Source organism: Salipiger mucosus DSM 16094, assembly GCF_000442255.1.
Classification (GTDB): domain Bacteria; phylum Pseudomonadota; class Alphaproteobacteria; order Rhodobacterales; family Rhodobacteraceae; genus Salipiger; species Salipiger mucosus.
In genome coordinates this window covers 112325-164549 of record NZ_KE557276.1, presented here as the reverse complement: position 1 = coordinate 164549, position 52225 = coordinate 112325, and the positions used below count along the sequence as shown (strand labels likewise).

General features: G+C 68.6%; 64 protein-coding genes, 2 tRNA genes and 1 pseudogene (2 of these 67 cut by a window edge). 27 read left to right on the top strand and 40 right to left on the bottom strand.

All coding sequences use genetic code 11. The features are described 5' to 3' along the window. From SALMUC_RS12840 to SALMUC_RS12745, 20 genes are all read right to left on the bottom strand, one after another. Positions 1 to 3295 carry the 5' portion of an SGNH/GDSL hydrolase family protein gene (locus SALMUC_RS12840; protein WP_021120333.1) on the bottom strand. Its footprint begins 113 nt before the window's first position, so the window shows 3295 of its 3408 coding nt (coding positions 1-3295); the start codon lies at positions 3293 to 3295; its stop codon lies beyond the left edge, outside the window. 10 nt (positions 3296 to 3305) lie between these two features. Then, positions 3306 to 6647: a TipJ family phage tail tip protein gene (gpJ, locus tag SALMUC_RS12835; protein WP_020038625.1), complete on the bottom strand. Its 3342-nt coding sequence runs from the start codon at positions 6645 to 6647 to the stop codon at positions 3306 to 3308. After that, positions 6644 to 7033: a C40 family peptidase gene (locus tag SALMUC_RS12830; protein ID WP_020038626.1), complete on the bottom strand. Its 390-nt coding sequence runs from the start codon at positions 7031 to 7033 to the stop codon at positions 6644 to 6646. Before SALMUC_RS12830 ends, gpJ begins: the two co-directional genes overlap by 4 nt. Continuing rightward, positions 7030 to 7554: a hypothetical protein gene (locus SALMUC_RS12825; RefSeq protein ID WP_037371870.1), complete on the bottom strand. Its 525-nt coding sequence runs from the start codon at positions 7552 to 7554 to the stop codon at positions 7030 to 7032. The genes SALMUC_RS12830 and SALMUC_RS12825 overlap by 4 nt, the downstream gene beginning before the upstream one ends. Next, a complete protein-coding gene (locus SALMUC_RS12820; protein ID WP_020038628.1) occupies positions 7551 to 7973 on the bottom strand; it encodes a hypothetical protein in 423 nt (140 codons plus the stop codon). Before SALMUC_RS12820 ends, SALMUC_RS12825 begins: the two co-directional genes overlap by 4 nt. Then, positions 7970 to 11905 carry a phage tail tape measure protein gene (locus SALMUC_RS31115; RefSeq protein WP_020038629.1) on the bottom strand — a complete coding sequence of 1312 codons (3936 nt, stop codon included), beginning with the start codon at positions 11903 to 11905 and terminating at the stop codon, positions 7970 to 7972. The genes SALMUC_RS12820 and SALMUC_RS31115 overlap by 4 nt, the downstream gene beginning before the upstream one ends. After that, positions 11902 to 12213: a DUF7697 family protein gene (locus tag SALMUC_RS12810; protein ID WP_020038630.1), complete on the bottom strand. Its 312-nt coding sequence runs from the start codon at positions 12211 to 12213 to the stop codon at positions 11902 to 11904. Before SALMUC_RS12810 ends, SALMUC_RS31115 begins: the two co-directional genes overlap by 4 nt. Then, positions 12210 to 12671, bottom strand: coding sequence for a hypothetical protein (locus SALMUC_RS12805; protein ID WP_020038631.1), 462 nt, complete (start codon positions 12669 to 12671; stop codon positions 12210 to 12212). The genes SALMUC_RS12810 and SALMUC_RS12805 overlap by 4 nt, the downstream gene beginning before the upstream one ends. Further along, on the bottom strand, positions 12671 to 13645 hold the full coding sequence (locus SALMUC_RS12800) for a phage tail tube protein (RefSeq protein WP_020038632.1): 975 nt from the start codon (positions 13643 to 13645) through the stop codon (positions 12671 to 12673). The genes SALMUC_RS12805 and SALMUC_RS12800 overlap by 1 nt, the downstream gene beginning before the upstream one ends. A gap of 4 nt (positions 13646 to 13649) precedes the next feature. Further along, on the bottom strand, positions 13650 to 14087 hold the full coding sequence (locus SALMUC_RS12795) for a hypothetical protein (RefSeq protein WP_020038633.1): 438 nt from the start codon (positions 14085 to 14087) through the stop codon (positions 13650 to 13652). After that, on the bottom strand, positions 14087 to 14758 hold the full coding sequence (locus SALMUC_RS12790; RefSeq protein ID WP_020038634.1) for a DUF6441 family protein: 672 nt from the start codon (positions 14756 to 14758) through the stop codon (positions 14087 to 14089). Before SALMUC_RS12790 ends, SALMUC_RS12795 begins: the two co-directional genes overlap by 1 nt. Then, the gene (locus tag SALMUC_RS12785; RefSeq protein WP_020038635.1) at positions 14755 to 15057 is read right to left on the bottom strand and encodes a head-tail joining protein; all 303 of its coding nucleotides are present in this window, start codon (positions 15055 to 15057) and stop codon (positions 14755 to 14757) included. Before SALMUC_RS12785 ends, SALMUC_RS12790 begins: the two co-directional genes overlap by 4 nt. Positions 15058 to 15063: 6 nt before the next feature. Continuing rightward, positions 15064 to 15447 (bottom strand): hypothetical protein, encoded by a 384-nt coding sequence (locus SALMUC_RS12780; RefSeq protein WP_020038636.1) that lies wholly within the window; start codon positions 15445 to 15447, stop codon positions 15064 to 15066. A gap of 66 nt (positions 15448 to 15513) precedes the next feature. Further along, entirely contained in the window at positions 15514 to 16551 is a 1038-nt protein-coding gene (locus tag SALMUC_RS12775; protein ID WP_020038637.1) for a major capsid protein, read from the bottom strand. Positions 16552 to 16630: 79 nt separating this feature from the next. Then, positions 16631 to 16999, bottom strand: coding sequence for a head decoration protein (locus tag SALMUC_RS12770; protein WP_020038638.1), 369 nt, complete (start codon positions 16997 to 16999; stop codon positions 16631 to 16633). A 56-nt stretch (positions 17000 to 17055) separates the two neighbouring features. After that, entirely contained in the window at positions 17056 to 18477 is a 1422-nt protein-coding gene (locus SALMUC_RS12765) for a S49 family peptidase (RefSeq protein ID WP_020038639.1), read from the bottom strand. A gap of 4 nt (positions 18478 to 18481) precedes the next feature. Continuing rightward, the gene (locus SALMUC_RS12760) at positions 18482 to 20086 is read right to left on the bottom strand and encodes a phage portal protein (RefSeq protein WP_037371869.1); all 1605 of its coding nucleotides are present in this window, start codon (positions 20084 to 20086) and stop codon (positions 18482 to 18484) included. After that, on the bottom strand, positions 20086 to 20307 hold the full coding sequence (gene gpW, locus SALMUC_RS12755) for a gpW family head-tail joining protein (RefSeq protein ID WP_020038641.1): 222 nt from the start codon (positions 20305 to 20307) through the stop codon (positions 20086 to 20088). Before gpW ends, SALMUC_RS12760 begins: the two co-directional genes overlap by 1 nt. Beyond that, on the bottom strand, positions 20297 to 22048 hold the full coding sequence (locus SALMUC_RS12750) for a phage terminase large subunit family protein (protein ID WP_245584706.1): 1752 nt from the start codon (positions 22046 to 22048) through the stop codon (positions 20297 to 20299). The genes gpW and SALMUC_RS12750 overlap by 11 nt, the downstream gene beginning before the upstream one ends. A gap of 272 nt (positions 22049 to 22320) precedes the next feature. Next, positions 22321 to 22956, bottom strand: coding sequence for a hypothetical protein (locus tag SALMUC_RS12745; protein WP_020038643.1), 636 nt, complete (start codon positions 22954 to 22956; stop codon positions 22321 to 22323). Positions 22957 to 23200: 244 nt separating this feature from the next. On the opposite strand from SALMUC_RS12745, the gene SALMUC_RS12740 reads away from it, so the two are divergent. Further along, entirely contained in the window at positions 23201 to 23392 is a 192-nt protein-coding gene (locus tag SALMUC_RS12740) for a hypothetical protein (protein WP_020038644.1), read from the top strand. 67 nt (positions 23393 to 23459) lie between these two features. On the opposite strand, the gene SALMUC_RS12735 is transcribed toward SALMUC_RS12740, so the two are convergent. From SALMUC_RS12735 to SALMUC_RS12700, 9 genes are all read right to left on the bottom strand, one after another. Beyond that, positions 23460 to 23535, bottom strand: a tRNA-Met gene (locus SALMUC_RS12735). A gap of 83 nt (positions 23536 to 23618) precedes the next feature. Beyond that, entirely contained in the window at positions 23619 to 24440 is an 822-nt protein-coding gene (locus SALMUC_RS12730) for a hypothetical protein (RefSeq protein ID WP_020038645.1), read from the bottom strand. Further along, positions 24437 to 25024, bottom strand: coding sequence for a hypothetical protein (locus SALMUC_RS12725; RefSeq protein ID WP_020038646.1), 588 nt, complete (start codon positions 25022 to 25024; stop codon positions 24437 to 24439). The genes SALMUC_RS12730 and SALMUC_RS12725 overlap by 4 nt, the downstream gene beginning before the upstream one ends. Then, the gene (locus tag SALMUC_RS29795) at positions 25021 to 25215 is read right to left on the bottom strand and encodes a hypothetical protein (protein WP_156883497.1); all 195 of its coding nucleotides are present in this window, start codon (positions 25213 to 25215) and stop codon (positions 25021 to 25023) included. Before SALMUC_RS29795 ends, SALMUC_RS12725 begins: the two co-directional genes overlap by 4 nt. A gap of 20 nt (positions 25216 to 25235) precedes the next feature. Continuing rightward, positions 25236 to 25880 carry a hypothetical protein gene (locus tag SALMUC_RS12720; protein WP_021120329.1) on the bottom strand — a complete coding sequence of 215 codons (645 nt, stop codon included), beginning with the start codon at positions 25878 to 25880 and terminating at the stop codon, positions 25236 to 25238. A gap of 76 nt (positions 25881 to 25956) precedes the next feature. Continuing rightward, entirely contained in the window at positions 25957 to 26256 is a 300-nt protein-coding gene (locus SALMUC_RS12715; protein ID WP_020038648.1) for a hypothetical protein, read from the bottom strand. Continuing rightward, positions 26253 to 26474: a hypothetical protein gene (locus tag SALMUC_RS12710; protein WP_020038649.1), complete on the bottom strand. Its 222-nt coding sequence runs from the start codon at positions 26472 to 26474 to the stop codon at positions 26253 to 26255. Before SALMUC_RS12710 ends, SALMUC_RS12715 begins: the two co-directional genes overlap by 4 nt. Further along, positions 26471 to 27211, bottom strand: coding sequence for a hypothetical protein (locus tag SALMUC_RS12705; RefSeq protein WP_020038650.1), 741 nt, complete (start codon positions 27209 to 27211; stop codon positions 26471 to 26473). Before SALMUC_RS12705 ends, SALMUC_RS12710 begins: the two co-directional genes overlap by 4 nt. Further along, complete coding sequence (locus SALMUC_RS12700) at positions 27208 to 27717, bottom strand: hypothetical protein (RefSeq protein WP_020038651.1); 510 nt, start codon at positions 27715 to 27717, stop codon at positions 27208 to 27210. Before SALMUC_RS12700 ends, SALMUC_RS12705 begins: the two co-directional genes overlap by 4 nt. A gap of 332 nt (positions 27718 to 28049) precedes the next feature. On the opposite strand from SALMUC_RS12700, the gene SALMUC_RS12695 reads away from it, so the two are divergent. After that, positions 28050 to 28568 carry a hypothetical protein gene (locus SALMUC_RS12695; protein WP_020038652.1) on the top strand — a complete coding sequence of 173 codons (519 nt, stop codon included), beginning with the start codon at positions 28050 to 28052 and terminating at the stop codon, positions 28566 to 28568. Between the two features lie 68 nt (positions 28569 to 28636). On the opposite strand, the gene SALMUC_RS12690 is transcribed toward SALMUC_RS12695, so the two are convergent. Then, positions 28637 to 28897, bottom strand: coding sequence for a helix-turn-helix domain-containing protein (locus SALMUC_RS12690; protein ID WP_020038653.1), 261 nt, complete (start codon positions 28895 to 28897; stop codon positions 28637 to 28639). Between the two features lie 125 nt (positions 28898 to 29022). Then, complete coding sequence (locus tag SALMUC_RS12685; protein ID WP_020038654.1) at positions 29023 to 29223, bottom strand: hypothetical protein; 201 nt, start codon at positions 29221 to 29223, stop codon at positions 29023 to 29025. Between the two features lie 88 nt (positions 29224 to 29311). On the opposite strand from SALMUC_RS12685, the gene SALMUC_RS12680 reads away from it, so the two are divergent. The 18 genes from SALMUC_RS12680 (at position 29312) to SALMUC_RS12590 (ending at position 37894) form a co-directional block, all read left to right on the top strand. Then, positions 29312 to 29941 carry a S24 family peptidase gene (locus SALMUC_RS12680; RefSeq protein WP_020038655.1) on the top strand — a complete coding sequence of 210 codons (630 nt, stop codon included), beginning with the start codon at positions 29312 to 29314 and terminating at the stop codon, positions 29939 to 29941. After that, the gene (locus SALMUC_RS29790; protein ID WP_156883496.1) at positions 29938 to 30444 is read left to right on the top strand and encodes a hypothetical protein; all 507 of its coding nucleotides are present in this window, start codon (positions 29938 to 29940) and stop codon (positions 30442 to 30444) included. The genes SALMUC_RS12680 and SALMUC_RS29790 overlap by 4 nt, the downstream gene beginning before the upstream one ends. Positions 30445 to 30918: 474 nt before the next feature. Beyond that, the gene (locus tag SALMUC_RS12670; RefSeq protein ID WP_020038657.1) at positions 30919 to 31245 is read left to right on the top strand and encodes a hypothetical protein; all 327 of its coding nucleotides are present in this window, start codon (positions 30919 to 30921) and stop codon (positions 31243 to 31245) included. Further along, positions 31242 to 31772, top strand: coding sequence for a hypothetical protein (locus SALMUC_RS12665; protein WP_020038658.1), 531 nt, complete (start codon positions 31242 to 31244; stop codon positions 31770 to 31772). The genes SALMUC_RS12670 and SALMUC_RS12665 overlap by 4 nt, the downstream gene beginning before the upstream one ends. Continuing rightward, on the top strand, positions 31769 to 32098 hold the full coding sequence (locus tag SALMUC_RS12660) for a hypothetical protein (protein ID WP_020038659.1): 330 nt from the start codon (positions 31769 to 31771) through the stop codon (positions 32096 to 32098). Before SALMUC_RS12665 ends, SALMUC_RS12660 begins: the two co-directional genes overlap by 4 nt. Then, positions 32095 to 32301, top strand: coding sequence for a hypothetical protein (locus SALMUC_RS12655; protein WP_020038660.1), 207 nt, complete (start codon positions 32095 to 32097; stop codon positions 32299 to 32301). Before SALMUC_RS12660 ends, SALMUC_RS12655 begins: the two co-directional genes overlap by 4 nt. Continuing rightward, the gene (locus SALMUC_RS12650; RefSeq protein ID WP_020038661.1) at positions 32298 to 32498 is read left to right on the top strand and encodes a hypothetical protein; all 201 of its coding nucleotides are present in this window, start codon (positions 32298 to 32300) and stop codon (positions 32496 to 32498) included. The genes SALMUC_RS12655 and SALMUC_RS12650 overlap by 4 nt, the downstream gene beginning before the upstream one ends. Before the next feature lie 10 nt (positions 32499 to 32508). After that, positions 32509 to 32763: a hypothetical protein gene (locus SALMUC_RS12645; RefSeq protein ID WP_020038662.1), complete on the top strand. Its 255-nt coding sequence runs from the start codon at positions 32509 to 32511 to the stop codon at positions 32761 to 32763. Continuing rightward, positions 32760 to 33032 (top strand): hypothetical protein, encoded by a 273-nt coding sequence (locus tag SALMUC_RS12640; RefSeq protein ID WP_020038663.1) that lies wholly within the window; start codon positions 32760 to 32762, stop codon positions 33030 to 33032. The genes SALMUC_RS12645 and SALMUC_RS12640 overlap by 4 nt, the downstream gene beginning before the upstream one ends. Positions 33033 to 33119: 87 nt before the next feature. After that, entirely contained in the window at positions 33120 to 33449 is a 330-nt protein-coding gene (locus SALMUC_RS12635; protein ID WP_020038664.1) for a hypothetical protein, read from the top strand. After that, a complete protein-coding gene (locus SALMUC_RS12630) occupies positions 33446 to 33643 on the top strand; it encodes a hypothetical protein (protein ID WP_156883495.1) in 198 nt (65 codons plus the stop codon). The genes SALMUC_RS12635 and SALMUC_RS12630 overlap by 4 nt, the downstream gene beginning before the upstream one ends. A gap of 31 nt (positions 33644 to 33674) precedes the next feature. Then, the gene (locus SALMUC_RS12625) at positions 33675 to 34526 is read left to right on the top strand and encodes a DUF2303 family protein (RefSeq protein ID WP_021120326.1); all 852 of its coding nucleotides are present in this window, start codon (positions 33675 to 33677) and stop codon (positions 34524 to 34526) included. Positions 34527 to 34586: 60 nt separating this feature from the next. Then, a complete protein-coding gene (locus SALMUC_RS12620; RefSeq protein ID WP_020039706.1) occupies positions 34587 to 34835 on the top strand; it encodes a hypothetical protein in 249 nt (82 codons plus the stop codon). Continuing rightward, positions 34832 to 35470: an HNH endonuclease gene (locus SALMUC_RS12615; protein WP_020039707.1), complete on the top strand. Its 639-nt coding sequence runs from the start codon at positions 34832 to 34834 to the stop codon at positions 35468 to 35470. Before SALMUC_RS12620 ends, SALMUC_RS12615 begins: the two co-directional genes overlap by 4 nt. Before the next feature lie 425 nt (positions 35471 to 35895). Next, positions 35896 to 36186, top strand: a complete 291-nt coding sequence (locus SALMUC_RS12610; RefSeq protein ID WP_020039708.1) for a DUF4031 domain-containing protein — start codon at positions 35896 to 35898, stop codon at positions 36184 to 36186. Positions 36187 to 36379: 193 nt separating this feature from the next. Then, positions 36380 to 36484 (top strand): DUF4326 domain-containing protein, encoded by a 105-nt coding sequence (locus SALMUC_RS31110; protein ID WP_245584702.1) that lies wholly within the window; start codon positions 36380 to 36382, stop codon positions 36482 to 36484. Continuing rightward, positions 36484 to 36663, top strand: coding sequence for a hypothetical protein (locus tag SALMUC_RS12600; protein ID WP_020039710.1), 180 nt, complete (start codon positions 36484 to 36486; stop codon positions 36661 to 36663). Before SALMUC_RS31110 ends, SALMUC_RS12600 begins: the two co-directional genes overlap by 1 nt. Positions 36664 to 36913: 250 nt before the next feature. Further along, positions 36914 to 37894 (top strand): tyrosine-type recombinase/integrase, encoded by a 981-nt coding sequence (locus tag SALMUC_RS12590; RefSeq protein WP_020039712.1) that lies wholly within the window; start codon positions 36914 to 36916, stop codon positions 37892 to 37894. A gap of 22 nt (positions 37895 to 37916) precedes the next feature. Here SALMUC_RS12590 and SALMUC_RS12585 read toward each other — a convergent pair. The 5 genes from SALMUC_RS12585 to SALMUC_RS12565 form a co-directional block, all read right to left on the bottom strand. Then, positions 37917 to 37991, bottom strand: a tRNA-Glu gene (locus SALMUC_RS12585). A gap of 148 nt (positions 37992 to 38139) precedes the next feature. Further along, the gene (gene recJ, locus SALMUC_RS12580) at positions 38140 to 39879 is read right to left on the bottom strand and encodes a single-stranded-DNA-specific exonuclease RecJ (protein WP_037371867.1); all 1740 of its coding nucleotides are present in this window, start codon (positions 39877 to 39879) and stop codon (positions 38140 to 38142) included. Between the two features lie 109 nt (positions 39880 to 39988). Next, positions 39989 to 40954, bottom strand: a complete 966-nt coding sequence (gene glpX / locus SALMUC_RS12575; protein WP_020039714.1) for a class II fructose-bisphosphatase — start codon at positions 40952 to 40954, stop codon at positions 39989 to 39991. 151 nt (positions 40955 to 41105) lie between these two features. After that, complete coding sequence (locus SALMUC_RS12570; RefSeq protein ID WP_020039715.1) at positions 41106 to 42392, bottom strand: homoserine dehydrogenase; 1287 nt, start codon at positions 42390 to 42392, stop codon at positions 41106 to 41108. A 60-nt stretch (positions 42393 to 42452) separates the two neighbouring features. Then, on the bottom strand, positions 42453 to 42743 hold the full coding sequence (locus SALMUC_RS12565) for a hypothetical protein (RefSeq protein WP_020039716.1): 291 nt from the start codon (positions 42741 to 42743) through the stop codon (positions 42453 to 42455). Positions 42744 to 42843: 100 nt separating this feature from the next. Here SALMUC_RS12565 and SALMUC_RS12560 point away from each other — a divergent pair. Beyond that, positions 42844 to 43435: pseudogene (locus SALMUC_RS12560) on the top strand (TetR/AcrR family transcriptional regulator). Positions 43436 to 43457: 22 nt separating this feature from the next. On the opposite strand, the gene argF reads toward SALMUC_RS12560, so the two are convergent. The 3 genes from argF to truA form a co-directional block, all read right to left on the bottom strand. Further along, positions 43458 to 44384 carry an ornithine carbamoyltransferase gene (gene argF / locus SALMUC_RS12555; protein ID WP_020039719.1) on the bottom strand — a complete coding sequence of 309 codons (927 nt, stop codon included), beginning with the start codon at positions 44382 to 44384 and terminating at the stop codon, positions 43458 to 43460. A 97-nt stretch (positions 44385 to 44481) separates the two neighbouring features. Further along, the gene (locus SALMUC_RS12550) at positions 44482 to 45657 is read right to left on the bottom strand and encodes an aspartate aminotransferase family protein (protein WP_020039720.1); all 1176 of its coding nucleotides are present in this window, start codon (positions 45655 to 45657) and stop codon (positions 44482 to 44484) included. 234 nt (positions 45658 to 45891) lie between these two features. Then, positions 45892 to 46659 carry a tRNA pseudouridine(38-40) synthase TruA gene (truA, locus tag SALMUC_RS12545; RefSeq protein WP_020039721.1) on the bottom strand — a complete coding sequence of 256 codons (768 nt, stop codon included), beginning with the start codon at positions 46657 to 46659 and terminating at the stop codon, positions 45892 to 45894. Positions 46660 to 46765: 106 nt separating this feature from the next. Here truA and SALMUC_RS12540 point away from each other — a divergent pair, with 106 nt between their 5' ends. The 5 genes from SALMUC_RS12540 to SALMUC_RS29785 all read left to right on the top strand — a co-directional run bounded on the left by SALMUC_RS12540 (position 46766) and on the right by SALMUC_RS29785 (position 50994). Next, positions 46766 to 48217 carry a YcjX family GTP-binding protein gene (locus SALMUC_RS12540; protein ID WP_020039722.1) on the top strand — a complete coding sequence of 484 codons (1452 nt, stop codon included), beginning with the start codon at positions 46766 to 46768 and terminating at the stop codon, positions 48215 to 48217. Continuing rightward, positions 48214 to 48705, top strand: coding sequence for a GNAT family N-acetyltransferase (locus tag SALMUC_RS12535; RefSeq protein WP_020039723.1), 492 nt, complete (start codon positions 48214 to 48216; stop codon positions 48703 to 48705). Before SALMUC_RS12540 ends, SALMUC_RS12535 begins: the two co-directional genes overlap by 4 nt. After that, a complete protein-coding gene (locus tag SALMUC_RS12530) occupies positions 48702 to 49709 on the top strand; it encodes a YcjF family protein (protein WP_020039724.1) in 1008 nt (335 codons plus the stop codon). Before SALMUC_RS12535 ends, SALMUC_RS12530 begins: the two co-directional genes overlap by 4 nt. A 70-nt stretch (positions 49710 to 49779) precedes the next feature. Further along, complete coding sequence (locus tag SALMUC_RS12525; RefSeq protein ID WP_020039725.1) at positions 49780 to 50481, top strand: VIT1/CCC1 transporter family protein; 702 nt, start codon at positions 49780 to 49782, stop codon at positions 50479 to 50481. A gap of 141 nt (positions 50482 to 50622) precedes the next feature. Further along, positions 50623 to 50994, top strand: a complete 372-nt coding sequence (locus SALMUC_RS29785) for a CBU_0592 family membrane protein (RefSeq protein ID WP_198014582.1) — start codon at positions 50623 to 50625, stop codon at positions 50992 to 50994. 14 nt (positions 50995 to 51008) lie between these two features. Here SALMUC_RS29785 and SALMUC_RS12515 read toward each other — a convergent pair whose 3' ends face one another. Beyond that, positions 51009 to 51221, bottom strand: coding sequence for a hypothetical protein (locus SALMUC_RS12515; protein WP_020039727.1), 213 nt, complete (start codon positions 51219 to 51221; stop codon positions 51009 to 51011). A 424-nt stretch (positions 51222 to 51645) separates the two neighbouring features. Between SALMUC_RS12515 and ileS the strand changes: the two genes are divergently transcribed. Further along, a protein-coding gene (gene ileS, locus SALMUC_RS12510; protein ID WP_020039728.1) for an isoleucine--tRNA ligase crosses the window boundary here: on the top strand, positions 51646 to 52225 show its 5' portion. Its footprint extends 2408 nt past the window's final position; only the first 580 of its 2988 coding nucleotides appear in the window; it begins with the start codon at positions 51646 to 51648; its stop codon lies off the right edge, out of view.

The following is a 52225-nucleotide window of genomic DNA, read 5'->3' as shown; positions in this document are numbered from 1 at the left end:
GGCGGGCTTGCTTCGGCGTGCCGTAGGCGCCCGGCTCGACCCGGTACTGCGTCAACCGCCATGCCGTGTCGTAGAGATCCACGCCGGCCTCGTAGAGCTGCCCATCTAGGTACACATCGACCAATCCGCCGGCAGGGCTTCGCCCGAGCGTAAGAAGGCAAGCCGAACCCTCAAACTCAAACGCAAGATAATCGCCATCGGTATCCGTGTAGTAGGTGAAAGGGTCCGACATTCTCCCGGCCTCGGTCGCCCAGGTGCCGTTGAAGGTGATCTCGCCAAACGGCACCTCGCGGGTGTAATCCGTCCCGAACACCATCCCCACAAGCTTAAGTGTGCCTGTCAGGCATTCGACCTGAACCGAATAGTCCGCACGTTGATACGAAGTATAATAGGGCGGAAAATAGGGCTCCGTCGCAAGCACGCGATTCACCTGCACCGATGCGTGCTCATAGGAAATCAAGTCCGCCGTGCCGTTCTGCCGCGTGAGCTTTGCCGTGAAGGTGAAATAGGGATCGAACAGCATGTGCACCGAGGACCAGTGAGGGTGCGAGAACTCGGCCACTTCGCCCGCCTCGAGCACCGTGACCCAGGTCGTTTCCGTCTTGCCGCCGACCACGATCGACGGGATCCGCTCGAGCGGCGTCGTGTAGCGCCCCTGTTGATCGCGGGTGCCGGTCGTCGTCACGGGATCGACCTGCAGGTGCGCGTGGCCGCCGAGCTTTGCCCATACTGAATTTTGCGCAGCGTCCGGCGCCCCGACGCTGCGCCGCGGATCCGGGTTCACCTCGCCGCGCGCGCGGATCTTCGGCGCCAACACCGACGACAGCGCCTCGGCGTAATATTCATGCCCGAGGGTCGATTGGTGCACCCCGTCGTCATACATGGCCTGACCAGCGAGCGTGCCGGCATACATGTAACCGTCCGTATCGACAAAGGCGCAGCCCATGGCGTCGGCAATCCGGCGCATCTGCAGACCGTTCTCGAAATACCCGGTCGGGTTACTTTCCCGGCCGTTCTCGGTGATGATCACCACCTCCGTTCCGGCCCGGCGCAACCCGGCGATCAGAACCTCGAGATGATGCATTTCGAGGGTGCCGGCGTTCGCGCCACTGTAACCGACAATCGCCAGGTCGTAGGGATCGGAGATCACGTCAGAAAGGCGCGGGCCGCTGTCCGGCGGCGAGACGTGGCGCGAGGCCTTGCCGATCATCAGGTGATGGGCGCGGTTCACAAGGCTATCACCGAGCGGCTTGGTGGCCTCTGCGACAAAGGCCATGCCAAGCTCGATATTGCTGCCGCCGGTCGCCATTTCGTCCCAGACGATCCGAGAGAGGTTCGGCAGGATGTAGTCGGTATTTGTCACATCTCCGTCAGGGTCGAACATCAAAATGGGCCACCGTGGACCGCCACCTGCACCATCGGTCAGGCTGGTCCCGAAAGTAGCAATCCTGATCTGGTCATCCTGCTTGGCGTGCTCCAGCTTCGATAGGAAACGCGGGATCCGCGAGGCGGGCAGGCTGCGCGGCAACTCCGAGATCTCGGTCACGCGGCTGGCGTTGGTCGTGACGCGCGCGACCGGCACGCAGCCGTCGTGCAGAAGACGGGGCAGGTAGCGGTACGCGCCGGTGAAGGCATCCACCACGACATAGACGGTTTCCGAGGCCGGAAGCGCAAGCGACGCCGCCGGCACCTCGATATCCCCGCTGATCCCCGAGACCGTCAGCGAGCGGATCGAGAGCGACAGCCCAACGGCCCGATAGGCCCCATCGCCGAAGGCGCGGGCGATCTTGTAGCGCGCGCCGTCATTGCCCACCAGCGTAAAGGGCGGCTCGTGCGGCGTCGTCGTGTCGTCCGGGTCATAGACCCACTGCCCACCCTCGCCGTCGAAGGTCGCCACGCCGCCCTTGATCGTGAGCGCGCCGACGCCGCTCGCACGATCGTAGGTGGTGACCGCGGCCATGGTGTCGAGCGTCTCGGTCGCGACCAGCTCGGCGGCATTGTTCGCCGCGTCGGTCGCCGCCTCTGCATCGGCAATGATCTGCGACAGGTCGGCCGAGGAGATGGCGTGCAGATCCGTGACCTCTTTCGCCCGCAGCGTGATGACCGCCGTCGTGCCGTCCTCGCCGTAGCTTTGAACATAGACGCAGGCGAAGTTGGCATTGCCGGGAGGTGCGATCACGCCGGAGACCGACAGCCGGGACACCCGCGCGGACAGCTCGTAAACCGGACCGAAGACCGCATCCGACACGGAGGCGAGTGTTTCGTAGCTGATGAGGTTCTTCTTCCCGTCGAGCCAGGCGACCCGAAGCAGGATCGCATTGCCGCTCGGATCGCTCGGGTTCTCGGTGCGCCGGAAACGGGCGGTGAACTCCCAGACATCCTCCGACAGCGCCACGGGGTCGCGGCGCGCGACAGTGCCAGCGCCGGTGACGACGTAGCAGTCACCCTGTCCGGCGACGTGCTCGATGTTCGCCGCGTCCAGCGGCGTCTTGTCCACGCCCGCGCCGATCAGCACTCCCGAGAACAGGCCGGGGTTTTCGCCGGGTCGATCCTCGGTGTGAACCGCGATCCGCTCGAGGTCCGCCGCGAGGCTGGTCACCGTGTCGAGGCTCGTGCCGATGGTGTCGAGGTTGATCGGCTCGGTCACGGTGATGTTGTCGACCTTGGCCTTCATGCCGTCGAGGCTGACGGCCTCGGTCACTGAGAGCAGCGCGAGCTTGGCCTTGGCCGCATCGAGGTTCCAGGAGCCGGTGATCAGCAGGTAGTTGAGCTTGGCTTGTTGGGCCGCCGTCAGGAACAGGTTTACCGTTCCCTGCGTCATGTCGTCCGACGTGCCGCTGAGCTGGGCCACCGTGACGCTGTGCGGATTGTCGGTGTCCGCCTCGTGGTCCGCGAGATCGCCCGCGACGGTGCCATAGCCGCTGTCGCCGATACGCACCCAGCGTCCCCAGGTGTCGTTCCAGCTGTAGCGGCCGGCGTTGTTGACCGTCGAGCCGTCGTATCCCGTCGCCGTGGCATCGGAGTGCGTGCCGGCATCGCTCGAGAGAACCTCGCCGCCGGTGCCGTCGACGCTCGGCGTGATGCCTTGAAGGTCGGTCCAGGTCGCCTTGCTCACCAGCCCGCTGACCACTTGGCCCTCGACGGTGGAGATCGCCTGCGCCACCGCACCGGAAGCTGCCAGGTAGGCGGCCAGGTTCTCGATCGAATATCGACCCGTACTTCCGTCCTTGTTGCCAAGCAGGCTATCCACGCTGCTGAGCACATCAAGCTCGGTCGATCTCACTCCATCAGGCATTACTCGATCCTCATGCGATTTCTGTATTGGCAGGGCCGGCGATCGACGCCGCCTGGCCCGTGTCGTTGAGCGGCTCCGCGTAGTAGTCCCAGTCGCCCTGCGGCGCGCAGGCTGCGGTGCGCAGGTAGAGCGTCACCGCGTCCACCGACCCTTCGAAGCTGCCATCCTTGGCGAGCGCGAAATCCGTGTTGCCGCTCGCAACGGTCAGCTCGTCGAAGTGGCGGCCGGCGGCGCTGACGGCGCTGCCCGAAGCCGTCGTGCCGCCCGTGAGCTGCGGCGTGACGCTGCCGCCGACGTAACCGGGCACCGTCCAGGCCAGGCGCAGCACATCGCCTTCGGTGAGGCTCAGCGCCTGGCTCAGCTCACTCGCAGCCGGCGGGGCGCCGGAGGCCACGCCAGCGCCGATGGTCCAGCCGAGACCCTTCGACCAGTCGGTGTCGGCGTCGAAGTAGCCGTTCGCCAGAAGCGTGTCGCGGGTGGCGTCGCCATCGATCACCGTGACGGTCGTGCCGGCCGTGACGGCAACGGGATCGCCCACGGCGTGCAGATCGGTGTCGAGCGTGTCGCCGGCCGGAACGCGGTAGAGCTGCACCTGCGTCGTGCCGCCGGCCGGCACGGCGATCGAGATCGCTGCGTGGCCGAGCCCGCCCGAGGCGGAGATCGCCTGCGTCTCCAGGTCATCCGGCTGCTCGACGGCGCCGGTGCCCACGGTATGGGTGACGGTCGGCGTGTAGCTGCCGGCGGTGCCGTCGACGCCGAGGGCGCGGGCGCGCAGCTCGAGAATCTCGCCGTCCGCGTAGCCGGTGATCTCGCTGCCGCCGGTAGCCACGGGGACGGTGACCGTTGTCCAGGGCGTGGCGCCCTGTAGCCGGTGGTCCAACTCAAAGCTGGCGAGGTAGCCGGTCTCGCCCTCGCCGGGCGCAAGGCGCACGTTCAGCGACAACTCGGCATCCGGCGCCCCGCTTATGGGGGAGAAGGGCGAGTAGTAGGTCGAGCTGTCGACGCCGAGGATGCGCGGCGTAAGCGGTGCGGGTAGCGCCAGGGCAATCGAGCTTCCCACGGTGCCATCCCAGGGCGGCGGGACCTCCGCGTCGGTCAGCTCGTCGATCTCCGGCGCCGCGTCCACCATGGTGAGCCGCGCCGAGAAGTCCTCGCCGGGCTCGATGTCCGTGACCCGCAGCGCTCGGCTTTCGGTGCTCGTGGGCCCGATGTGGACGACCTCGCCGACGCGCGGGCGATCCTCGGTGCCCGTGATGGCAAAGGCCCGGGTTGGACCGGCCGCCCAGAGAAGACTTGCCACGACGGAGCTGCCGATGCTGTCCTCGGCGTCCGCGAAGACCCGGAAACGCATCCCGTAGGCCGCGCCCTCCGGCATGGTCAGATCTTCGTCGATCTCGACCAGCGCGCCGTCGACCGACTTCACCCGCGCCACGAGCACGGTCTCGTCGAGCACGTCCCAGGCGCCGATGACCTGGTCACCGCGCGTCACGACCCGGGCCGCGCCGTCCTGCATGCAGCTGTAGGTGTCCGGGCGGTGCAGGATCTCGTACCAGCGCCGGCGCCCTTCGATCCAGATCTCGGCCGGGTCGGTCTTGCCGGGGAAGCGGAACTCCTCCGTGACGCGGATGGGCCCCTCGTATCCCGGGCGCGGGATGATCCGGACGGCGGGCTCGTGGTCGCGCGTGGCGTCGTTGAAGGGCACGCGCAGGGCGTCCGGCGGGTCGAGGTATTGCCGCGACCAGCGGAAGTCCGAGCTGTTGCGGGTGTCGATGTGGTCAACGACCTGCGCCTCCGGCCTGTCGATCACCACACCCCACTTCACCCCGTCGTGGCGCGGGCGCGCCCGGCCCGCCGCCGCGATCTGGCGCAGCGCGTCGCCGAGGCTCTGCTCGTCCTCGTGCACGCGGTCATATTGCAGGCCCTTGGCGGCACAGAACTCGTGCCAGTCCTGCATGATCTCCCAGTCGATCTCGACATCCGGAACCGGGTAGACCGAGGCCGGCGACTGGAGCGCGGCGACGAAGACCGAGGCCGGGTTGCGCGAGAGTGCGTCGCTCCAGTTCGTGCCATCCCAGTCGGGCGCGTAGCGCTGGACCACGGCGTTGAAGGTGTCGACCTGGCCGTTGAGCTGGTAGGTCGCGCGGGCCCGCATGGCGACCAGCGCCTGCGGCACGTCGACGTCGAGCGGGTATTCCGGCCGGACCGACTGCACGGACGCGAGCATCACGCGGTCCCGGTAGCGCGTGTTCGTGCGCTCATCGGTCATCCGGGTGACCTCGACCTGCCAGCGACCACGCGAGGGCGGCTGCCAGGAATACTGCCGGAAGAAGGGCTCCTCCTTCTCCGCGAGGAAGTCGAGCGTGTCGATCTCCTCCCAGGGATCGCCATCGCCCTGCCGGTGACGGATGCGCAGGCTCACCCCGAGGGGCTTGGGGTCGTTTTCGCGGTTGAACCGGATGAGCCCGGACGGAAACCAGAAGATCAGGCTGATGATCTGCGTGTTGTCCGCGGTCACGCGCACCACGGGCGTCTCGAGCGAGGCCCCGTCGATGATTTCGCCGCCATCGTCGCGCGGCAGCGGCCGGGTCAGCTCGACGCCCGCGCGCTCCTCGAGGACCTGGCGCGGGTAGAGCGTGACTGGATCGTCGCCCTCGACACCCTCGCGGATCTCGGTCTCGATCTCGTCGAACTCCTCGATCGGCGTGTCGCCGATCTTCAGGTCGGAGATGTCCAGCCGCCCGGGCCCGAAGCCGAAGAGCACCCGGGTGTACTGCTCGTCACCGACGATCTCGGTGTAGGGCCGCGCGGCATAGGGCGGCGCGTAGCGGTGCCGCCCGGCCACCCACGGCACCGGGTCGTCCGGGCGAAGCGTGTTGCTCCAGCCCTGCAGGGTGTAGCGGTTGCGGCGCTTCTCCTGCTCGGGCACCTCGACCGGCACCAGCGCGTTGACCAGCGCACTGCCGATCAGGTTGAGGCCGAGCGCCGTGAGGCTGATCTGCGTCGAGGTGGCCGCGGACCCGAAGAGCAGCCCGGCGACCGGCTGCGCCAGCGCCAAGGCCGCGATCGAGACCACGGCCAGCAGCACCGAGCGCAGCCCGCCCTCGTTGCCGGGCACCAGGCGAATGACGACCCGCACGCCCTCGCGCGGCCGCACCTGCGCCCAGTAACGCGCCTCGATCACCGCCGCGCCCTCGCGGGTGACCAGCGTCACGCGCAGCTGGGCGCGGTCGCCATCGGGCAGCCCGGGCAGCGCTTCGGCAACGATCTCGGCCAGGGTCAGGCCCTCGGGCATCTCTGTCTCGGTGCGCGCCATGCCGGGATCGAAGAGCGGCGCGGAAAGCACGCGGGTCATGTCGCCCTCCGGTAGGTCCAGGCGCCGAGGAAGCGTGGCGCCCAACGGGGCTGGGTGATGTCGACGATGCAGGCGCCCGTCTCGGGCATGTGCAGCATCCGCCGGGTATCGACCGCCACGCCGACATGGCAGCGGTAGCGCGCGCGCCGGAAGAGCAGCACGTCGAAGGCGGCAGGCTGCGGGCTCTCGACCCAGTCCGAGGCGGCGGCATCGGTGATCAGCCGGTCGAGCTCGGCGCGCTCCAGCTCGCAGACCTGCCCGCCCGCGTAGTGCGGCAGCTCGATGCCCAGCACCTCGCGGTAGACGCGCCGCACCAGGTGCCAGCACGGCAGGCCCGCGGCATCGGCCCCGGCCGGAAGCCCGACGTAGGCGTTGGCCCAGCTCATCGATGCAGCCCCGGGAAGCGGTCCTTGGTCATGCGCATCATGGGGAAAGGCTCCTCCTCGATGGGTTGGCGCGTGATCGAGATCACGACCTCGCCGGCGTCGCCCTCGGCGCCCACCATCACGAGGCCGCGGTATTCCGCCTCGACAAGGTCGGGCGAGCCCGCCAGCACCACGGCCATGTGCACCGTGGCGCGCGTGGTGACCGAGCGCAGCGTCGCGGCGATGTCGTTGCTGACGTTCTCCAGCACGAGCGAGGCCGCCGCCGGCGCGTCCTCCTGGTCGCCTGGCAGCTCGGCCGAGACGAGCACGAACCAGTAGGGCTCGGCGGTCGGGTCGACCCCGTTCCAGCTCGAGCGCGTGCCATAGCGCAGCGGGTCGGTGCTGATCCGCTGCGTCGGGTCGGTCGAGAGCCGGACCGGCTCTGCGAGATCGGGGTGCTCGACCTGGAAGAGCGCGATCTCCAGCTCGTCGGAGATCGGCGCATCATGGGCCGTGCGGGCATTCACGGAGATCCGTCTCATGGCATCACCCAGACATCGAAGGACACGCGGAAACGCAGGCCGTCCACCGCGTCTTCCGGCGGGTTGTCCCCGAAGAGACAGAGCCATTGCTTGGCCAGCAGTATCGGCGTGCCGTCATGGGTCAGCACCGGGGTGCCGTCACTGGTGAGCATCGGCCAGCCATCGGTCGTCGGGTCGGGCATCCAGAAGGGCGTGGCGCCGTGGGACACCGTCTGGACGTAGAAGGTGTCGAAGACGGCCAGCTGCCAGCGGTAGAGCGTCACCGAGAGCTGGACCGGCCGGGCGACGGCCGAGGTCCGCCGGCGATAGCTCGGCGGGCCGACCTCCGCCGGGCGCAGCTTGCGCGGGTCCTGCCGCGACAGGCGCAGATCCCGGCGGCTGGGCCGGGGGAGATCTTCGGGCCAGACCGGAACCGTCATCGGCGGGGCATCCTCGGGGTCACGTTGAACTGGTCGCGCATGGTGCGGCGCGCCTTGCCGCCGGGCGTGCTGACGCCGCGCGCCACGGCGTCCGACATGACGTACTCGGTCCGGCGTTGCCCGGCCTCGACCCGGTCGCGTTGCTCGACATCGATGCCGCGCCCGGACTGGTCGATGAAGGTGACCTGCGGGGGCGGCGCTGCGACGGGGGTCGCGGCGACCGGCCCGGCGCCCACCAGCCCGCCGTCGGCGAACTTCGGGATGCGCCGCTGGCGGATCGCCTCCATGAAGGCCACGCCGTAGTAGTCGACGGCCGCCGCCGGCTGCATGAACTCGCCGCGCGAGCCCCAGAGCAGGAGGTCATCGCTGCGCTTGCCGCCGGGGCCATGCAGCAGCCCCGCCGCGCGGGGCACCGGCTTGCGCGCCCGGCCGGCGGCCCCGATGCGTCCGCCATCGGCGTAGAGACCGCCGGAATCGAGCGCCTGGCGGGAGCCGACACCGCCGCCCCCTGCCCCGACCGACAGGCTCAGACCGCCACCTGTTCCGAGGCCGGAGAAGATGGTGTCCATGAGCTGCGCGAGTTGATCCCAGACCGGGTCCCAGACGATCTGCCAGAGCTTGTCGAGGAACATCTGCGCGAAGTCCTCGATGAAGGCCTCCGGCCCATCCCCGCCCGGCTTGAGATTCTCGAAGACGCTTTCGATCTCGCCCTTGTAGCCCTGCAGGGCCTGGGCGTTCTCCTCGGTCGACTTCGCGTCGCGGTCCTTCTCGGCAACGAGGCGCCCGTAGGCGGCGGCCTGCTCGTTGATGACGTCGATCAGACGGCGGCCGTCGGCGGCGAGCGCGGTCTCGACGTCGAGCCCCTCTTCCTTCGCGCGCTTGAGCGCCTCGTAGCGGAAGGTGAGCCGCGCCTGTTCCTCGACGCTGCGCCCGGCGAGATCGGCCTCGAGCCGGAGCTGCTCCAGCTGATCGCGGCCCACGGCCAGGACCGCGGCGCGGGCCTCGGCCTGCTCACGCGCGGCTTCCGCCTGCTCGCGGTCGCGCTCCGCGCTGTCCTCCGCCCGCCCGCCGACGTTCTGGTCGTAGGCGGTCAGGATGGTGCCCGCGGAGACGCGGCGCAGGCCTTCCCACTCGTTGCGCAGCCCCGCGACATCACGGCCCCGCCCCTCGATCAGGATGTCGGCCATCTGGTCCTGCAGGTCGGCCGAAAAGAGCTCCCCGCCGGTCAGCCCCATCTCCTCCATGAGCCCGCGCAGGGTCTTCGAGACGATCTGGTAACGGCCGACCGCGCTGGAGTTGTGGGGATTGTCGGGATGCGCCAGCATCTTGCGTTGCAGCGCCAGCACCTCGTTCAGGGTCATGGCGACAAGGTTAACGTCCCCGCCGGTGTAGGCGCCGTAGTCCAGCGTCTCGTTGTACCCCCGGCCCTTGTCGGTGCCCTCGGCCAGTCCTATCAGGTCGCGCAGCCCTTCCTTGGCCGCCGCCGAGGCGGCCCGCCCGAAGGCCACGCGATCGCTGTGCGACCGGGTCCGCTGGTACTCGCCGTAGACACGGTTCAGCCGGTCCAGCTCACCGGCCGCCTTGGCCGCACTATCGGCGGCCTCGTCGAAGGGGCGATCATCGGAGATGTCTTTCGACTTGCCCTCATACTCCTGCAACCGATCCAGCAAGGTCTGCAGCTGCTCTTCGAGATCAGCAACTGCACTGACGTTCTCGCGAAAACCCGCGACGCCCTCAGACCGGAGCAACTTGCCCGTTTCCACCGCCTCGGTCAGCGCGCGGATGAGCCCGCTCAAGGCACTTTCGAAATCCGCCTCGGTCGTTGCCGCCTCGATTGCGGCAATCTCGTCTGCGAACAGCCCAGCCTCGCGCGTCATCTCAACAAGCGCTGGCAGTGCCTCATTGTCGGCCAACGTGCTACCGGACTCCGAGATCTCCACAAGGCGATCCCGCACCTCTTCGAGGTTCAGGCCGACAGCCCGCAAACGGTCGAACTCTTCGACGAATTCGCCCACCGACATCCCGCCATCCTCGACAGCCCAGGACATCTTCGCGAGCCGCGCCATGAAGTCGTTCTGCTCATCCTCGGGGAAGAGGCGCGCTTCGACATCACCGCGATAAAGGCCGGGCCGATTTGCATGGGCGAGCGCCATCGACCGGAAATCATCAATCCCGTCGCCGTCCCAGAAGGCGCCGGACAATGCACCGCGGGCCTCGGCATAGGCGCGCTCCAAATCGGTCCGTGCCTGCTCAAGAGCCGCGCGGGTCTGCTCCAACATCTTCTGCGTGGTCGCCGAGACCTCGCCGCCCAGTCCCTTCTGCTCCTCCGCCGCCCGCTTTGCGGCGGCCTGGTAGGCATCGAGCGCGTCGCTCGCGCGCATCGCGGCGGCATCCGCACGCTCGATGGCGTCGGCAGCGACATCGGTGTCGATCCCGAAGGCCACAAGCGAAGCCGCCGTGATCGCGAGTGAGAAGGGCCCGCCCAGGATGCCGGTCAGGCCCCGCACGGCGATGCCCATGCGGCTGAGGGGTCCGGCGGCGCGCGAGGCCGCCGTGCCGACGCCGGAGACCGAACCCGCGATCTCGATCATCGCGGCCCGCATCGCCACGGCCTTGGCGGTGACCAGCGTCATCCCCTTGCCGACGAGGTAGACCGTCAGCGCCTGCGCCACCCGCTCGGCCACCTCCTCGACCTCGGCGAAGTTCTCGGTCAGGAAGCGCAGCGCCTCTGTCAGGCGCCGCACGGCCTCCTCGGCCACATCCATGCCGCCGTTCTCGGCGGATTCGAGCTGCAGCGCCTCCCAGGCGGCCGCCAGTTCCTTGAGCGCCCCGTCGAGACCGCGCAGGCGCACCTCGGCCTGCTCCTGCGCCGAGACCTCTTCCATGGCCGCCGCCACCTCGCGGAAGCCCTCGGCGCCCTGCCCGGCCAGCGCGGCGGCGGTGCGGATCGCATCGGTGCCGAAGATCGTCTTGAGCGCCTCGTTGCGCGCCTCCTCGGAGAGACCGGCGAGGCCGTCCTGCAGCTCGCCCGCGATTTCCGCCATGGACTTCATGTTGCCCTGCACGTCGAAGAACTCGAGCCCGAGCCGGTCCATCGCCTCGGCCGCCTTGTTCGAATCCGGCGTGAGCCGCTGCAGGAAGGTCTTGAAGGAGGTGCCCGCGTCCGAGCCCGAGGAAAAGCTCGAGGCCGTGGCCGAGATCGCCGCAAGGAAGTCCTCGATCTCGACGCCCGCCGTACCGGCCACGCCGCCGGCCTGGCCGATGGCCTGGCGCAGGTCGTCGAAGCCGAACTTCGAGGTGAGCGCCGCGCCGGTCACGCGATCGACGATCTGCGTGAGCTGGCCCGCGCCCAGCCCGAACTGCTGCATGAGGTCCGTGACGAGATCCGCCGCCGGCGCCACGTCGGCGCCGAGCGCGCCGGCCAGACCCACCGAGGCGTCCAGCGCGCCGTTCAGGATATCCGTGACGTCGACGCCGTTCTTGGCCAGCACCTCGATCGCCTCGGCCGCCTGCATGGCGGTGAAGGCCGTGGTCGCGCCGAGATCCTTGGCGGCTGCCGCAAGCCGGGCGATCTCGTCTTCGCTGGCGCCCGTCGCTGCCTCGACGCGCTGCATCATGGCCTGGAACTGGCGCCCGGCATCCAGCGCGCCGCGCCCGAAGGCCACGACGCCGCCGACGAGCGCCGTGGTGCCCATGAAGCGCGCGAGGCGCTGCAGCGCGGGCAGCTCCTGCGTGACCGCACCGAGCGAGCCCTTGAGCTGGCGCGCGGCCATGTCGGTCTCGCGCAGCCCGGTGCTGGCGGGCTTGCCGGCCTGCTGGATCATCCGCAGGCTGCGCTGGCCGCTCTGGCCGAGGGAACGCAGGTCGGCCTCTAGCTGTTGCTTGCCCTCGGCGGAAAGCCGGATGCTGTATTGTCTGGTGGCGCGGCTCATGCGTCCTTGTCCTCGCGCTGCTTCGCGGCGGCCTCCAGGAGGCCGGCCTCCCAGGAGGGCAGCAGCAGGCTTGCGATGTCATCGGGAATGCCCTGCGCCCGGGTGAGCGCGAGGCAGGCGGGCATGTCGAGCCCGGCGTAGCCGCCGGGGCCGACGCGGCGCTGGTGGAAGATCTCCAAACCGGCCGCGGCGATGGCGCGCCCCTCGACGGAGCGCGGCGCGTGGGTGTCTTCGGGGCACGCGCCCTTGCCGCCGAACCGCTCGCAGGAAAAGCCGGGCGCGTCCCGGCATCCCGCGCAGTGGCTCAAGCCTCCGCCGTGGCGGTATCTTGCAAGGGCGCGGAGCCGTTTCCCTCCCGTTCCAACTCGGCCCAGGGGGCCAGCAGGCCCGCGTGCAGCGTCGTGGCGACGCCCGGAAAGAGATCGAGGAAGGTGTCCAGCGTCTCGGCGGTCAGCGGCGCGGGTGCGCCATCCTCGCCCTCGACGCCCTGCCAGCCGGTGCCGAAGCGCATCAGCAGCAGCTTGACCAGGTGCCGCGCGAGTTGCCCGCGCAGTGCCTCGTCGTGCTCCGGCCCGAGATCCTCGTCGTCGATGCACTCGGCATTGAAGGCGCGATCGGCGGGCAGCGTCTGGCGCGCCAGCCGCATGGCCGTGGCCTCCGCCTCGCGCAGGTCGCCGTAGGTGAAGGCACGGTGCGAGACCACGACGCCGTAGCCCAGCTCGATGTCACGCGCGCCGCCAAGGCGGCGCTGAAGCCTCAGAACCATCAGACCACCGGGTTCGCGTAGTCCGCGGTGGCGTTCTTCAGCGTGACCGTGATCAGCTCCGCCCCGCTCGCCGGCCGGTTGGTGCGCCAGTTGTAAGAGGAGCTGATGATGTCGCGGCCGTCGACCGGCACGCCGGTGCGTTCCAGCTGGACCGAGGGCACCGCGATCTCCAGGTCGTAGGTCGCGCTGATGGTCCACTTGAGCGTGAGCGCCAGGGCGGTGCCGTTGTTGGCGAGATCGTAGAGCGCGGCATCGCGGAAGCGCGCGGTGAGCGCGCCCGAGAGATCCCAGAAGCCCGGGTCCATCGCGGCGGCCGTGGCCTCGCCGTTCAGCGTCTCCTGGTCGGCGGCAACGCCGGTGTTGAGCGTGAGGCTCGCCTGGGTGACGGCCGCCGCCGCCGTGCCGTCGATCTGCAGCCCGCCCTGGAAACCCACCGGCACCGGGTCGGGATCAAAGGCGACGGGCGTGCTGTCGAGCGTGGCGCCGGCCTTGACCTCCTCGCGCCCGGCGAGGTTGAAGGTGACCCGCTGGCGCTGGCCGTTCTTGGCCGCCTGGATCTCCATGCCGGTCATCGCGAGACTGTCCTGCGTGAAGTGCTGGGACACGCCCACATGGCTGATGCCGTGGGTGGCCAGCAGCGGCGTGGGCTGCGCGGCGGCGGTGAAGACATGGGTGTAGTCGGTGGTGCCCGAGGTCGTGGGCAAGCCCAGCAGCATGGCCAGGTGCCAGCCGAGCGAGTTCAGGCCCATGGGCACTTCCATGCCACCCGAGAGGTTGCGCAGCCCCGCGACGACCTCGCCGGGAAAGGCATCGCCGTAGTTGGCATCGTCGTTGGCCAGCTCCCCGCTCGGCACGACGTTGTAGCTGTAGAAGGGCAGCGCATGGAACAGGCCGTCCGAGGCGCTTTCGGCGGTGCCGAAGGCGGCCTGGCGGCGGGACAGCAGCTTGGCTTCGTTTCCGCGGGCATTGGGCATGGGATCACTCCATCGGGTTGTCGGTGGTTTCGTAGTAGATCGTCACGGGCAGCACGGCGCCCTTGAGGCTGTCGGTCCCTTCCATCGGGACGACTTCGCTGTTCTCCGGCGCGCCGGGCTGCAGGTAGTCGACCGCACCGCCGAGCGTGCGGTTGGCCAGCAGAAAGCCCGCGACCGAGGTCAGCATGTTGTCGAGCAGTTCGTTCCGCCGGTCGGAGGTGTCGGCCTGCACGACGCATTCGATCTCGATGAGCCGGCTCCACTCACGAATGCCGGAACCGAGCCGCTGGTCCTCCTCCTCGGGATCCTCGGGCCGGATATTCATCAGGCCCGCTGCCGGGCAGGCGATCGGAAGCTCCTCTTCGCGCATCACGGCAATCGGCGAATAGATCGCGAGGACCTGTTCGAGGGCGACGACCGCGGCTTCATGCGGGCTTGGCATCAGCGCCTCCGGTCCGGCATCGTGCGGAAGGCCGCATCGATGTCCGACGCGAGACCGGCCACCGCCTCGCGGGTGATCTGCTCGATGTTGAGCCGGGGCTTCAGGCGGACCTGCGGCACCAGCACGAACATCGGCACGCTCAGCAGGCCGTAGCCCGTCTTGCGCGCGCGCTTGCTGCGCGACAGCGCATAGCCGCCACGCTTACCCTTCCGCTCGCGCTGGTTGTCGACCACCAGGAGCGCAAGCCCGTTGCGGCGCGGCACGAAACGTAGCGGGCCGAAACGGTGCTCCGGGAAGGTCTCGGGCGTCAGGCGCTTCCGGCCGACACCCTGTTTCGGCGCCGCCGGCGTCGGGATCGCAAGGAACCGCCCGCCCGTGGCGCGGATCTTCGAGCCTTCCTCGAAAGCGCGCATCAGTTGCGGCGCCTTGGCCGAGACCGTGGTGGCCGCCCCGAGCGAGGCGCCATTCTTCGGATAGGTCCGGCTCTGCCAGTTTTTCGACAAGCGCCGCCCGAGCCCGGCCGAGACGACATCCTGCCGCAGCCGACGCTTCAATCGGTCCCCCGCTGCGCGAAGCCCCTTGGTGACGGCCTGCTCGGAAATCCGCAGCTCATCCTCCATGAAGGCCCGAAGATCCCCCTCGAGCGCGGCCTCGATCCTGTCGCGCGTCATGCCGCCACCGTGTCGAGCAGGACCTTGTGGCGCCGGGGGTCGGGCACCCGGGTGTGCTGCACCTTGCGCCGCTCGGCCCCCATCGCGAGGATTGCGCCATTGCCGAAGCCGGTGAAGTCCTCCGCCAGGATCTCGAAGAGACCCGTCGCGTCCTGGATGCGCAGGCTGCCGACATCGGCGATGTCGTCAGGCCGCGTCGGCAGGAGGCGCACCTCCTTCGCGGCGCCATCGGGATCAAGCGTGGCGTCGATCCCGTGGCGCCGGAAGGTATCCCGGACACTGCGGAGGAAGGGGTCCATGGCGGATCAGCCGGCCGCTTTGTCGTCGGAGGCGGCGCTGTCGCCCTGCCCTTCGTCGGCACCGGCGAACCCCGCCTGATCGCCGGACTCGGACGACGCGTCGCCTGCCTTGGCACCGGCGGCACCCTCGGTGTCGGACGCCCCGGCATTCGCCGCGTCGCCCTTCGCGCCAGCGCTCTGGTCGGAGGTGGTGTCGTCGCTCTTCGCCGCCGGGGCGGACTTGACGCGGGCGCCCTTCTTCTCCGCCTCGATCTCCTTCGCCACATCGGCGGGCACCTCGCCGGTCCAGCCCTCGGGCAGCGTGCGCCGCGTCGAGAGGCCCGTCTTGTAGGTATGCGCCGCGCTCATCTTGACGTGCACCAGCGCGGCCTTGGCCTTGCTCTTTGCCATGATCTCTCTCCTCTGGAAGTGGCCCGGCGAATGCCGCCGGGCGCGATGTCGGGTCAGACCTCAGCCTCAGTTGGAGCTGTGGCCGCGCACCAGGACGGCGGGACGCATGCACATCGGCAGCGTCTGCATCATCGCCTCGACGTCGACGAAGCGGTCCTCCTGGCGGTCAGGGAAGAGCGCCGAGTAGAACTCCTGCCCGGGCAGGTTTGTCATGCCCACGTAGTCCGGCGAGCCGTTGAACTGGCGGAAGGTCTGGCGCGTGCCGAGCGGCAGGAAGCTGGCCTCGCCCGCGGGCACGAAGCTGCGGGTGACGGTGGTGCCGTCTTCCTGCGGGACCGGCCCCTCGCCCTGGTATTCCTTCCAGGTGATCCCGGCGAAGTCGAAACCCGCCGAGGTATCGTCGCGCAGCGGATCGCCGCCGTTCTGGTTCTGGAAGTACTTGTAGCGCTCCTTGAAGTCCGCGTGCCCCATGAGCTTGTCGGTGAACTCGGGATGGGTCAGGCCCAGCACGCCGGTCATCACGTCGCCCAGCAGGTTGGTGCGGATGTGCCGCGTAACTTCCCGCGCCTTGGCGCCGAGATCCGTGGTGCTCGTGCCCAGCACGAAGTCCACCGACTTGCGGGTGATGCCGAAGGCCGAGTGCAGGTCGACCAGCGTCGAGCCGTCGGCATCGAGCACCTTGCCCTGCAGGGCGCCCGCGCGCAGGTACTCCCGGGTGATGTCGATCGAGCCGCGCAGCTCGACCTGGCGATCGGCCACCTCGTCCATGACCTGCTTCAGCTCGGTCTCGGAGCCGAAGGCACGGATGCCGTCGACATCGTCGGCGACGATGCGCGACTTCAGCCCGAAGCGCTCGGTGCGGAAGTCGAGCAGGTCGCGCTTGCCGCGCGCCTGGCCCGGCAGCGAGGTGCCCCGGCTCGAGGACTGCACCAGCTGCAGCACGCCGTTGTGCTTCTCGATCGAGAACTTGGTGCCCCGGATCGGCTTCGGGACGAAGAGCCCCATGTTGCCGATCATGCCCCACTGGTTGGGGATCACGCGGATGGCCTCGCCGAGTTCCATGGCCCGGAAGGCGTCGTTCTGGAAGATGTTCATATGGGCCATGAAAAGGCTCCCTCAATTGCAGATGCGCCGCGCCGGGCGCGATGGTGAAGCCCGCCGGACCGTGCCCGGCGAGCCGGTCTCAGGTGACGAGGATGCCCTGCCCTTTCAGGCTGGCAGCCGCCGCGTCGCGCTTGGTCTCGGTGTCGTAGGAGGCGTCGAAGGTGAGCCCGAGGCGGCGCACCCGCGCGTGACGCGCCAGGACCACGGCCTGGACGTCGGCCTCGGCGGCCGCGGCGGGCGTGACCAGCACGGCCACGGCCGATTCCGAGCCGTCCGCGGCGGCTTCATCGCTCGCCACGTACTTCCCGGAAGCGGTCACCATGCCCAGCACGGTGCCGGGCTCAAGGTCCGCGCCGGCGGCGATGGTCACCTCATCGCGGCTGTACGCGTCGTTCTCCTCGAAGAGGAGGAAGTCACCGGGCGTTGCGCCCTCGCTCTTGGTCGGCATGTCGTGTCTCCTTCGATGCCAGGGGGGTCAGGTCGTCCCGGTGCTGCCGGGCGGGCTCAGTTCGCGAAGCGGCCCTTCATACGGTCCGCCATGCGCGGCGCATCGCCACCGGCGGCGGGCGGCGCGTCCAGCTCGGTGGCCTCGGCATCCATCGCCGCGCTCAGCGTCTGGCCGCTGCCCGACTTCGGCGCCGCCGCCAGGTGCTTGGCCGCCTCGTCGACGCTCATCTCGCTCTCGAAGGCGAAGCTCTTGGCGAGATCCGCCCGGCCTTCGGCCTCTGGGTGGTTCAGGATGCCCGCGATGCGGGTCCGCTCGTCGCTGGCGCCCTTGGCCGGGGCCGGATCGGGCGTGGGCGCGTTGGCACCGGGCTGCGCGGGGGCGCTGGCACTCGGCTGTGCCGGGGCATCGCCGCCGGCCTGCGTCGTGGGCGCGGCGGGCGTCGGCGCCTCGCTCGCGGCGGGCTGATGCGTCGGGGCCGAGGCGGCCTGCTGCGGGGGCTGCTGCCCCTGGGGATCGGTGCGATTGCTCATGGTCTGGTCTCCTTGCTTGCTGGCTTGCGTGGGCGCCGGAACCGACCGCCCGTTGATCTGCGCGAGGAAGCGCTCGAAGGCCGCGCGGGGGCTGGCCACCTCGTCGGCGAGCCCGACGTCCACCGCCTTCTGGCCGATGAAGGTTCCCGCCTCGGTGGCGAGCGCGGCCTCGGCGGTGAGCGCCGCGCCCCGGCCCTCGCCGACCGTCTCGGCAAAGAGGACCCGCAGGTCCTCGCATTCCTGCGCCAGGCGCGCGCGCACGGCCTCGGGCAGCGGCTCGTAGGGGTTGCCCTCGGCTTTGCGCGCGCCGGCGGCGATGACCGTGACGCGGATGCCGCCATCCTCCAGCCGCTGGCTGTAGTCGGCGTGCATGCAGATGACCCCGATCGAGCCCACCCCGCCGGAGCGCGGGATGATGATCCGGTCGGCCTGCGAGGCGAGCGCGTAGGCGGCCGAGAAGGCATGCGCCGAAACGAAGGCCCAGACGGGCTTCTCGGCGCGCAATGCGCGGATCTCCTCGGCCAGTTCGAAGCACATCGCGACCTCGCCGCCGAAGCTGTCGATCTCCAGCGCGACGCCGCGCACCATCGGGGACTCGCGCGCCGCCGTGAGCTGCGCCGAGATCCCCTCGTAGGACTGGTGCCCCGAGAGAGACTCGCCGAGAAAGCTGCCACGATGCACCAGCGAGCCGGTGATCGGGATCACCGCCGCGCCCTCGATGCTGCGGAAGGGCGTGCGCCGGCCCATGCGGATCTCGTCTTCCAGCCGGTCGTCCAGCACCGAGGCCTGCGGGCGCGCCCGGGTCGCGGCCGTGGGCTCGGCGCCCTCGACCTGCACCGGGGCGCCCAGCAGGCGCGGGCCGAGACCGGCGGCAAAGGCCGCGGCCTTGGCCGGCGCAGCCAGAAGCGGCGTGTGAAACACACGCTGCGCGAGTTGCGGGTAATCCATGGGGTCAGTCCTCTGGGGTCATCTGGGGCCCGCCGTTGTGGCCGAGCAGCTTCGCGAAGCTTTCCTGCATCGGGTGCAGCGTGCCCTCGGGCATGTCCGCGATCTCGGCCCGGATCTGGGCCATGTTGTCGCCGTAGTCGGTACCGGTCAGCTCGGCCGCCTCCTCCTCCAGCGTCGAGAGCCCGAGCGCCACGCGCATCGCGGCGGCCTGGGCTTCCTTGACCGGATCGACGAAGCCCTTGCCCGGTCCGATCCACTTGGCCCGGGAATAGGCCGGCCAGAAGGCGTGGAAGTCCGGCGCGCCCGCGGGCAGCACGATGTGCCCGTCGAGCACCTGCTCTTCGAGCCAGGCCATGAAGAAGGGCTGGCAGAAGCCCCGCGCGAAGGCCGTGCGCCGCGCGCTCCAGCCACGCCAGATCTCGATCATCGCCGCCCGGGCGCTCGAGTAGTTGGTCTTCGTCCAGTCCGAGGCCAGCTGCTCGTAGCTGATGCCCAGCCCCGAGGCGATGTTGCGCAGCACGGCGGATTCGAAGTCCGCGTATTGCGCCGCCGGCCGCGCGGTCTGCACCATGCCGATCTCATCGTTGGGATAGAGCGCCTGGACGCGCGCCCCGCCGACCTTCACGCCGCCGTTGTCGCCGTAGAACTTCTGGCGCGCCGACTGGAAGTTCAGGAAGCCCTCGCCGCCGCCATCGGAGAAGAGCTCGTCGATCACCTCGGGCCCCATGGGCGACTTGATGAAGGCCGCGAGCACCGCGTTGATCACCGCCGCCTGCAGCTCGACCCGGCTGTAGTGGTCCTCCATCCGCAGCCGCTCGACGATGGGCGCCAGCCGCGAGATCCCGCGCGTCTGCCCATCCCGCGTCTTGTCGAAGAAGTGCAGCACCTGCGGCCGGCCGTGGCGCGTCTCGCGAGCGATGCGCTTCCAGCGCCAGGGATCGGTCGTATCGGCCCAGAGCGCCTCAGGGTGGCCCTGCCGGAAGTGGTAGGCCCGGGCCACGCCGTCGCGGCTGATCTCGATGCCGCCGCGCAGCCGCGCCTGGTCCGGCCCGTCCATCGGGTTCGACAGCAGGTCCGGGTCCACCAGCCGCAGCGTCGTCTTCGTGGGCCGCGAGGGGCGCCAGTTCAGCAGACCCAACGCCTCGCCCTCGATCAGGTAGGTGCGGTAGGCCGTGCCGAACATCTGCGGCACCGGCTGCGCCCGCGTCGTGTCGGCGAGGCAGCGCGGGTCTTCCGCGTAGCTGCGCCAGCGCGCCTCGACCTCCTCCTTGAACTCGCGCGCCCACTCAGAGCTCAGCCCCAGCGCCCGCCAGTCCGGCTTCAGCAGCGGCCGGAAATTGGCGCCGATGACCGAGTCTACCTCCTTGGCGATCCCGCCGGCGGCCCAGCCGTTGTTGCGCACCAGGTCCCGCGCGCGCGCCGTCGCCCGGTCCCGGTTCGGCAGGATCTCGGAATCGACCGCACGGTTCGACGGCAGGAAGCCCGACATCGTGTCGATGCCGGTGTCGGCCGCGACGTAGGGCTCGGTCCCGGCGAACCCCGCGTCGCGGGCGCGCGCCGCGCCCTTCTTGCGTGGTACCAGCGGCACCCGGGTCAACGATCGCGTCATCAGAAGATCACCGGGCGCGACATGCGGCCCGAGGGCAGCTGGCCCAGCTGCCGTTTCAGGCTCTGTATGTAGCGGCGCAGCCGCGTCTCGTCGCCGGGGCCGTACTCGGTCCGGTGCCCGTCGTAGGCCACGACCGTCACGCTCTGCCCGACCATCAGCTCGTGCAGCGCGGTCTCGGCCTCCGCGAGGCGCGTCTCCAGTGTTGCGGTGTCAATCGCCATCGGGCCTCAGCACGTTGAGAAGACGCGTCGCCGCGTCGGTTTCCTTGGAACGGTCCTGCCGCGGCGCCCGGGCCTCGGCCCGCGCCGACAGCGGCAGCTCCGCGTCGAAGAGATCGCCCTGCGCCTCTGCCGGCGCGGTGCCGCGCTCGGTCGCCAGGGCATCCCATTGATCGTCCGTCATCGAGTGCCAGCCGCGTCGCATCGCGGCCGCCTCGGCGTAGTTCATCGTGTCCAGCGCCTCGTTGCGCCGCGTGGGCTCGACCAGCACCCACTTGCTCGTCATCACGCCGACCTTGTTGCGGCTCACCACCCGCGTCTCCGAGGCGAGCATGCGGAAGTACTCGTCGCCGAGCGCCCGCGCGAAACGGGTGTAGCCCCGCTCCTGCGGGTCCTCCTTGCCCAGGTGCTCGTAGAGCCCCGCCTTCAGCGAGGAGACGTTGAGGTTGAAGGCGCGCTTCTGCGCCCGCTTCGCCCTGCCATCCTTGCGCCGCTCGAACTTCTGCGCCGCCATGAGCGGCCCAGTCTGGGTCGAGGCGCCCTTGACGATGATCACCCGCGTCCAGGGATGGGTCTTGGCCCAGCTCCAGACGTCATCGGTCCAGGCGCCGCCGTCGATCGCCAGCATATCGAGCGCCAGCGGCAGCCCAAGCTCGGTCTTCCACTGCTGCTTCAGCAGCGCGTTGAGCGCCGCCCGGCCCTCGTCGTCACCGATGTGATGCGGGATCACCCGGTAGTCGACGACCCAGCGCCGCCGGTTGCGCCCGAAGGCCACGAGCTGCACCTCGATGCGGTCGTCCTGGCAGTCGACGCCCGCCGCGAAGATGATGCCCGTCGCCGGCAGCACGCCGCGCTCCAGAACCTCGCCCGGCTCGGCGTGCTCGGCCCGGTCCCGCAGCGCCTCCCAGTCCGGTGCGTCGGTCGCCTGCTCGTAGGGGAGCCCCAGAACGTCGTTCCAGAAGACCTGCTCCTCGCCCGCGTTGACCGTCGCCGCCGTGGCGGGCGTCTTGTCGCCGGCGCTCGCCTCGATCCGGGTCCAGCCCATGACCTGCGCGTATTCCACCGCGATCGAGGCCCAGTCGCGCTGCGGGGCGTAGGCCCGCCACAGGTGGAAGCCCGGGTGGCTGCCCTTGGGGTTGTGCTTCACCCATTGGCCCAGCCGGACGATCTTTTCCTTGTCCCCGTGCCGGATCGGCGCCTGGCAGCTCTCGCAGCGGAAGTGCGCCGCGCCGAGGTTCTCCGGGTCGATATTGGCCCGGAAGTTCTCCCAGGTCAGCGGCTGCATGGTGCCGCACTGCGGGCACGGCACGTGGTAGAGCCGCTGGTCACTGCGGCCATAGGCCACCGTGATCCTGCAGGTGCCCTTGATCATGGCCGTCGAGACGCGAAGGATCTTCGCGTCCTCGAAGCCCGAGGCCCGGCTGTCCGCCAGCTTCTCGGGATCGCCCTTCTCCGAGGGCTCGAACTTGGACAGGTCGTCCATGATGACCAGGCGCCGGCTGGTGCCGGTCAGGTCGGCCGGCGAGCCCGACGAGGCCACCTTGAGCGAGCCGTTCCGGTCCAGCGTCTCCTGGTTGAAGGTGTTGTCCCGGTTCTCGCCGCGCCCCGCGCCGAAGACCCTGATCAGCCCCGGCGCCTGGCGGCGCATGGGCATCCACTTGTTGTTCACCCACTCGCTGGCCGCGCTCCCGGTCGGATGCACGATCAGCGAGTCGAGCGGCGTGTACTCGTGCCACTCCGCCAGCGTCGGCTGGATGATCGAGACCGTCTTGCCCCACTGGGCCGAGCCCCCGGATCGTCACTTCCCGCGCCGGGTGCTCCGGCGAGAGCACCTCGTGGATCTCGCGCAGGAAGGCGAAGCGCGAGATGTCGAAGGGCCCCGGCATCGGCGAGCGCGCATCGAAGACGATGTTCTCTTCGCACCAGCGGGTGATGTCCGGCGGTGGCGGCGGCGCGATGGCCCGGGCCATAGCCTGCGCCACGACCCGTTCCGCCGCGATCAGGAACCCCATGGCCTCAGAAATCCTCGGCCTGTTCGTCCTCGGTCAGCTGGGCCGCCTCGGCCTCGCTCTCCTTCGCCCGCGACCGCGCCGAGCGGTACTCGCGCCAGACCTCGGTCAGGATCGCCCGCGCCTCGCGGAAGTCGACGCCCAGGTCGTCGGCGATGCGCCGGGCGCCGGCCCGCAGCACCGAGCTTTCGATCGAGGCGATCTCCTGCGCCATCTGCCGCGCGGTCTCGTTGGCGACCACGCTGGCCAGCACGAAGGTCTCCTCCGCCTCCTGGTTGCGCCGCCGGGCGGTCCGCGCGTCTTCCTCCGCCTTGAGCGTCTTGGCCAGCTCGTAGCGCGAGGGGTCCTTCGCGGGCAGCTCGGTCGCCCCGGCCCCGCTACGGGGCGGCGTGTCGTCCTCGGCCGGTGCGCCCGATTCCGGGATCCGCGAGAGCGCGTCCCGGGTCTTCGCTCCGTTGCCCAGCATCTGGCCCGGGTCGAGCCGGCGGCCCAGGGCCGCGGCGACCTTCTCCAGGTCGAAGCGCCGCGCCCTTCCGTCGCCGCTGTAGCACCCGTCGAGCTGACCGGCCCGCACCAGCTGACTGATCCGTCCCTTGGAGAGATCCAGCGCCCCGGCCAGTTCCGTCGCTGTCAGTTGTGCCATGCCGTCCTTTCCAGGCGCCCGCACCGGCGCACCATGTTCTCCCTCTCCTGTCGGGGCGCGCGTCGTTTACCCCGCTAAAGGACTAAACCTTCCAATGGTTTAGGCTTTGATTCCTGTTTAGCGTGACAAAACCTCCGGGCTACGCCCGCCCGTATACGTTTGAACCCCGGGAAGGACCCACGGATTGCTGGCAGCCATGCCGCCCGCCCGCTAGGGTGCCGGAAACCACCGAGCGGAGACCGCCATGCTGCCCATCGTCGCCTGGATCAATCTCGCCGCCGGCCTGATCGCCGCCGCCGTCGCCATCTCCGAAGAGATGTTCGCCCTGTCGTTCGGTCTCGCCGTGGCCGCGCTGACGCTCTTCGCCGTCCTCCAGGCGCTGGACCGCATCGTCGGCCAGCTCAAGAGCATCAACTACCATTTGAAAAGGAAGTGAGAGCCGCCCCGCCGCTGCAGCTCCTAGCTTGACACTCGCGCCTGTCGGCGGGCGCGCTCTTGGTATCTGGTTGCCGGGGACGGGTTCGAACCTCCGACCTCGTGGTTATGAGCCACGCGAGCTACCGCTGCTCCACCCGGACACAAGAACGCCCGGCAGCGGGATCTTCCGCTCCGGGCGCATTTCGTGATGATGACATAAGTGCTGCCACCGGTGAGGCTAGCAGTCAAGCCACATTTTGCGGTCGCGCCATGTCGAAGCCCCGCATACGGTCCAGAGCGCTACACAGCGCCCTCCTGAGCGCGGTCCTGCTCTTGGCATCGACCGACCAACCATGATCCTCCAGCACCTCGGACAATGTGCGACCAGACAGGCACACCTGGTCGACCAGACGACGCGCCCGGATCGCGCGACGCTTGTCCGCGCCCGGGCGCATACGCCTGACCTCTTTTGCCAGCCCGTCGCCGATCCTCGCATGGAAATAGCGCAGCCGCTGGAAGTCCCGGAAGATCGCAACCTCGCGGTCACCGCCGCCAGACGCCGAGGCTCGCAAGACCTCGAGAGAGGAGCACTTGACGCCCGTGGCATCGCAGCGCTCGGTCAGCGCCGCATACTCCCGCGCAATCTCGACCTGCCCGGTAGTGAAGAGCGGGCGGTAGGGGATGGGCTTGCCGTCCCGCTCCAGGCCCTTGGTCTTCGCCTGATGCCGGCGACGCGCCTGGTCCTCCATCCGGTCGAAAGCATCGCCGAGGCGCACCCGATTCCCAAGTTCCGGATCACCGCGGCGCACACGGGGGCCGCTGTCGGTCATGACGACTTCGCGCGGGACCTGCGCAATCTGCGGCCCGCGCGCCGGAGCCACCGGGATCGCGGCACTGCACCGCGCAGGCGGCACAGCTCGCGCCATGATTTCACGGATGCGCGCCCCTTCCTCCGCCAGCCGATCAGCCCCAGCGACCGAACGCGGCCAGGCACCGCGCCGGGCATAGCCGAAGTGATCGACGTAGACGACATCGGGGCTGGGCGTGATCTTGATGGCCATGGTCATGCCGCCTTCTCCCCTGCCGCGATGTAGCCGCGTACGCGCTGGTCCAGCGCCCTGTACCAGTCGAGCCAGGCACCATCGTCGTGCAGCGGCGGCAAGCTGCGGTCGATCCTTTCCTGAACCCGCAACGCCTTGTCCGCCATCTCACGGGACTTCTCACGCACCAGCGCCTTGTCCCTGTCGGTCAGGGGCGGGTGCCCCTTCTTCTGCCACCACAGATACTCCGCGACATGCCGGCCAGCCTGCAGCGCGTCTGGCCCGGCCCTCGATGCGAACCATCGCAGCAGCTCGGGCCGTTCGTTCAGCGGGCGCGGCTCGAAAGAATGGGCATATGTCGTGATGCTCGCCAGCGAGGGCCAGAAGTCCTTCGCGCTGCCCTCGCCCTTGGTGCGCAGGCATTCGGCCAGTACCGTCAGGCCCCGGTCGCTCATGTAAGCCACCTGGTCGGCGATGCTGTCCAGCGCCCTACGCTTCTCCGCCTCCGGCATCGCCTTCGGAAACCGCATGCCGTGCGCCTGCAACGGCTCTATCAGCAACCGGCGCACCCGGTCGCGCTTCGTCTCGGTCGTCGTCTGCTCGTCGCTCATGGACCGTCCCCTTTTCTCTGCCCGTCAGCTTCCGACTTATCCACAGGCGCCACGCTCGATTTCAGGCGCAGCGCCGTATCTCGTTTCATTTCATTTCTTTCTCTTTTCCTTTCAGCGGCGCGGTTTTCGGCCGAAACAAAACCGCGAAAATCCGTCCGAAAACTTCCGCCGGAAGTTCCGAAATCTTCCATCGGAAGTTTTGGCGCGGTTTTCACAGCGCTCTGGAGCGATCATTGCGCGCCTCCGCGTTCGACAGATCGTTGATCGCCTCGCGCACCCGCCGCTCTGTCGCGCTGCCGCCCGGATAGGCCCGCTCGATCCAGTCACTCACCGCGTTCTGGCGCGCGTCGTCATCGGCGAAGGCGGCCACGCCGCCGGAGATCTTGCGCAGGTGCTCGGCGATGGTGCGCAGCCGCTTGCGCATCCGGTCCTCGGCGTTCTTGGCCGCGTTCCTGCGCTTCGACGTGAGCGCATCCTGTGCGACCTCGATGACGACCGAGTGCCCCAAGCGGACCTCACCATTGTCGCAACGATACCGGTGCCACCCGTTGAGGGGCGAGATGTCGCGCTTGCACAGCTGCTGCCAGCGCTCCAGCGGGATGTTGAGATCGGCGGCCAGCTCGCGGTCATCGCAGGACAGGGTGCCCAACGGCGTGCTGTCCTGCGCCACGCAAAAGAGGTTGAAGCCGTACCAGCCGACCTCTGGATCAGCCAGCTTGCGAAAGCTCGAAGCCCGCCAGCGCTTGAGGTTCCACTGCAGGAAGTAGTGGCTGTCCAGGCGCTCGGACGACGAGATCGGGTAGTCCGGAAGGTCGGCGGAATCCACCGCCCGCAGGGTCCGCTCGGTACTGGTCATGCCGTCCCTCTCATGCCTCGCGCGCGACCTCTGCGGGCCGTCGCGTTTGTCCTGCGGCGCGATGGCCGCCATTCGTTCAGGCCGCTCGCGCCGCCCGGTGTAACTCCAGAGCCTTGCCCGACCAGATCCCGGCCAACGCCGTCCACAGCCGGTAGCGCGCCCCGTCGAAGGCCGTCAGGTCGGCATCGAGGCGCGCCTCGACCACCGCCCCGGCAGCCTCGTGCACGGCGTGCATGTCCTCGGTCGGCCGACCGGCGGCCTCCACCGCTGCTTCCAGTGCGCCGACCAGGTCGCTGCACTCGACCATGCTGCCCCGGTGCAGCACGACGGCGGTCGCCACGGCCATCAGGCGAGCTTTCGGGCTGGCACGGTTCATCGCGCGATCTCCCGTTCCCAGTCGGTGCAGTCGCCCGCCCAGGTCCGCGCCCCGACGCGATCGGCATGAAGCGGGCAAAGGTGCTCGCCCTGCCCGTGCAGCTCGCCGGGGAAATGCCGGCAGGTGCCGCAGATCCGGCGCAGATGCAGCGGGCAGCGCGGGTCGAAGGGATTGCGGGTCGCCTCGCGGCGCTCGACGGTGTGGGGCGTTCCGATCACAGCAGGCCTCCCTGCGGTGGCGTCAGGTGGTCCGGCAGCGGCGGGTAATCACCGGGCCGCGTGAGATCTCGGCGGCACGGCGGGATGCGCACGAAGCGCGTCTCCCGCTCGAAGCAGCCCCGAGCATCGCGGCGCCAGACCAACCAGGCATAACTGGTCGCACTCGTGGGCCGGGTGAGTTTGCCCTCGCCCGTCTCGGGGTCGACCCGCCAGACCATGACGTCCGGGTCGAGTAGCGCGCCCTTCCACATGACGACACGCTCGACGAAGGGCAGCACGAAGGCCTCGGGACAGTTGCGGAAAAGGCCTTCGTAGCGATCGAGGCCTTCGACGAAAGCCGTCCGCACCAGCACGGCCACACCGCGCCGGGCGTAGGTCAGCCCCTGTCGGATGAAGTCGGCGGCCAGCCGAAACGGCGGGTTGGTGATGACCCAGTCGACGTCGGGCGCGACCTGCCCCCAGGAGATCAGGAAATCGGCCACGCCGTCCTGCCCGGACCAGCCGTAGTCGTGCACGTCGGTCGCGTGCACCTGGTCGAACTGTTCCGCCAGTGGGCGCACCATGTATCCGCGATTGCAGGCCGGGTCCCAGGCGTGCTGCAGGTGCAGCGGCTCGCCCTGCTCCGCGAGGAAGCGCAAGAGCGCCCGCGTGGCCCAGGGCGGCGTCGGAAAGTCGTCGAGGCTGTCGTGGGCCTCGACACGGCGCGCCATGACGGCGGTGGAGCGGTTGGCATTCATGCGGCACGCTCCCAGCGGTGATAGGCCGCCTGCTCTTGCCGCGCGACATAGGCCATCATCGCGGTGCGGATGCGTTCGTGGCCCTCCGGCGTGTTTCGCTTCAAGGCCCGCGCGACGTACTCCGACTGGAACCCGAGTTGGCGGCTCGCCTCGGCGTGCGACGGGAAATTCACGCCGTAGAGCGTGATCGGCCGCGCGCGGGCCTGCGGCGGCTTCGACCTGCGGCCGATGCGGTCGGGATCGCCGGCCGAAATCGCGTAATGTACCGCGTGCACCGTAACCCCGAAGTGAACCGCTGCGGCCTTCGCGTTCGGGAAGTCGAGACCCCGGATGCGCACCGGCATCGGCTCGACACCCACCCGACCGGTTCCGACGCGGTGCAATGTGCCCTTGCGTGCCGCGATGCGAACGGCATCAGCACTGACGCCCAGGGCCTTCGCGGCATCGGTGGCGGTCGGATAGACGACGCCCCGGATCTTGAGGTTGCGATACCGCACCGCGCCCATCAGCGCACCCCCGCGAGGTGGCCCGACACGCGCCGAAGCGCGTGCCGGGCTGTGTGGCACAGGGATGCGCACCGGTGATCCCCGAGCCGGGGAATGGGAAAATGCGCGCGGGCGGCGCTCAGGGAGGATTTGGAGGAGAGAGCGCGCCCGCGCGCGAGGTGGCGGGGGACGTGGCGCCCCCGCTGAGCAGGTCCTGACGACCCCGCAAGCCGGTGGTCGTTGATGGACCCCACGTCTTGACGCGTTGTGAGCGTGCGGTGAATAGTCAGGCGGTGCGACAGCGCTGGAACGCCGCCGCACCAGACCAACCGTCCCGGAAAAGGACAACACGATTGGCCTATCTTTATGAGGCAGTGGGCGCCCTTGCGCTCATCGTGACGACAGGGATAGCGGTTGTGGAGTTTTTTACGAAACGTGCCGACAGGCGCCTGGACGTCTCGTTCACGGGACGCTCTTTCATCAACGCCTCCGGCAACACGGCCGTCTACTTCTCCGTCGAGAACCGCTCCGAGGTCGAACTGCGAATAATCGACATCCGGCCAGCGGATCGCGGCATCAACCTGAAGTTCGGTGACTATGCCTCGAACCGGACGATTGAGGAGTTTTTCGAATACGTCCAGCGCATCCGTATCGGCACGAACGGTGGCAATGACTTCGAGACCATCAACCTCCTGCGTGGAGGCCAGATCTCCGGCTTCGTGTCGCTCGGAGGCGAACACCCGGGCGCTGCGCTCGTGTTCCAACTGCAACGGTGTGACACGCTGCGGACGTTTCGACGCCACGTGCAACCGCTCTTCTGGGACGGCACCTTGGCCAACGTCCGCGTGACGAAGCGGCCCCCGGATAGCTGACGCGCTGACCGAGAGCGGTTGCATTCGACCGCCGCCAACAACACGCTCTGGACAAGCAGTCGCTTCGCTCATGCCGCGTCCTCCCCGAAATACCGTTCGAAGCCTGCGCGGTCACGCAGTGCGATGAGGGCGATCTTGTCGCCCTTGGGGCCGACAACCCCTTCGAGCCAGTTCATGGCCGTGCGCTCGGTCACGCCGTAGACCACGGCGATCTGCGCCGCACTCATGCCCGAGGCCCGGAAATAGGCCCGCGCGCGGTCGGGATAGGTGCGCTGCCAGGCGTGCAGATCGACCCGCCGGCCCCCTTTGAAAAACGTTTCGAAAGACATTTCAGAGTTATCCGTTGCAACGTGAGGACATGCTGAACTGCCCTCAGAAACTGCAGACGAAAGGCCCTGACGGGGCGCGCCACTGTCCCCGGCGCGCCCCGGATCGGGGAATGGGACGACCCGGCTCATGCCGCGTCTTCCTGCGGGGGGTTTTCCGCCATGTAATCGCGCAGGCGGTCGACCCGCGCCATCGTCGGACTGGAGGTACCCGCTTTCCACGAGTCCCATTCCCGCCAGCCGGCACCAATCGCGGCCCGCAGGACGGCCTGCGGCGTCTTGTTCACCGAGCGGGCATAGGCAGCGATTTCGGCAATGAGCTGTTCCATGGCTCCTGTTATGGGGTATTGATACCCCATTGGGCAAGGGTATTTTTCATCCCTACCCCAGACCCGCGCCATGAATGAAAACTTCGCCATGGCGAAGACGTTCATCGAAGCTTTCCAGCATGCCCTCGCGACCACCGGTCGCTCTGTCCGAAGCGTTTCTTCGGAAAGCGGGGTGCCTTATGAACGACTGAAACAGGTAGCGCGCGGCCGGACGGCCACAACTAATGCCGACGATGCCTACCTCATCGCCAAGGCGTTCGGGGTTAGCTTCGAGAATTTTTTAGAAGGCGACCTCGCAGAGCGCCCAACCGTCACAATCGCCGGCCAAGTTGGCGCCGGGGCCCAGGTGCCGGTCTTCGATGCCTACGAAAAGGGCGACGGCCCCCAGGTCGAATGCCCACCGGGCCTCTCGCCGCATGGCGTTGTCGCGGTAGAGATCGTAGGAGACAGCATGGAACCGACCTACAGTGCGGGTGACCTGCTGTTCTATAGCCGCGCAACACACGAAGGCGTTCCCGACGACGTGATCGGCCACCGATGCGTGGCAGAGGACGTCGAGGGGCTAGGCTGGGTCAAGCAGGTCAAACCCGGCGATGAACCCGGCCTGTTCCATCTGATCTCCCTGAACCCAGGCGCCACTACGATGTGGAACAAGCGCCTTAAATGGGCTGCGCGGGTCCGGCTGCACTGGCCGGAAGAATTCGCGAGGAAGCTATGAAGCGTTTACAGCTTCTATTGTTAGCGCTTGCAAGTACTGGCGCCCCGGCTCATGCATGGTCGATCTTTGACCTTCTCGGAAAATCCTATGATCAGAAATTCCTAAATGCATGCGAGCATACTCTCAAAAAACGACTGAAATCGCCTTCCAGCTACAACCGGCTCTCCGAGCCGATAATAGAAAAGTCGACTGCCCAGTTTGAAGATGATCTGGGCTGGACAAATCCCGAGAAGAAACGCGCAGACAAGGCGTTTTTCTCCAGCAGCCCAGAACACATGGAACGGCACGAGCAGCAGGAAAAGCTCTTCGAGTTAGATGAACACACGTTGACGCGTGCGATCCTAGAGTACGAAGCCGCTAACACGTATGGAACCCTGATACGCAGATACGCTGACTGCACGCACAGTGATTCAAGCCCCGACGAATTTTCCGATTTGGAAAGAGGCAACGTCATGATCAATGGCTATACCAATATCGAATGGATTACCTCCGGCCGAAAGTAACCCCCAACGCACGCGACATTTCACGGTACGCATTTCTTGAAGCCGAAAGTTGGCTTGCGGAGTTCCGTCCGAGACCTGTGCCACCCGAATAAAGAACAATGCACAGCCAAGCTTGAAACCCAGATGGCCTGAATTTCGCGCCATCTGTAAGCTGATGACCACCGCTCCATAGCATCGAGGACAACAGTCGCTCGACTTGGGATACGCCTCCAGTCGTGTTTCATACGGTCGACAGCCTGATAACAGCTGCCACATTTGGCCTCGCTACCTGAATGATCGCAGCCAGACCACGACATCTGACTGCACGCGTAGTCTCACTTCAGCCTTGCGCCGAGCTTTTTGTGCTTCCCCAACCTAAGCCTCGCGGAATCAGTGCCTGCGATCAAGACAAGGAATGGGGTATAACTACCCTTTTGTGTTGACATAGGGGTATAGCTACCCTCAATGTGCACCCATCAACCGATGGAGGCTCTCATGCTGCACCCCCTGCACTACGCTCGCCTGCGCAAGCTGGTCACAACGCCGGAAGCGGTCAGGAAATGCCCCACGGCGGTCCAGGACGCCTGGCTGCAACTCAAGGAAGAGCAGCGCCGCGAAGACGGAACCTCGGCCCGGATCGAACCGCAGCACCTCGCCCATCTCGAGGCCGCGCCCAGCCACTACCCGGCGCCCGAGCCTGTCACCCCGCTCATGGCGGCCCTTGCCGCCGCTGAGCCCGCCGTTCTGGCCGCCGTAAAAGCGCGCCGCGCTCGCGACGCGCAGGCTTCCGCCGGCCGCCCGACCGGAGGCGACGCGGCATGAGCGACAGTGTCGAAATCCCCGTCCTCGAAATCATGCCCGGATGGATCGTCGACGACGTTCGAACCGAGGCCGACTGCAACGACGCAATCGACGTCCTGACCGCGCTGGTCAGTGAGATCGAGCAAAACGTGGAAGAACGTGAGGCAGACCATTGGAGCGATGACGCCTGCCGGGCCGCTCGGTGCGATCTGATCCAGAAACGGCACGCCCTGAACTTGGTTGCCGACAAGCGCGAGCGGTTCCGCCGGGAGGCAGAACGCCACGAAACCGGGCGCGCCGCCGCCGGCACGAGCGTCACTGCCAGCACCGCAAGCATCCTGAACGGCCAGCAGATCGAACACGCCGAACCGAATATCTCGGACAGGCTGGTGCTTGTGATCGAGCCCGGCAAATCCGGCCGCCTATACCTGACCAGCCCCACGCATCGCGAGCTTTTCATCAGCGGCGAAACGCTGGCCGAGGTCCTGCAGGCAACGGCGCCGGTCATGGCAGCCATCGAAGCGGCCCACCGGGAGACATCGGCATGAGCCCGGTCCTGACCCTCCCCACCCTGCGCGACCGGGGCTACCCGAGCCCCGCGCAATTCGGCGAGACGCTGACCGACTGGCGCGAGGAACTGGCGCTGCAACTCGAAACCCTCGGCGTGCCCGAGCGTATCGCCCAGCTGCGCGAAACCTGCCTTGCCACCGGCGGCATCTGGATCGATCCGCCCGATGGCTTCCGGGGTTACTGCGAGATCACCGTCGGCGGGATCTGCGTCACGGGCGAGGACATGGCCGAATGCGCCGCCGCCTGGATCAAGGCGGTGCTGCGCGTATCCCGCGCGGCCGCCGAGGCGGAGGGCGCGGCATGACGGCGCGGGACACCACCACTCACGGACCCGGGGCGCCCGGCGGGCCGCTCTGGTACGCCCGCGCCGTCATCGCAGATCTCGCCATGCACGACGACGAAACCGTCGCGACGGCCTGCGAAGTGGTGATCGAGGAGACCGACGATCTGGTCGAACGCGCCACGACGCGCGACCTGCTGTTCCGGGTGAAAGGCGGTGGATCATGAGCGGCGCCCCCTACGCCGTCGCGCGCCTTGCCCGCTCATCCGACGGCAAGGTCGTCTCGCAACGCTACCCGAGCCGCGAGGCGGCCGAGCGTGCCGCCCGCTACCTCGCCGACAAGAAGGGCGAGCCCTTCGTCGTGCTGTCCCCCGAAAAACCGACCTACCCGGGCGATCGTTCGCTCGGGCTCTTCGACAGCTGATGGTGCGCCCATGTCGTTCACCGAACTCCCCCACGCGCAGCAGGCCGGCATCCTCTGCAACGACGCGCAGTTTCAACGCTTCGCGGCGGAACGCAGCGGCTTCCCCGATGGCCAGTTCAGCGCCACGGCCGCCGCCGAGTACCTGCGCAGCTGGTGCCGGATCGACAGCCGCCGCCAGCTCGACACCGAAGCAGAGGCGCGGCGGCGCTTCGCCGTGCTGCGCACAGAGTTCGACGCCTGGACCGGAAGGATCCCTGCCCAATGACCGATGCCGACATGAAGACCGAAATCCAGAGCCAGCTGCGCGCGGCAACACCCGCGACGCGCAGCGGGGCCCTGCGGATGTCCGACACGAACGCCACCCCGGACGAGATCCTGCGCCGCCACGGCGGCGACACCGGCGACCGGATGACCGAGGCCGAAATGGCCGAGGACCGCGCGATCTACCGCGGCCTGCCGTCCCGCCTGCCGGCCTTCTTCGGCGGCTGTGTGACCGGCGCTCTCGCGGTCGGTCTCTCCACCCTGATTTTCTGAATGCCGCCCACGAGGGGCGCATCCCCCGCCGCCGGAAATGCATGGCCGATGCAGGCGGCGGGGGCAACTGAACGAAAGGAGCGGCTGATGCCGAGAGACGAACTGAACTTCCTCGAGTTCCTGCAGAGCTTCCGCCGCGGCGAGCTGCTGCGCGAGGCCGACGAGCGCATGAGCGAAGTGCTCGCCGCGATCCAGGACACCGGGAACAGCGGAGAGATCACGGTCAAGCTGCCGTTCAAGGTCAACAAGGCCGGGCAGATCGAATGCGTGCCGCAGATCACCGCCAAGAAGCCCCGCCGCGAGATGGGCACCGGCGTCTACTTCCTCAACGACGAGGCCCAGCTCACCCGCCGCGACCCGAACCAGCAAGACTGGCTCGACGACATGGAAGCCCGGCGCGACCGGGCAGCTGAGTGAGCCAACCGATGCCGCAGGACGGAACATACTACGCCGAGCGCGGCAACGTCTTCCGCAGCCCGACGAAGACCGACACCGGCTTCAAGATGGGCTTCAAGGTCTGCGTGGTCAGCGACGGGCTCAACGAGGGAGCAGCCGCCGAGATCGCAGACGCGCTGAACCTGCACATGCAGCACCACCCCGACAAGCACTGACCCACCCCACCGCTCACCACAGGAGAGACCCATGCCCGAGCAGCCCGAAATCCACGAAACCGAGCCGGCCCACGATCCGCGCAGCGCACTCGAGGTCGCCCTGACCTCCGCGCGGATGGCGAACCCGGTCATCGAAGGCGAGCACGGCAAGCGCTTCGCGCTCACCCCGCCCGACTTCCAGCTGAATGAAATTCCGTCGCCCCATCGCCTGCCGCCGTACATCCTGCAGCGGGTGACCGTCGACGACGCGGACTCGCTCGCGATCTACGCCAGCCGCTTCAGCACCGGCGCCTCGGTCCTGATCGCCGACATCGATGCGCTCTCCGTGCACGCCTGCCTCGACTGGCACGATCACAACCAGTCCGACACGGCGTTGACGCCCGGCGCGCGCAAGCACACGGCAACGCTGAAGCTGCGCGAGAGCGAGGAGTTCAAGCGCTGGAACAAGATCCAGGACGAGTTCATCGACCAGATGGCCTTCGCCGAGTTCCTGGACGAGAACGCGGCCGACATCGTCGATCCCGAGCCCGCCGTGATGATCGAGATCGCGCGCGACCTCGAGGCCACGCAGGGCGTCGCCTTCAAGTCCAGCACGCGCCTGCAGACCGGCGAACGGTCGATCACCTACGAGACCGAGACCCACACCAAGGGCGACATCAAGGTGCCGACGCAGTTCACGCTGCAGATCCCGCTCTTTGCCGGCGAGGAGCCGATCGACATCACCGCCAGCTTCCGGTTCCGGCCGCGCGCGGACGGGTTGAAGCTGGGCTTCGTCTGGCGCCGCGTCGAGTACCGCCGGCAGGCCGAGTTCCAGGCAATCGCCACCCGCATCGCCGAGGCCACCGGCCTGCCGGTGATGTTCGGCCGCGCCGCGGAACACTGATGCCCATGTCAGCGCCCCGACGGCGGGGCGTTGTGATGGTCACCAGGCAGGAGACGTGCCGTGAAGAACAAGCTCACCGATCTCAACAACCACCTCTTCGAACAGCTCGAGCGCCTGAACGATCCCGATCTCAGCGCCGAGCAAATCGAGCAGGAGGTCAAGCGCTCTGGCGCCATGGTCTCGGTCGCCGACCAGATCACCGGCAACGCCGAGCTGCAGCTGAAGGCCGCCAAGCTCTTCGCCGAGCACGGCCAGGGCGTGCTGCCCATGCTGCCCCAGATCGGCAATGCAAAGGCAGGCCAGGAATGAAGGGCCGCGCGATCGAATACAGCGACGCCGAGCTGTTCTGGATCCGCGACAACAGCACGCGCCCGCGTCGCGAGGCACACGCCGAGTTCGTCGAGGTCTGGGATCGGCCCGACGTGTCGCTCTCGAACTTCAACTCACTCTGCAAGCGCAAGGGCTGGATGACGGGCCGCACCGGATGCTTCCAGCAGGGGCAGGAAAGCTGGAACAAGGGCAAGCAGATGCCCTTCAACCCGAACAGCGCCCGCACCCAGTTCAAGAAGGGTCACCGGCCCCACACATACCGTGGCGCCGGGCATGAGCGGATCGACAGCAAGGACGGCTACGTCATCATGATCGTCGATGAGACGAACCCTTACACGGGCGCGCCCACCCGTCCCGTTCACAAGCACAAGTACCTCTGGGAAAAGACCCACGGGCCCGTGCCGGAAGGCCACCGCCTCAAGTGCCTGGACGGCGACAAGACCAACTGCGACCCGTCGAACTGGGAACCCATCCCCGTCGCCCTAGCGCCCCGCCTGAACGGACGCTTCGGGCGCGGATACGACAGCGCGCCGGCTGAGCTGAAGCCGACGATCATGGCAACCGCGCGCCTGGAGCACGCTGCGCGCGAGGCGAAGAAGCGGGGGCAGCCATGATGAGGGAGAATGGAACTTCCCGACGCGCCGTTCCGACGCGCCGGGACATCGGAAGCAGGTCACGAGAACAAGGGGATCCTGAAAATTCGCTCCCCGTCTCCCTGATGCAATTCCGACCCCTATCACGGAATGACGGCAATGACGATGACAGAGGCTAAGATGTTCATCGCCCATGCGAAGGCATTTGAGAAAGCGGGCATTTTTCGCCAATTGCTCCGGAAAGAGCCAAGGCCATTTCCGGAGCGGATGGCAAATTCAACTGGTGTATCGCGAAATTTACAAACGACTCGGCAGCGAAGACAATATCTCGCTGTACTTGCCCAAGTTTCACTCACTCCACTCACAGAGTGTGGTCACTCTAACTCACGGGGATGGTGCAGACTAACAGTCGTTTGTGTCGGAATCGATCTAAAGGCATCTGCATCATGACCGTCTACGTCGACGACATGCACAGCACACCCATGAGCCGCTTCGGCCGCATGAAGATGTCGCACATGATCGCGGACAACACCGCCGATCTGCTCGACATGGCCGACCAGATCGGGCTGTCGCGCCGGTGGCTGCAGAAGGCCGGAACGTCTGACGAGCACTTCGACATATGCCTCAGCCTGCGTGCCAAGGCCGTCGCGTTCGGCGCGATCGAGATCACCATGCGTCAACTGGCGATGAAGTGCAGAGACAAGAGGAACACGACATGCCCCGCCGAATCCAGATGACCCGCCAGCGCCCCTGGCGCCGCGGCCCCCCGGACGCGGAGATCGTCGCGCGGCCGTCCAAGTCGGGGCACCCCTACCGCGTGAGCGTGCACGGCGACGCAGCCCGGTGCGTGGATCTCTACCGGCACGCGGCGCGAGGGCGGCATCCTCGAACAACTTCGCCGGCGCACCGCCCATCGAGGAGATTTTCGCGATGCAAACCGTGCTGCGCGGGCGCGACCTCGCGTGCTGGTGTCCGCTCGACAGGCCCTGCCACGCGGACATTCTGCTGGAACTGGCGAACAAGGGGGATGAGTGATGAGAGCGCTTGATTATTTCACGCTACCGTTCCTGCCCATTCCGTTCCTCGTCTTGTTGATCGCTTTCCGGCTCATCAAGGGCCAGGAAGCGTCGGCGCGGGTGTTCTGCGGGATAAGCCTGGCGGGCGAGATGCCGGACTGGAAGCGCGACGACCCCAATCAGGAGAACCGCGACTGATGCCCGCCACCGCTCCCTCAGAGGCCCGCATCAGCGCCGCCATCAACGCGGCGAAGGCTTGCGGACTCGCAATCGCAGAGGTCAGGATCGAGCGCGACGGAACGCTGCGCGTTTTGACTGCGCGCGAGGACACGAGGGCACCCAACTCTTGCGACGAGATATTCGGTTGCGGAACCTGAGCCAAAGCGGGCGCTGGCCCAGCGGCCGGGCGCGCCACTACGTCCGTGTGAAGGGCCACAAGCGCGTGCCGATGCCCGACGCCGACCCGGACAGCGCGGAGTTCCTGCGCGCATATGCCGAGGCCCTGTCGCACCTCAAAGGGCAGCCGAAGGCCGGAGAGCGGCATGTCTCGGGAACGATCAGCGCTGGCTGTAGAGCCTACCTCGCATCCGACGAGTTCCTCGCGCTGGCCGCGAACACGCGCAACACGCGCCGCCGGATCGTGGAGAAGATCGAGACCGACTACGGGCGCGCAATTTTGGCCGAGCTGCTGCCGAAGCACATCCGGCAGGATCTCGCGAAGCTGCCGCCGCACCCGGCCAACGCCCGCCTCAAGGCATGGCGGGGCATGTGCCGGTTCTGGCTTGATGCTGGGCTCATTGACACCGACCCAGCGCGCGAGGTGCGCCGCCGGGCCGAGCCGCAAAGCGACGGGCATCGGCCCTGGACGCGCGACGACGTGGCAGCCTTCCGCGCGCACTGGCCGGTCGGTACGGCCCAACGTCTCGCTTTCGAGGTGATGCACCGGACCTGCGCCAGCATTGCCGACGCCTGCCGCCTTGGACCGGGCATGGTGCGGGATGAATGGCTGACCTACCGCCGCGGCAAATCCGGCTCCGAGGCGGCGATCCCGATGCTTGGCGGCCCAGCATGGTTCGAGCCTGACGAACAGCTTACTCGGTGCCTCGAGGTCGCACCAAAGCACATGACCTGGATCACCACTCGGTCGGGCGCGGCCCGATCCCCAAAGGCCGCGGGCCAGTGGTTTTCGAGGGCCTGCACAGCGGCGGGTTTGCCGCATCTGAGTGCCCATGGAATACGCAAGCACCGGGCGGCCGTGTTCAAGGAAAATGGCGCCGCGCCGGAACAGCGCATGGCAATCCTCGGGCACGAAACCGAGGGCGAAACCGCGCGCTACAGCCGGTCAGCGGAGCTGCGCAGGGTCATAACAGGAACGGAAGTTGACAACTCACCGGACCAAAGTTGGCAACTCGGAAGAAACGGTTCGTAATGTCAGGGAGTTACTGACACGGTGGCAGCCCGTAGGGGAATCGAACCCCTCTTTCCAGGTTGAAAACCTGGCGTCCTAACCGATAGACGAACGGGCCATACCGTGTCGGTGAGGGCGCTTTTAGGGAAAGGCCGCGGTCCCTGCAAGCAGAATTTTGAGAAAAATCCGCGAACCGGCCGATTTTTTTCCGCAACCCGCTCCGAACAGGAAATACAACGGGATAACAGCGCCTTGTGTGGCGTACCTCAGGCAGGCGCCGCATCCTCCAACCGCAATTGCACCGACCTGCGGCCGTTCCAGACGTTTATCTCGAGTCGCCCGGCGAGGTGGAATCTTCGCCCGGCGTGGTTGCTCAGTTCGGTCCCGAGCGGACCGTCGAAGGCCCCGAAACAGATCGCGTCCAGCCGGGCCCCGAGACCGTCCCCGAACGACAGTTTCAGGTGCCCGGACCCCACCTGCTTGGCGTAGCCGATCTGCGCATCGGGGATCACGAATCGCGGCGACGGCGCCCCGGCACCGAAGGGACCCGCGCGCTCCATCTCCTCGCAAAGCTCGCAGGTTGCGGCCCCCGGCATCAATACGCCGTCGAGTCGCAGGTCGGCCGCCCCGCCCAGCCCCGCACCCTGCTTTGCGAGCAGCTCCGCCAGTCGCGTCATGGCAGGCTCAAGCTTGTCGCGGGCGACGGTCAGCCCGGCGGCCATCCTGTGCCCGCCGCCCTTGAGCAGCATCCCCTCGCCCGCCAGGCGCTGGATCGCGGCGCCGAGGTCGACACCGGAAACCGAGCGCCCCGAACCTTTGCCCTCCGCGCCATCCAGGCCAATCACCACCGCCGGGCGGTTGGTCAGCTCCTTCAGACGCGAGGCGACGATGCCCACGACCCCGGGATGCCAGCCCTCGCCGGCGGCCCAGACCAGCGGCGCGTCCAGCCCGCGCGCCTCGGCCTGCGCCAGAGCGGCGGCGCGCACCGCCTCCTCGATCTCGCGCCGCTCGGTGTTGAGCCCGTCGAGCCGCTCGGCCATGGCCTGCGCCTCGTGAGGATCGGCGCAGGCCAGAAGCCGCGCGCCAAGGTCGGCGCGGCCCACGCGCCCGCCCGCGTTGATCCGCGGTCCCAGCACGTAGCCCAGGTGATGGGACGAGGGCGCGGTGTCCAGCCGCGCCACGTCGGCCAGCGCCACCAGCCCGGGCCGATCCCGCCGCCCCATGACCGCCAGCCCCTGGCGCACCAGCGCCCGGTTCACGCCCTTGAGCGGCGCCACGTCCGCCACCGTCGCCAGCGCCACGAGGTCGAGCATTCCCATCAGGTCGGGCCCGCGCGCCCCAGCCTCGCGCAGCTGCCGCCCGCAATCCACCAGCACGAGAAACACCACGGCCGCCGCGCAGAGATGCGCCAGCGCGCCATCCTCGTCCTGCCGGTTGGGGTTCACCACCGCCACGCAGTCGGGCAACGTCTCGCCCCCCAGGTGGTGGTCCAGCACGACGACCTCGGCCCCCTCCGCAGCGGCGATGGGCTCGTGCGAAAGCGTGCCGCAATCGACGCAGACGATCAGGTCGTGCCGCGCCGCCAGTTCGCGCATGGCCGGCACGTTGGGGCCGTAGCCCTCGTCGATACGGTCCGGCACATAAAGCGTCGCCTCGCGCCCCATCTGCCCCAGCCAGTCCAGCAGCAGCGCCGCCGAGGCACCCCCGTCCACGTCGTAGTCAGCGAAGATCGCGATGCGCTCGCGCCGCTCCACCGCCTGCAGCAGGCGCCGCGACGCCGCCTCCATGTCGCGCAGGGTGCGCGGATCCGGCAGGAGCTCGCGCAGCCGCGGCTCTAGATAGGCCTCGGCATCGGCGCCATCGACCCCCAGCCGCGCCAGCGTCTGGCACAGCGCCCCCGGCAATCCGCTCTGCTGCGCCAGCGCCTCCGCCAGGCGCTCCTGCTCGACGCCCGGCCCCACCCACCGACGTCCGGTCAGCGACTGTTCAACACCCAGATACCCCAAGAGCCTGTCTCCCAATCGAAAAGGAGGGCGCGAAGCCCCCCCTGCTTCTTCTTGTTCCCAAATACGCAAACCCCGTCGCGGCCACGCACGGCGCCGGCGGGCGGCGCGCTCAGTCGAAGGGGTTGCGGTAGATCACCCGGCGAACCGAGCCGGTCTTGGAGCGCATCAGGATGGTCTCGGTCTCGATCCAGCCCGGCACGCGCTTGATTCCCGGCACGATCGAGCCGTTGGTCACCCCGGTAGCCGCGAAGATCACGTGGTCGGTCACCATGTCGTCGCGCTTGTAGACACGGTCGAGATCCTCGACGCCGTGCTTGCGGGCACGGCCACGCTCGTCGTCGTTGCGGAAGAGCAGCCGGCCGTACATCTGGCCGCCCATGCATTTCAGTGCAGCCGCCGCCAGCACGCCCTCGGGGGCACCGCCGGTGCCCATGTACATGTCGATGCCGGTCAGGTCCGGCTCGGCGCAGTGCATGACGCCCGCGACGTCACCGTCGGTGATGAGCCGGATCGAGGCGCCGATGCTGCGCAGCTCGGCCAGGATCTCGTCGTGGCGCGGACGCTCCAGCAGGCAGACCTTGATCTCGTCCGGACGCACGCCCTTGGCCTTGGCCAGCGCCGTCACGCGTTCCGAGGGCGACATTTCCAGCGTCACCGTGTCCTCGGGGTAATTTGGCCCGATGGCGAGCTTGTCCATGTAGACGTCCGGCGCGTTCAGCATCGAGCCGCGCGGCCCCATGGCGATCACCGTCAGCGCGTTGGGCATGTCCTTGGCGGTGAGCGTCGTGCCTTCGAGCGGATCGAGCGCGATGTCCACGCCGGGGCCGTTCCCGGTGCCCACTTCCTCGCCGATGAAAAGCATCGGCGCCTCGTCACGCTCGCCCTCGCCGATCACCACGACGCCCTTGATGTCCAGCAGGTTCAGCTGGTCGCGCATGGCGTTGACCGCGGCCTGGTCGGCGGCCTTCTCGTCGCCGTGGCCGATCAGCCGGGCCGAGGCGATGGCCGCCTGTTCGGCCACGCGGGCAAGGCCCAGCGAAAGCATTCGGTCGTTGAAGTCCTGGGGCGTCGACATGGGCACTGTCCTCTGGAGTTTTGCTTTGCTCGCGGTGTAGCCCGTCGCGTGACACGAGGGCAAGGCCGCTGACCCGCGCAGCGGCAGCCTGCCGCGCAGGAATCCCGCGCCCCGCCCACGAGGCGGGCCGCGGGGGCCGGTGGTATCGCTCTCAGACCTGCTCGATCCGCAGCGCGACCGGCGGCTGCGGCACCACGCCGGTGCCCGGCAGCGCCGAGAGCGCCCGGTCGAGCGCGGCGCGGGTGGTCTTGTGGGTCACCACCAGCACCGGCGCGGTCTCGTCGACGTGGTCGTACTGGCGCATCCGGTTGATCGAGATACCGGCCTCGCCCAGCACGGTCGCGACCTTGGCCAGCGCGCCCGGACGGTCGGCCAGCGCAAGGCGCAGGTAATAAGGCGCGGGCGTCGCCGCGCGGGCGGGCGTGACCTCCTTCAGCGAGCTTGCCGGCGCGCCGAAGGTGGTCAGGCGCGTGCCGCGCACGATGTCCATGACATCGCCCAGCACGGCGCTGGCCGTGGGCCCCTCGCCCGCGCCCGCACCGCGCATCACGATCTGGCCCACCTGGTCGCCCTCGACCACCACCATGTTGGTGCCGCCGTCGAGCTGACCCAGCGGCGAGCTCGCAGGCACGAGACAGGGCGACATCGACTGCTCGAGCCCCTTGCCGGTCATGCGGCTGACGCCCAGCAGCTTGATCTTGTAGCCCATGTCGGCGGCCTGGCGGATGTCCTCGATGGTGACCTGCCCGATGCCCTCGAGCTCGACCGCGTCGAATGCGACCTGGGTGCCGTAGGCGATCGAGGCCAGCAGCGCGAGCTTGTGGCCCGCGTCGATGCCGCCCACGTCGAGCTCGGGGTCGGCCTCGAGAAAGCCCAGCGAATCCGCCTCGGCGAAGGCCTCTTCATAGGTCAGCCCCGCGCTTTCCATCCGCGTCAGGATGTAGTTACAGGTGCCGTTCATCACGCCCATGACGCGCTGAATGTCGTTGCCGGCCAGCCCCTCGGTCAGCGTCTTGACGATGGGAATGCCGCCCGCGACGGCCGCCTCGAAGCGCAGCACGCGGCCCTCGGCCTCGGCCAGTTCCGCCAGCGCCTGACCGTTGTGCGCCAGCATCGCCTTGTTCGCCGTCACCACGTCCTTGCCCGACTTCAGCGCGGTCTCGGTCGCGGCCTTGGCCGGCCCGTCGCTGCCGCCCATGAGCTCGATCAGCACGTCGACGTCGTCACGCCCCGCCAGGGCGACCGGATCGTCCTCCCAGTCGTACTCGTCCATGGGCACGCCGCGATCCTTGTCGCGGTTGCGGGCCGAAACGGCGGTGATGACCACCGGGCGGCCGCCCCGCGCCTCGAGCAGCGCCGCCTTCTCGCGGACGATCTTGACGACACCGGCACCGACGGTCCCGAGGCCCGCGATACCTAGGCGGAGGGGATCGGACATGGGGCGGGCTCCTTTGGCTGTTGCACTGGGGTTCGGGCTTAGTGCCAAAGTGCCAAGGTCTCAATAGGGCCAGCGCACACCGGCCTCCATGCGGGCCCGAACCGAGGACGGGATCACTTCGGATGCCTGCAATCGCGCCGCCCGGCCCCGCAGTCCGGCGACGCGCCCCTCGATCCCGGCGCGCATCTCGGGCGTGGCGCGGGGTTCAGGCGCATCGGTCAGCCAGTCCAGCGGCACGAGGTCGGGATAGGGCGCGGTCGCGACGCCCGGCGTCTGCGTGGCGTCAAGCTCGGGGAACTGCGTGCAGGCCGCGAGGAGCGCAGCGGCAAGCAGAAGGGGCGTTGGGCGCATCGGTCCTCGTCCGTCCGGTCTGTCACCGTCATGCCGCAGTCGCGCGCCCGGGGCAAGCGCGGCGCTTGATATGAACGAACGTTCAGATAATCATGAAGGCATGGCACGTACCGCGGGATCGCATTCCGACATCACCGGGCCGAGGGTCCGCGAGGCGGCGCTGCGGCTCTTTGCCAAGCACGGCTATGCCGCGGTCTCGATGCGCCGGATCGCGCGCGAGGTCGGCGTGCAGGCAGGCGCGCTCTACAACTACACGCCGGACAAGCAGGCGCTGCTCTTCTCGCTGCTCGAAGGGCACATGCAGGAACTGCTGGCCGAGTGGGAGCAGGAGCCCCGCGACGGTGCGCCGATGGCACGGCTCGAACGCTTCGTGCGGTTCCACATCCGCTTCAACCTTGCCCGGCCGGAGGCGATCTTCGTCTCCTACATGGAGCTTCGCAACCTCGAGCCCGACAACTTCGCGGTGATCGAGCGGCTGCGAAAGCGCTACGAGGGCGCGCTCGAGGAGATCCTGCGCGACGGCCAGGCGGCGGAGGTCTTCTCGGTGCCCGGACACGCGGCTCGCCTCCTACGCGCTCATCGCGATGCTGACCGGAGTGAACACCTGGTATCGCGCCGGCGGGCGGCTCTCGCAGGAGGAGGTCGCGGACATCTACTGGGACATGGTGCGCAAGGCGGTCGGGGCGGCCTGACCGCCCCCTGCCCCGCGCGGTATCAGCCGGCGAGGCACCACTGCATGATGGCCTTCTGCGCGTGCAGGCGGTTCTCGGCCTCGTCCCAGACGACCGAGTTGGGGCCGTCCATCACCTCGGAGGTGACCTCTTCCTCGCGGTGGGCGGGCAGGCAGTGCATGAAGAGCGCGTCGGGCTTGGCGTGCTCCATCAGGTTCTTGTTCACCTGGTAGGGCCGCAGCATGTTGTGACGCCGCTCCTTGGCGCTCTGCGCGTCGTGCATCGAGACCCAGGTGTCGGTGACGACGAGGTCGGCGCCCTCGACCGCCTTCACCGGATCGCGCTCGACGGTGATCGTGGCGCCCTTGTTGCGTGCCCAGCCGACGAATTCCATCTCGGGGTCCAGCTGCACCGGCCCGGTGAAGGTCAGATCGAAGCCGAACTGCCCGGCCGCGTGCAGGAAGGAGGCGCAGACGTTGTTGCCGTCACCGGCCCAGACGACCTTCTTCCCGGCGATCGGGCCGCGGTGCTCCTCGAAGGTCAGCACGTCGGCCATGATCTGGCAGGGATGGGTGCGGTCGGTGAGCCCGTTGATGACCGGGACGCTGGCGTATTCGGCCATCTCCTCGAGCACCGCCTCGTCGAAGGTGCGGATCATGATCATGTCGACGTAGCGCGACATCACGCGGGCGGTGTCGGCGATGGTCTCGCCGTGGCCGAGCTGCATGTCGCTGCCCGAGAGCACCATGGTCTGCCCGCCCATCTGGCGCACGCCGACGTCGAAGGAGGTGCGCGTGCGGGTCGAGGGCTTCTCGAAGATCAGCGCGACCATGCGGTCCTTGAGTGGCAGGGTCTGGTCAGGGGCGGCCTTGGGGTGGCCGTTGCGGGCCTCCTTGACGGCCTTGGCGCCGTCGATGATCGCCCGCAGGTCGGCCGGGTCGGTCTTGTGGATGTCCAGGAAGTGGTTCATGTCGGTCGTCTTCACTCTGTGGGGGCGGTGGAGGGGCGCTGCCCCTCTGCGGCTGCGCCGCATTCACCCCGGGATACTTGCAGCCAGAAGATGCCTCTCAGGCGGCCTCGACGGCGGTGGCGGCGGCGTCGAGACGCGAGACGGCCTCGGCGATCTCGTCATCGGTGATGTTGAGCGCGGGCAGCAGGCGCAGCACGTTGTCTGCCGCGGGCACGGTGATGACGCCGGCGTCGTAGCCCGCCTTCACGAGATCCGCGGGCGCCTTGCGGCACTTCAGGCCGATCATCAGGCCGAGGCCGCGAACGCCCTCGAAGACGTCCGGGTGCGCGGCGACGAGACCCTCGAGCTTCTGCGAGAGCAGGCCCGCGCGGCGGTTGACGTCCTCGAGGAAATCCGGGTCGGCGACGCGGTCCATGACCGCCGCGCCCACGGCGCACGCCAGCGGGTTGCCGCCGTAGGTCGAGCCGTGGGTGCCGGCGACCATGCCGGTCGCGGCCTCCTCGGTGGCCAGCACCGCGCCGAGCGGGAAGCCGCCGCCGATGCCCTTGGCGACCATCATGATATCGGGATCGACGCCCGCCCATTCATGCGCGAAGAGCCGGCCGGTCCGGCCCATGCCGCACTGGACCTCGTCGAGGACCAGCAGCACACCCTTCTCGTCGCAGAGCTTGCGCAGACCCTGCAGGCACTGGTCGGGCAGCGGGCGGATGCCACCCTCGCCCTGGATCGGCTCGACGAGGATGGCGGCGGTGTTCTCGTTGATCGCGGCGTGCAGCGCGTCGTGGTCGCCCCAGTCGACGTGCCGGAAGCCGGGCAGCACCGGGCCGAAGCCCTTGACCATCTTCTCGGACCCGCTGGCGGCGATCGCCGCGGTCGACCGGCCGTGGAAGCAGCCGGAGAAGGTGATGATCTCGACCTTTTCGGGGTGGCCCTTCTCGAACCAGTACTTGCGCGCCATCTTGACGGCCAGCTCGCAGCTCTCTGTGCCCGAGTTGGTGAAGAAGACCGTGTCGGCGAAGCTGGAAGCGACCAGCTTCTCGGCCAGCGCCTCCTGCTGGGGGATCTCGTAGAGGTTGGAGACGTGCCAGAGCTTGTTCGCCTGCTCGGTCAGCGCGGCGACGAGGTCGGGGTTGGCGTGGCCCAGCGCGTTGACCGCGATGCCCGACCCGAGATCGAGGAATCGGCGCCCGTCTTCCTCGACCAGCCAGGAGCCTTCGCCCTTCACGAAGTGCAGGGGCGCGCGGTTGTAGGTCGGCAGGACGGCGGGGATCATGGTCGTATCCTTTCTCAGGAAGCCCGATAGGTGCCAAGCGGCAGGGGCCGAGTCAAGTTTGCGGGGGTAGTATGACACGCGTCGGCGGCGCGCCCGTTGGGGGCGCGGGATGGAAGAGCTCAGGCTCGTCGGATGCGAAGCGCGTTAGTCATGGCCTCGCTCATACCGAGGATTCGCCTCGGTGCAAGCGGGAATCCGGGGCCGCGCGCAATTTTTGGGCCCCGAAGCGGCGGCTCAGGCGAAGGGATCGTCGGGGTAGCCCACCCCGTCGAGGTAGAGCCCCTGCGGCGGGCAGACCGGGCCGCAGGCGGCGCGGTCGCGGGCCTCGAGCGCGTGTTTGACATCCTCCGGGGCCCAGGTCCCCGCGCCCACCCGCTCGAGCGTGCCGACGATGCTGCGCACCTGGTTGTGAAGGAAACTGCGCGCGCGCAGGAAGAAATGCACCTCGGGGCCGGCGCCCGTTTCCGCGGGCTCGATGCGGATCTCGTCCATGGTCTTCACCGGCGAGGCGGCCTGGCAGATGGTCGAGCGGAAGGTCGTGAAATCGTGGTGCCCGACGAGGTGCACCGCACCCTCGCGCATGGCCGCGACGTCGAGCGGGTTCATCACCCGCCAGACCTGCCCCGCCTCGAGCGTGGCGGGCGCGCGGCGCATCAGCAGGCGGAAGACATACCGCCGCTCCACCGCCGAGAAGCGCGCGTGCCAGTCCCCGGACACAAGGGCGCAGGCGCGGATCGCCACCGGCGCCGGCTTGAGGTGGAAGTTCAGCGCCTCGGACAGGCGGAAAGGGTCCCAATCCTTTTCCATGTCGCAATGCGCCACCTGCCCGCGCGCATGCACGCCCGCGTCGGTGCGCCCGGCGGCGGCGATGGAATGGTCGCGCTTTTCGAGTTTCGCCAGCGCGGCCTCGATCGCGCCCTGCACCGAGGGCTGATCCTTCTGCCGCTGCCAGCCCGAGAAGGGCCCGCCGTCGTATTCCACCAAGAGCGCGTATCGGGGCATGTCAGCCCCTTAGCCAATGGCCGCGCCCGCGTCCATCCCGCCGCCCCCTCTGGCAAGCCCGCGCTGCCGGGTCTATCTAGGGGTCAACGGAAACAAGGGGGCATCCTTGGTCATCGGAACCATCGCCGACACGCTGACACGCGGCGTCGAGAACGTGACGGACTCGCTGAGCGGCACCTTTGGCGAGCCGGTCATCCGGCTTGGCGTCACCGGCCTGTCGCGGGCGGGCAAGACGGTCTTCATCACCTCGCTGGTGGCGAACCTGCTCGACCGGGGGCGCATGCCGCAGCTCGCGGCGGAATCCGAGGGGCGAATCTTGGCCGCCTTCCTGCAGCCGCAGCCCGACGACACCATGCCGCGCTTCGACTACGAAACGCACCTCGGCGCGCTCACCGCCCGCACGCCGCACTGGCCCGACAGCACCCGCGCGATCAGCCAGTTGCGGCTCTCGCTCAAGGTGCGGCCGACGGGACTGCTGGCGGGGCTCTCGGGCGCGCGGCGGGTGCATGTCGACATCGTGGACTATCCCGGCGAGTGGCTGCTCGACCTCGGGCTCATGGACAAGAGCTATGCCGAATGGTCGGCGGAGACGCTGGCGCGGATGCAGGAGCGCCCCGGCGCGACCGAGTTCCTTGCCATGGCCCGCAACGAGGACGCCGCACGACCTTTCGAGGAAACGCGCGCCAAGGCGCTCGCCGCCAGCTTCACCTCGGCGCTGCACCGGGCGCGCGACGCGGGCTACTCCGACTGCACGCCCGGGCGCTTCCTGCTGCCGGGCGAGAAGGAAGGCAGCGCCATGCTGACCTTCGCGCCCCTGCCCGACACCGGCGAGGGGCGCCGTCGCTCGGTCTTCTCGCGCGGGGCTGGCAGCCTCGCAGACGAGATGGCGCGGCGGTTCGAGGCCTACAAGCGCGAGATCGTGCGCCCCTTTTTCCGCGATCATTTCTCGCGCATCGACCGGCAGGTGGTGCTGGTCGACGCGCTGGGGGCGATCCACGCCGGGCCCGCCGCGGTCGAGGACCTGCGCCGCACCATGGCCGAGATCCTCGGCGCCTTCCGGCCGGGATCGAATGCCTTCCTGCGGCAGGTGCTGATGGGCAAGCGGGTCGAGAAGATCCTCTTCGCCGCGACCAAGGCCGATCACCTGCACCACACCCAGCACGCACGCCTGACAGGGGTCATGCAGGCGCTCACCCGCGAGGCCGCGGATCGCGCGCAGTTCTCGGGCGCCGAAACGCAGGCCATGTCCATCGCCGCCCTGCGCGCCACCGTCGAGGAGACGATCACCCACCAGGGCCAGGCGCTGGAGTGCGTGCGGGGCACGCTGCTCAACGATGACGGCACGCGCGGGCGGCAGGCGGCCTTCCATCCCGGCGAGCTGCCCGAGGACCCGGGCCACCTGCTGCGGCCCGCGCGCGACGGCGCCAAGGCCTGGCTCGACGGCGACTATTCCATCATGCGCTTCGCGCCCGCGCCGCTGACGCTGAAGCCCGGCGAGGGCCCGCCGCACATCCGGCTCGACCGGGCCGCGCAGGTGCTGATCGGAGACCGGCTGTGACCGCGCGCCTGCGCCCGGCGCGCTCGACCGATGCCGGCACGCTCGGCGCGCTGATGACCGAGGCCGTCGCCCAGCGCGCCTGGAAGCCGCGCCTGCACAGCGGGGCGCAGGACATCGCCCACGCCGGTCGGATGATCGACGCGGGATGGGTGACCGTGGCCGAGGACGCCGCAGGCGCGCCGCTGGGCTTTCTCGCCCGCGAGGGGGCCTATGTGCACGCGCTTTTCGTGGCCGGTCCCGCGCGCGGGACCGGGCTGGGCCGAGCCCTGATCGGGGAGGCTCAGCGGGCCTGCGACCGGCTCGAGCTCTGGACCTTTGCCGCCAACAGCGGCGCGCGGCGGTTCTACGAACGCGCGGGCTTTGCCGAGGTGCATCTCGGCGACGGCCGCGACAACGACGAAGGGCTGCCCGACGTCCACTACCGCTGGGAGCGCCGAGGCCACGCCGTCGCCGCCCCGGATCACGCCGCAGGAAAGGCCGCGCCATGAGTGACCGCAAGGGCCCCGTTCTCATCGACCTCGACGAGTCTGCTCCGGGCCAGACCCCGTCCGAGGCGCCGCCCGTCCCCGACCCCGAAAGCCCCGGTCCGCGCGGCGAGGCGATGACCACCGTCGCCGCGCTCACCTCGCGCCGCTCGTCGCGGCTGGCGCGCTGGTTCTGGGCGCTGCTGGGGATGCTGGTGGGCACGCTGGTCTCGATCGCCGCCTGGCGCTTCGTGACCGACCTCGTGGCCTCCGTGCCCTGGCTGGGCTGGGCGGTGACCGCGCTTATGGCGCTCTTCGCGCTGGTCGTGGTGATGATCGTGGTCAAGGAGATCGCCGTCATCTCGCGGCTCAAGCGCGTCGACGCGCTGCACCGCGCCGCCGACGCGGCGCTCGCGGGCGAGGACCTCAAGGCCGCGCGCGCCGTGACGCGCGATCTCGCGGCGCTCTACAAGGGCCGCGACGACACCCGCTGGGGGCGCGAGCGCCTGCGCGAGCGCGAGGCCGAGGTCTTCGATGCCTCGGGCCTGCTGGGCGTCGCCGAGACCGAGCTGCTGGCCCCGCTCGACGCCGCCGCACGGCGCGAGGTCGAGGCCGCGGCCCGGCAGGTGGCGGCCGTGACCGCACTGGTGCCGCTGGCGCTGGCCGACGTGGTGGCGGCGCTTTCGGCCAACGTGCGCATGATCCGGCGGATTGCCGAGATCTACGGCGGACGCTCGGGGACGCTGGGCAGCTGGCGGCTGCTGCGGGCGGTGATGTCGCACCTCGTGGCGACCGGCGCGGTGGCCGTGGCCGACGACATGCTCGAGCCGGTGCTGGGCGGCGGCATCCTTGCCAAGCTCTCGCGGCGCTTCGGCGAGGGGCTGATGAACGGGGCGCTCACCGCCCGCGTCGGCGTCGCCGCGATCGAGGTCTGCCGCCCCCTGCCCTTCGCCCGCCGCAAGCGCCCCTCGGTGCGGGAGATCATCCGCACATCGCTGTCGGGCCTCGTGCAGACCTCGGGCAAGTAGCCCGATCTTGACATGGCTCATGGCCGCGCGGGCCCCGGCCTGCGAGGCTGTGCCCAGCCAGGGACATGCCATGACCGAACCCAGCAAGACCGACACTCCAGCCCCGCCGCGCCGCGACGGGCACGGCCACCTGCGCGACATCGTCTACGGGGCCATCGACGGCTCCGTCACCACCTTCGCCATCGTCGCGGGCGTCGCGGGCGCGGGGCTCTCGCCCTTCGTGATCCTCGCGCTGGGGTTCGCCAACGTGCTGGCCGACGGCTTTTCCATGGCCGCCGGCAACTACTCGGCCACCAAGGCCGAGCACGACGACCTTGCCCGCCTGCGCGGCCTCGAGGCGGCACGGATCGACCGCGACCCCGCCGAGGCCCGCACCGCGCTGCGCGCCACGCTGGCCGACAAGGGGCTCTCGGGCGACACGCTCGAAGCCGCGACCGACCAGGTCACGCAGGACCGCGACCGCTGGATCGCGCTTCTGCTCGACGGAGAGCACGGTCTCAGCGCGCATGACCCGCACCCGATGCGCGCGGCGCTGGCGACCTTCGGCGCCTTCCTCGCCGCCGGGATGGTGCCTCTGCTGCCCTTCCTGCTGGCCCTGGCAAGCGCCTTCGAACTGGCGACGGTCCTGACGCTGGTCACCTTCTTCGGGATCGGCGCCTACAAGAGCCATTGGTCCCTGGCGCCGTGGTGGCGATCGGGCACGGAAACGCTGCTGATCGGGGGCGCGGCGGCGGGAATCGCCTACGTCGTGGGCACGCTCTTCTCGGCGTGAGGCCCACAGTCCGCGGGTCAGGAATTCCACCGTGCCGCGGAGGGCGATTCGCTGCTACCGTCACGTCATCGCGCCAACTGAATTCCGGCGCTGAAAGACCCGACAAAACTCCAGATGCATTTCATGAACGGGGATCGTTTCATGCCCGATCCGCTTGCCGGACTGGATTTCGCCGACTTTTCCCGCAGCCTCGGCGTCATCGGCTTCCTCTTCTACGCGGGCAGCTACGCCATGCTGTCGGCCAGGGCCATCTCGGGCGACAGCATGCTCTATTTCGGCCTCAACACGATCGCGGCCGTCTGTGTCACGGTCTCGCTCGTGCATGACTTCAACCTCGCGTCGCTGATGATCCAGAGCTTCTGGATCGTCACCGGCCTTGGCGCCATGACGATCCGGCTGCAGGCCCGGATGCGCGAACGCCGCATCGCGCATATCCCCGTCCCGCTGCATCACCCGGCGCCGCAGTCACCGGCCGCGGGGCTGCAGCCGCACGAGGTGCCGGCATCGGCCTGAGCCCGGCCCGCACGTCACTCCAGCAGCGCCGACGTGCCGCCCGGGGGCGGCGCGACCGGTTCGGTCGTGCGCAGGAGGCTGATGCCGACGATAAGACCCAGCGCGATCAGCACGCCGACCAGCAGGCTGGCGAGGAAGCCGCCGCTGCGGCGGGCGGCGATCAGGCGCGGAGACGACACGTCCTCGTAGAGCATCGCGTGGGGCAGTTCGTTGGTATCGCGGGGCATGGCAGCGTCCTTGCAGCATGGTGCGGCGCCACGGGCGGCGCCTTTACACAGCACCAACCACGAACCGCGGCTTCCGGCCCAGGTCTTCGCGCGAAGGCCCCGAAACCGGCATGCGACCGCCACAACCGGCCCGCGTCCTGCGCCGATCCCCGCCGTCCAGCCACCGCCCCGGGACCCGATCGGCGGGAACCGGCGCAAGATCCCGTCGGGGCGGTGGATTTCCGCCCCCCAACCTGCGCGCCCGCTGCCTCTGGACCATCGCGAGTCGCGCGCCTATAAGGCCGCGCAAGATGACCTGTCTCGCGATCATCCATCGAATTACATGCCCGGCGCTCTGACAGCAGGAGTCGCCGGGACAAGGCGTCCGCCCCGCCGCGCCGCCCTTCATCTTTCATGACGACACCGACCTTCCGGGACCGATCCCATGTGCGCCGACACGCCTGATACTTCCAAGACGACCGACTACAAGGACACGCTGAACCTGCCCCGCACGGACTTTCCGATGCGCGCGGGTCTGCCCAAGCGAGAGCCCGGCTGGCTCGAGCGGTGGGAGAAGATCGGCATCTACGACCGCCTGCGTGCGCAGGCCGGCGACCGCCCGCCCTTCACGCTGCACGACGGCCCTCCGTACGCCAACGGGCACCTGCACATCGGTCACGCGCTGAACAAGACGATCAAGGACATGATCGTGCGCGCCCACCAGATGATGGGCCACGAGGCGCGCTACGTCCCCGGCTGGGACTGCCACGGCCTGCCCATCGAGTGGAAGATCGAGGAGCAGTACCGCGCCAAGGGCAAGAACAAGGACGAGGTGCCGGTCGTCGACTTCCGCCAGGAATGCCGCCGCTTCGCCGAGGGCTGGATCGACGTCCAGCGCGACGAGTTCAAGCGCCTCGGGATCACCGGCAACTGGGCCGATCCCTACCTCACCATGAACTTCCACGCCGAGCGCGTGATCGCCGAGGAGTTCATGAAATTCCTCATGACCGGCACGCTCTACCAGG

Excerpts from the sequence above, each read along its gene's own strand:
- gpJ (WP_020038625.1), bottom strand. The coding sequence starts at position 6,647 with ATGACCCGCGTGCTTTCCGCGCCGCTCTTCGATCCCGGCATGGCGCGC.
- SALMUC_RS12830 (WP_020038626.1), bottom strand. The coding sequence starts at position 7,033 with ATGAGCTGGGCCAACGCCTACGTCGGGCTTCCGGCCGGGGCCGATGCC.
- SALMUC_RS12825 (WP_037371870.1), bottom strand. The coding sequence starts at position 7,554 with ATGAGACGGATCTCCGTGAATGCCCGCACGGCCCATGATGCGCCGATC.
- SALMUC_RS12820 (WP_020038628.1), bottom strand. The coding sequence starts at position 7,973 with ATGACGGTTCCGGTCTGGCCCGAAGATCTCCCCCGGCCCAGCCGCCGG.
- SALMUC_RS31115 (WP_020038629.1), bottom strand. The coding sequence starts at position 11,905 with ATGAGCCGCGCCACCAGACAATACAGCATCCGGCTTTCCGCCGAGGGC.
- SALMUC_RS12805 (WP_020038631.1), bottom strand. The coding sequence starts at position 12,671 with ATGGTTCTGAGGCTTCAGCGCCGCCTTGGCGGCGCGCGTGACATCGAG.
- SALMUC_RS12800 (WP_020038632.1), bottom strand. The coding sequence starts at position 13,645 with ATGCCCAATGCCCGCGGAAACGAAGCCAAGCTGCTGTCCCGCCGCCAG.
- SALMUC_RS12795 (WP_020038633.1), bottom strand. The coding sequence starts at position 14,087 with ATGCCAAGCCCGCATGAAGCCGCGGTCGTCGCCCTCGAACAGGTCCTC.
- SALMUC_RS12790 (WP_020038634.1), bottom strand. The coding sequence starts at position 14,758 with ATGACGCGCGACAGGATCGAGGCCGCGCTCGAGGGGGATCTTCGGGCC.
- SALMUC_RS12785 (WP_020038635.1), bottom strand. The coding sequence starts at position 15,057 with ATGGACCCCTTCCTCCGCAGTGTCCGGGATACCTTCCGGCGCCACGGG.
- SALMUC_RS12780 (WP_020038636.1), bottom strand. The coding sequence starts at position 15,447 with ATGGCAAAGAGCAAGGCCAAGGCCGCGCTGGTGCACGTCAAGATGAGC.
- SALMUC_RS12775 (WP_020038637.1), bottom strand. The coding sequence starts at position 16,551 with ATGGCCCATATGAACATCTTCCAGAACGACGCCTTCCGGGCCATGGAA.
- SALMUC_RS12770 (WP_020038638.1), bottom strand. The coding sequence starts at position 16,999 with ATGCCGACCAAGAGCGAGGGCGCAACGCCCGGTGACTTCCTCCTCTTC.
- SALMUC_RS12765 (WP_020038639.1), bottom strand. The coding sequence starts at position 18,477 with ATGGATTACCCGCAACTCGCGCAGCGTGTGTTTCACACGCCGCTTCTG.
- SALMUC_RS12760 (WP_037371869.1), bottom strand. The coding sequence starts at position 20,086 with ATGACGCGATCGTTGACCCGGGTGCCGCTGGTACCACGCAAGAAGGGC.
- gpW (WP_020038641.1), bottom strand. The coding sequence starts at position 20,307 with ATGGCGATTGACACCGCAACACTGGAGACGCGCCTCGCGGAGGCCGAG.
- SALMUC_RS12745 (WP_020038643.1), bottom strand. The coding sequence starts at position 22,956 with ATGGCACAACTGACAGCGACGGAACTGGCCGGGGCGCTGGATCTCTCC.
- SALMUC_RS12740 (WP_020038644.1), top strand. The coding sequence starts at position 23,201 with ATGCTGCCCATCGTCGCCTGGATCAATCTCGCCGCCGGCCTGATCGCC.
- SALMUC_RS12730 (WP_020038645.1), bottom strand. The coding sequence starts at position 24,440 with ATGACCATGGCCATCAAGATCACGCCCAGCCCCGATGTCGTCTACGTC.
- SALMUC_RS12725 (WP_020038646.1), bottom strand. The coding sequence starts at position 25,024 with ATGAGCGACGAGCAGACGACGACCGAGACGAAGCGCGACCGGGTGCGC.
- SALMUC_RS29795 (WP_156883497.1), bottom strand. The coding sequence starts at position 25,215 with ATGGAAGATTTCGGAACTTCCGGCGGAAGTTTTCGGACGGATTTTCGC.
- SALMUC_RS12720 (WP_021120329.1), bottom strand. The coding sequence starts at position 25,880 with ATGACCAGTACCGAGCGGACCCTGCGGGCGGTGGATTCCGCCGACCTT.
- SALMUC_RS12715 (WP_020038648.1), bottom strand. The coding sequence starts at position 26,256 with ATGAACCGTGCCAGCCCGAAAGCTCGCCTGATGGCCGTGGCGACCGCC.
- SALMUC_RS12705 (WP_020038650.1), bottom strand. The coding sequence starts at position 27,211 with ATGAATGCCAACCGCTCCACCGCCGTCATGGCGCGCCGTGTCGAGGCC.
- SALMUC_RS12700 (WP_020038651.1), bottom strand. The coding sequence starts at position 27,717 with ATGGGCGCGGTGCGGTATCGCAACCTCAAGATCCGGGGCGTCGTCTAT.
- SALMUC_RS12690 (WP_020038653.1), bottom strand. The coding sequence starts at position 28,897 with ATGTCTTTCGAAACGTTTTTCAAAGGGGGCCGGCGGGTCGATCTGCAC.
- SALMUC_RS12685 (WP_020038654.1), bottom strand. The coding sequence starts at position 29,223 with ATGGAACAGCTCATTGCCGAAATCGCTGCCTATGCCCGCTCGGTGAAC.
- SALMUC_RS12680 (WP_020038655.1), top strand. The coding sequence starts at position 29,312 with ATGGCGAAGACGTTCATCGAAGCTTTCCAGCATGCCCTCGCGACCACC.
- SALMUC_RS29790 (WP_156883496.1), top strand. The coding sequence starts at position 29,938 with ATGAAGCGTTTACAGCTTCTATTGTTAGCGCTTGCAAGTACTGGCGCC.
- SALMUC_RS12670 (WP_020038657.1), top strand. The coding sequence starts at position 30,919 with ATGCTGCACCCCCTGCACTACGCTCGCCTGCGCAAGCTGGTCACAACG.
- SALMUC_RS12665 (WP_020038658.1), top strand. The coding sequence starts at position 31,242 with ATGAGCGACAGTGTCGAAATCCCCGTCCTCGAAATCATGCCCGGATGG.
- SALMUC_RS12660 (WP_020038659.1), top strand. The coding sequence starts at position 31,769 with ATGAGCCCGGTCCTGACCCTCCCCACCCTGCGCGACCGGGGCTACCCG.
- SALMUC_RS12655 (WP_020038660.1), top strand. The coding sequence starts at position 32,095 with ATGACGGCGCGGGACACCACCACTCACGGACCCGGGGCGCCCGGCGGG.
- SALMUC_RS12650 (WP_020038661.1), top strand. The coding sequence starts at position 32,298 with ATGAGCGGCGCCCCCTACGCCGTCGCGCGCCTTGCCCGCTCATCCGAC.
- SALMUC_RS12645 (WP_020038662.1), top strand. The coding sequence starts at position 32,509 with ATGTCGTTCACCGAACTCCCCCACGCGCAGCAGGCCGGCATCCTCTGC.
- SALMUC_RS12640 (WP_020038663.1), top strand. The coding sequence starts at position 32,760 with ATGACCGATGCCGACATGAAGACCGAAATCCAGAGCCAGCTGCGCGCG.
- SALMUC_RS12635 (WP_020038664.1), top strand. The coding sequence starts at position 33,120 with ATGCCGAGAGACGAACTGAACTTCCTCGAGTTCCTGCAGAGCTTCCGC.
- SALMUC_RS12625 (WP_021120326.1), top strand. The coding sequence starts at position 33,675 with ATGCCCGAGCAGCCCGAAATCCACGAAACCGAGCCGGCCCACGATCCG.
- SALMUC_RS12615 (WP_020039707.1), top strand. The coding sequence starts at position 34,832 with ATGAAGGGCCGCGCGATCGAATACAGCGACGCCGAGCTGTTCTGGATC.
- SALMUC_RS12610 (WP_020039708.1), top strand. The coding sequence starts at position 35,896 with ATGACCGTCTACGTCGACGACATGCACAGCACACCCATGAGCCGCTTC.
- SALMUC_RS31110 (WP_245584702.1), top strand. The coding sequence starts at position 36,380 with ATGCAAACCGTGCTGCGCGGGCGCGACCTCGCGTGCTGGTGTCCGCTC.
- SALMUC_RS12600 (WP_020039710.1), top strand. The coding sequence starts at position 36,484 with ATGAGAGCGCTTGATTATTTCACGCTACCGTTCCTGCCCATTCCGTTC.
- SALMUC_RS12590 (WP_020039712.1), top strand. The coding sequence starts at position 36,914 with ATGCCCGACGCCGACCCGGACAGCGCGGAGTTCCTGCGCGCATATGCC.
- glpX (WP_020039714.1), bottom strand. The coding sequence starts at position 40,954 with ATGTCGACGCCCCAGGACTTCAACGACCGAATGCTTTCGCTGGGCCTT.
- SALMUC_RS12570 (WP_020039715.1), bottom strand. The coding sequence starts at position 42,392 with ATGTCCGATCCCCTCCGCCTAGGTATCGCGGGCCTCGGGACCGTCGGT.
- SALMUC_RS12565 (WP_020039716.1), bottom strand. The coding sequence starts at position 42,743 with ATGCGCCCAACGCCCCTTCTGCTTGCCGCTGCGCTCCTCGCGGCCTGC.
- argF (WP_020039719.1), bottom strand. The coding sequence starts at position 44,384 with ATGAACCACTTCCTGGACATCCACAAGACCGACCCGGCCGACCTGCGG.
- SALMUC_RS12550 (WP_020039720.1), bottom strand. The coding sequence starts at position 45,657 with ATGATCCCCGCCGTCCTGCCGACCTACAACCGCGCGCCCCTGCACTTC.
- truA (WP_020039721.1), bottom strand. The coding sequence starts at position 46,659 with ATGCCCCGATACGCGCTCTTGGTGGAATACGACGGCGGGCCCTTCTCG.
- SALMUC_RS12530 (WP_020039724.1), top strand. The coding sequence starts at position 48,702 with ATGAGTGACCGCAAGGGCCCCGTTCTCATCGACCTCGACGAGTCTGCT.
- SALMUC_RS12525 (WP_020039725.1), top strand. The coding sequence starts at position 49,780 with ATGACCGAACCCAGCAAGACCGACACTCCAGCCCCGCCGCGCCGCGAC.
- SALMUC_RS29785 (WP_198014582.1), top strand. The coding sequence starts at position 50,623 with ATGCCCGATCCGCTTGCCGGACTGGATTTCGCCGACTTTTCCCGCAGC.
- SALMUC_RS12515 (WP_020039727.1), bottom strand. The coding sequence starts at position 51,221 with ATGCCCCGCGATACCAACGAACTGCCCCACGCGATGCTCTACGAGGAC.